This is a genomic window from Nostoc sp. CALU 546 (genome assembly GCF_048836525.1).
Genome location: NZ_JAWJTF010000087.1, coordinates 1 through 41,871 on the forward strand (window position 1 = coordinate 1; position 41,871 = coordinate 41,871).

46 protein-coding genes are annotated in these 41,871 nt (G+C 41.0%); 27 read left to right on the forward strand and 19 right to left on the reverse strand.

Annotation, left to right across the window (positions count from 1 at the left end; genetic code table 11):
* The first annotated feature begins 303 nt into the window (after nucleotides 1–303).
* From RRG12_RS31120 to RRG12_RS31135, 4 genes are all read left to right on the forward strand, one after another.
* Nucleotides 304–1,851 (forward strand): FAD-binding oxidoreductase, encoded by a 1,548-nt coding sequence (locus tag RRG12_RS31120; RefSeq protein WP_420761867.1) that lies wholly within the window; start codon nucleotides 304–306, stop codon nucleotides 1,849–1,851.
* A gap of 22 nt (nucleotides 1,852–1,873) precedes the next feature.
* Nucleotides 1,874–2,578, forward strand: coding sequence for an actin-binding WH2 domain-containing protein (locus RRG12_RS31125; RefSeq protein ID WP_420761868.1), 705 nt, complete (start codon nucleotides 1,874–1,876; stop codon nucleotides 2,576–2,578).
* Nucleotides 2,579–2,619: 41 nt separating this feature from the next.
* Nucleotides 2,620–3,327, forward strand: coding sequence for an actin-binding WH2 domain-containing protein (locus tag RRG12_RS31130; RefSeq protein ID WP_069074644.1), 708 nt, complete (start codon nucleotides 2,620–2,622; stop codon nucleotides 3,325–3,327).
* A 71-nt stretch (nucleotides 3,328–3,398) separates the two neighbouring features.
* Entirely contained in the window at nucleotides 3,399–3,695 is a 297-nt protein-coding gene (locus tag RRG12_RS31135) for a transposase (protein WP_420761869.1), read from the forward strand.
* 148 nt (nucleotides 3,696–3,843) lie between these two features.
* Here the strand turns inward: RRG12_RS31135 and RRG12_RS31140 are convergent, their stop codons facing one another.
* Nucleotides 3,844–4,485 carry a hypothetical protein gene (locus tag RRG12_RS31140; protein WP_420761870.1) on the reverse strand — a complete coding sequence of 214 codons (642 nt, stop codon included), beginning with the start codon at nucleotides 4,483–4,485 and terminating at the stop codon, nucleotides 3,844–3,846.
* A 398-nt stretch (nucleotides 4,486–4,883) separates the two neighbouring features.
* On the opposite strand from RRG12_RS31140, the gene upp reads away from it, so the two are divergent.
* Both upp and RRG12_RS31150 read left to right on the forward strand, forming a co-directional pair.
* Nucleotides 4,884–5,519, forward strand: coding sequence for a uracil phosphoribosyltransferase (gene upp, locus RRG12_RS31145; protein ID WP_420761871.1), 636 nt, complete (start codon nucleotides 4,884–4,886; stop codon nucleotides 5,517–5,519).
* Nucleotides 5,520–5,773: 254 nt separating this feature from the next.
* A complete protein-coding gene (locus RRG12_RS31150; protein WP_069074641.1) occupies nucleotides 5,774–6,163 on the forward strand; it encodes a DUF2294 domain-containing protein in 390 nt (129 codons plus the stop codon).
* Here the strand turns inward: RRG12_RS31150 and RRG12_RS31155 are convergent.
* Nucleotides 6,116–6,544: a response regulator gene (locus RRG12_RS31155; protein ID WP_069074640.1), complete on the reverse strand. Its 429-nt coding sequence runs from the start codon at nucleotides 6,542–6,544 to the stop codon at nucleotides 6,116–6,118. The two genes, RRG12_RS31150 and RRG12_RS31155, sit on opposite strands and share 48 nt — an antisense overlap.
* A gap of 390 nt (nucleotides 6,545–6,934) precedes the next feature.
* Nucleotides 6,935–8,206 carry a CCA tRNA nucleotidyltransferase gene (locus RRG12_RS31160; RefSeq protein WP_420761872.1) on the reverse strand — a complete coding sequence of 424 codons (1,272 nt, stop codon included), beginning with the start codon at nucleotides 8,204–8,206 and terminating at the stop codon, nucleotides 6,935–6,937.
* Nucleotides 8,207–8,472: 266 nt separating this feature from the next.
* Between RRG12_RS31160 and RRG12_RS31165 the strand changes: the two genes are divergently transcribed.
* Nucleotides 8,473–8,721 carry a Ycf34 family protein gene (locus RRG12_RS31165; protein WP_069074638.1) on the forward strand — a complete coding sequence of 83 codons (249 nt, stop codon included), beginning with the start codon at nucleotides 8,473–8,475 and terminating at the stop codon, nucleotides 8,719–8,721.
* A gap of 103 nt (nucleotides 8,722–8,824) precedes the next feature.
* On the opposite strand, the gene RRG12_RS31170 is transcribed toward RRG12_RS31165, so the two are convergent.
* Both RRG12_RS31170 and RRG12_RS31175 read right to left on the reverse strand, forming a co-directional pair.
* The gene (locus RRG12_RS31170) at nucleotides 8,825–9,226 is read right to left on the reverse strand and encodes an ExbD/TolR family protein (protein WP_069074637.1); all 402 of its coding nucleotides are present in this window, start codon (nucleotides 9,224–9,226) and stop codon (nucleotides 8,825–8,827) included.
* The gene (locus RRG12_RS31175; RefSeq protein WP_420761873.1) at nucleotides 9,210–9,863 is read right to left on the reverse strand and encodes a MotA/TolQ/ExbB proton channel family protein; all 654 of its coding nucleotides are present in this window, start codon (nucleotides 9,861–9,863) and stop codon (nucleotides 9,210–9,212) included. The genes RRG12_RS31170 and RRG12_RS31175 overlap by 17 nt, the downstream gene beginning before the upstream one ends.
* Before the next feature lie 343 nt (nucleotides 9,864–10,206).
* Here RRG12_RS31175 and RRG12_RS31180 point away from each other — a divergent pair, with 343 nt between their 5' ends.
* On the forward strand, nucleotides 10,207–11,646 hold the full coding sequence (locus tag RRG12_RS31180) for a TonB family protein (RefSeq protein ID WP_420761874.1): 1,440 nt from the start codon (nucleotides 10,207–10,209) through the stop codon (nucleotides 11,644–11,646).
* Nucleotides 11,647–11,783: 137 nt separating this feature from the next.
* Here RRG12_RS31180 and RRG12_RS31185 read toward each other — a convergent pair whose 3' ends face one another.
* Complete coding sequence (locus tag RRG12_RS31185) at nucleotides 11,784–12,005, reverse strand: hypothetical protein (protein WP_420761875.1); 222 nt, start codon at nucleotides 12,003–12,005, stop codon at nucleotides 11,784–11,786.
* A 189-nt stretch (nucleotides 12,006–12,194) separates the two neighbouring features.
* Here RRG12_RS31185 and RRG12_RS31190 point away from each other — a divergent pair, with 189 nt between their 5' ends.
* Nucleotides 12,195–12,440, forward strand: a complete 246-nt coding sequence (locus tag RRG12_RS31190) for a hypothetical protein (RefSeq protein WP_084227393.1) — start codon at nucleotides 12,195–12,197, stop codon at nucleotides 12,438–12,440.
* A gap of 10 nt (nucleotides 12,441–12,450) precedes the next feature.
* Nucleotides 12,451–13,485 carry a hypothetical protein gene (locus tag RRG12_RS31195; protein WP_420761876.1) on the forward strand — a complete coding sequence of 345 codons (1,035 nt, stop codon included), beginning with the start codon at nucleotides 12,451–12,453 and terminating at the stop codon, nucleotides 13,483–13,485.
* Nucleotides 13,486–13,587: 102 nt separating this feature from the next.
* Here the strand turns inward: RRG12_RS31195 and ilvA are convergent, their stop codons facing one another.
* Nucleotides 13,588–15,099, reverse strand: coding sequence for a threonine ammonia-lyase, biosynthetic (gene ilvA, locus RRG12_RS31200; RefSeq protein WP_069074633.1), 1,512 nt, complete (start codon nucleotides 15,097–15,099; stop codon nucleotides 13,588–13,590).
* A gap of 508 nt (nucleotides 15,100–15,607) precedes the next feature.
* Between ilvA and RRG12_RS31205 the strand changes: the two genes are divergently transcribed.
* Both RRG12_RS31205 and RRG12_RS31210 read left to right on the forward strand, forming a co-directional pair.
* Nucleotides 15,608–15,913: an RNA recognition motif domain-containing protein gene (locus tag RRG12_RS31205; protein WP_069074632.1), complete on the forward strand. Its 306-nt coding sequence runs from the start codon at nucleotides 15,608–15,610 to the stop codon at nucleotides 15,911–15,913.
* A 12-nt stretch (nucleotides 15,914–15,925) separates the two neighbouring features.
* Entirely contained in the window at nucleotides 15,926–16,186 is a 261-nt protein-coding gene (locus RRG12_RS31210) for a hypothetical protein (protein ID WP_069074631.1), read from the forward strand.
* Between the two features lie 37 nt (nucleotides 16,187–16,223).
* Here RRG12_RS31210 and fghA read toward each other — a convergent pair whose 3' ends face one another.
* From fghA to RRG12_RS31225, 3 genes are all read right to left on the reverse strand, one after another.
* Complete coding sequence (gene fghA, locus RRG12_RS31215; protein WP_069074630.1) at nucleotides 16,224–17,072, reverse strand: S-formylglutathione hydrolase; 849 nt, start codon at nucleotides 17,070–17,072, stop codon at nucleotides 16,224–16,226.
* A 134-nt stretch (nucleotides 17,073–17,206) separates the two neighbouring features.
* Nucleotides 17,207–18,475, reverse strand: coding sequence for a sensor histidine kinase (locus RRG12_RS31220; RefSeq protein ID WP_420761877.1), 1,269 nt, complete (start codon nucleotides 18,473–18,475; stop codon nucleotides 17,207–17,209).
* Between the two features lie 64 nt (nucleotides 18,476–18,539).
* A complete protein-coding gene (locus RRG12_RS31225) occupies nucleotides 18,540–19,214 on the reverse strand; it encodes a response regulator transcription factor (RefSeq protein WP_069074657.1) in 675 nt (224 codons plus the stop codon).
* A gap of 525 nt (nucleotides 19,215–19,739) precedes the next feature.
* Between RRG12_RS31225 and RRG12_RS31230 the strand changes: the two genes are divergently transcribed.
* The 6 genes from RRG12_RS31230 (at nucleotide 19,740) to RRG12_RS31255 (ending at nucleotide 23,835) form a co-directional block, all read left to right on the forward strand.
* The gene (locus tag RRG12_RS31230) at nucleotides 19,740–20,315 is read left to right on the forward strand and encodes a hypothetical protein (protein ID WP_420761878.1); all 576 of its coding nucleotides are present in this window, start codon (nucleotides 19,740–19,742) and stop codon (nucleotides 20,313–20,315) included.
* Between the two features lie 418 nt (nucleotides 20,316–20,733).
* On the forward strand, nucleotides 20,734–21,171 hold the full coding sequence (locus RRG12_RS31235; RefSeq protein ID WP_420761879.1) for a hypothetical protein: 438 nt from the start codon (nucleotides 20,734–20,736) through the stop codon (nucleotides 21,169–21,171).
* Nucleotides 21,172–21,188: 17 nt separating this feature from the next.
* Entirely contained in the window at nucleotides 21,189–21,542 is a 354-nt protein-coding gene (locus RRG12_RS31240; protein WP_069068126.1) for a phage holin family protein, read from the forward strand.
* Nucleotides 21,543–21,650: 108 nt separating this feature from the next.
* Nucleotides 21,651–22,988, forward strand: coding sequence for a ferric reductase-like transmembrane domain-containing protein (locus RRG12_RS31245; protein WP_176726893.1), 1,338 nt, complete (start codon nucleotides 21,651–21,653; stop codon nucleotides 22,986–22,988).
* Between the two features lie 47 nt (nucleotides 22,989–23,035).
* Entirely contained in the window at nucleotides 23,036–23,188 is a 153-nt protein-coding gene (locus RRG12_RS31250) for a hypothetical protein (protein WP_176726894.1), read from the forward strand.
* A gap of 38 nt (nucleotides 23,189–23,226) precedes the next feature.
* Nucleotides 23,227–23,835, forward strand: a complete 609-nt coding sequence (locus RRG12_RS31255) for a methyltransferase domain-containing protein (RefSeq protein WP_420761880.1) — start codon at nucleotides 23,227–23,229, stop codon at nucleotides 23,833–23,835.
* 71 nt (nucleotides 23,836–23,906) lie between these two features.
* Here RRG12_RS31255 and RRG12_RS31260 read toward each other — a convergent pair whose 3' ends face one another.
* Nucleotides 23,907–26,645 carry a cation-translocating P-type ATPase gene (locus RRG12_RS31260; protein WP_420761881.1) on the reverse strand — a complete coding sequence of 913 codons (2,739 nt, stop codon included), beginning with the start codon at nucleotides 26,643–26,645 and terminating at the stop codon, nucleotides 23,907–23,909.
* A 242-nt stretch (nucleotides 26,646–26,887) separates the two neighbouring features.
* Nucleotides 26,888–27,670 carry an ion transporter gene (locus RRG12_RS31265; RefSeq protein ID WP_069068129.1) on the reverse strand — a complete coding sequence of 261 codons (783 nt, stop codon included), beginning with the start codon at nucleotides 27,668–27,670 and terminating at the stop codon, nucleotides 26,888–26,890.
* An 88-nt stretch (nucleotides 27,671–27,758) separates the two neighbouring features.
* Between RRG12_RS31265 and RRG12_RS31270 the strand changes: the two genes are divergently transcribed.
* Nucleotides 27,759–28,184, forward strand: a complete 426-nt coding sequence (locus tag RRG12_RS31270; RefSeq protein WP_420761892.1) for a nucleoside deaminase — start codon at nucleotides 27,759–27,761, stop codon at nucleotides 28,182–28,184.
* 31 nt (nucleotides 28,185–28,215) lie between these two features.
* On the opposite strand, the gene RRG12_RS31275 is transcribed toward RRG12_RS31270, so the two are convergent.
* Both RRG12_RS31275 and RRG12_RS31280 read right to left on the reverse strand, forming a co-directional pair.
* Nucleotides 28,216–28,341 carry a hypothetical protein gene (locus tag RRG12_RS31275; protein ID WP_370684382.1) on the reverse strand — a complete coding sequence of 42 codons (126 nt, stop codon included), beginning with the start codon at nucleotides 28,339–28,341 and terminating at the stop codon, nucleotides 28,216–28,218.
* A 615-nt stretch (nucleotides 28,342–28,956) separates the two neighbouring features.
* Nucleotides 28,957–29,493 carry a universal stress protein gene (locus RRG12_RS31280; RefSeq protein WP_069068131.1) on the reverse strand — a complete coding sequence of 179 codons (537 nt, stop codon included), beginning with the start codon at nucleotides 29,491–29,493 and terminating at the stop codon, nucleotides 28,957–28,959.
* 468 nt (nucleotides 29,494–29,961) lie between these two features.
* Between RRG12_RS31280 and RRG12_RS31285 the strand changes: the two genes are divergently transcribed.
* A complete protein-coding gene (locus tag RRG12_RS31285) occupies nucleotides 29,962–30,606 on the forward strand; it encodes a YybH family protein (protein WP_420761882.1) in 645 nt (214 codons plus the stop codon).
* A 141-nt stretch (nucleotides 30,607–30,747) separates the two neighbouring features.
* Nucleotides 30,748–32,052, forward strand: a complete 1,305-nt coding sequence (locus RRG12_RS31290) for a glycosyltransferase (RefSeq protein ID WP_420761883.1) — start codon at nucleotides 30,748–30,750, stop codon at nucleotides 32,050–32,052.
* 68 nt (nucleotides 32,053–32,120) lie between these two features.
* Here RRG12_RS31290 and RRG12_RS31295 read toward each other — a convergent pair whose 3' ends face one another.
* Entirely contained in the window at nucleotides 32,121–32,963 is an 843-nt protein-coding gene (locus tag RRG12_RS31295) for a methyltransferase domain-containing protein (protein ID WP_420761884.1), read from the reverse strand.
* 153 nt (nucleotides 32,964–33,116) lie between these two features.
* On the opposite strand from RRG12_RS31295, the gene RRG12_RS31300 reads away from it, so the two are divergent.
* Together RRG12_RS31300 and RRG12_RS31305 are read left to right on the forward strand one after the other, a co-directional pair.
* A complete protein-coding gene (locus RRG12_RS31300) occupies nucleotides 33,117–34,451 on the forward strand; it encodes a TrkH family potassium uptake protein (RefSeq protein ID WP_420761885.1) in 1,335 nt (444 codons plus the stop codon).
* Nucleotides 34,452–34,628: 177 nt separating this feature from the next.
* A complete protein-coding gene (locus RRG12_RS31305; RefSeq protein WP_069068136.1) occupies nucleotides 34,629–35,324 on the forward strand; it encodes a potassium channel family protein in 696 nt (231 codons plus the stop codon).
* A gap of 335 nt (nucleotides 35,325–35,659) precedes the next feature.
* Here RRG12_RS31305 and RRG12_RS31310 read toward each other — a convergent pair whose 3' ends face one another.
* Nucleotides 35,660–36,769, reverse strand: coding sequence for a tetratricopeptide repeat protein (locus tag RRG12_RS31310; protein WP_420761886.1), 1,110 nt, complete (start codon nucleotides 36,767–36,769; stop codon nucleotides 35,660–35,662).
* 89 nt (nucleotides 36,770–36,858) lie between these two features.
* Nucleotides 36,859–38,043, reverse strand: coding sequence for a tRNA preQ1(34) S-adenosylmethionine ribosyltransferase-isomerase QueA (gene queA, locus RRG12_RS31315; protein ID WP_420761893.1), 1,185 nt, complete (start codon nucleotides 38,041–38,043; stop codon nucleotides 36,859–36,861).
* Nucleotides 38,044–38,288: 245 nt separating this feature from the next.
* Between queA and RRG12_RS31320 the strand changes: the two genes are divergently transcribed.
* A complete protein-coding gene (locus RRG12_RS31320; RefSeq protein WP_069068139.1) occupies nucleotides 38,289–38,678 on the forward strand; it encodes a hypothetical protein in 390 nt (129 codons plus the stop codon).
* Nucleotides 38,679–38,748: 70 nt separating this feature from the next.
* Here the strand turns inward: RRG12_RS31320 and RRG12_RS31325 are convergent, their stop codons facing one another.
* Nucleotides 38,749–39,351: a YraN family protein gene (locus tag RRG12_RS31325; RefSeq protein ID WP_420761887.1), complete on the reverse strand. Its 603-nt coding sequence runs from the start codon at nucleotides 39,349–39,351 to the stop codon at nucleotides 38,749–38,751.
* Nucleotides 39,352–39,374: 23 nt separating this feature from the next.
* Between RRG12_RS31325 and RRG12_RS31330 the strand changes: the two genes are divergently transcribed.
* On the forward strand, nucleotides 39,375–39,965 hold the full coding sequence (locus RRG12_RS31330; protein WP_420761888.1) for a pentapeptide repeat-containing protein: 591 nt from the start codon (nucleotides 39,375–39,377) through the stop codon (nucleotides 39,963–39,965).
* A gap of 148 nt (nucleotides 39,966–40,113) precedes the next feature.
* Here the strand turns inward: RRG12_RS31330 and RRG12_RS31335 are convergent, their stop codons facing one another.
* Nucleotides 40,114–40,491, reverse strand: a complete 378-nt coding sequence (locus tag RRG12_RS31335) for a hypothetical protein (protein ID WP_420761889.1) — start codon at nucleotides 40,489–40,491, stop codon at nucleotides 40,114–40,116.
* Between the two features lie 159 nt (nucleotides 40,492–40,650).
* Between RRG12_RS31335 and RRG12_RS31340 the strand changes: the two genes are divergently transcribed.
* Nucleotides 40,651–40,782: a hypothetical protein gene (locus RRG12_RS31340; RefSeq protein WP_420761890.1), complete on the forward strand. Its 132-nt coding sequence runs from the start codon at nucleotides 40,651–40,653 to the stop codon at nucleotides 40,780–40,782.
* A 38-nt stretch (nucleotides 40,783–40,820) separates the two neighbouring features.
* The gene (locus RRG12_RS31345) at nucleotides 40,821–41,759 is read left to right on the forward strand and encodes a hypothetical protein (RefSeq protein WP_420761891.1); all 939 of its coding nucleotides are present in this window, start codon (nucleotides 40,821–40,823) and stop codon (nucleotides 41,757–41,759) included.
* Nucleotides 41,760–41,871: the final 112 nt, after the last annotated feature.

Here is a 41,871-nt window from a genome sequence, read left to right on the forward strand (position 1 = left end):
CGGGTAATAAAATTATTCCCTGCGAGCAAAACTATTCGGTTTGTTATGGGATAAATTTAAGCCAATACCAATTCAATTAATGATTGCAAGACATCCTTGGGTAAAGACGCGATGAATCGAAGACGCGATGAATCGCGTCTCTACAAATGGTTTGTTTGTCGCATTATTTTTTTAAATTGGTATAAAGCAATACGGTTCGGTTAAGGCAAGAGACGGCGATTTATCGCGTCTTTGGATCTAGAATTTTCATCTACTTTCTTCATTCTCAGGTAGTTTTGGAATGTAGAGTTGAGTTTTTTCAAAATGTCTTTAACAGAAGAAATTCTTTCCCAATTACCCGGTGATGTTTTAGGAAGATTACGCCAAAGCGATCGCATTCTCACATCTGGGCGAGAAAACACCGCACCTGTACCAACGTTAGTTAAAGAAAATCAACAGCCTTTAGGTATCGTAGACTTCGATGTGCTTATCTGCGGTGGCACTTTAGGCATTTTAATTGGTTGCGCCTTGGCGGTGAAGGGACTGCGGGTAGCGTTGCTAGAACGCGGTATTTTGCGGGGGAGGGAACAAGAGTGGAATATTTCTCGCAAAGAATTAGATGTATTTGTGGAATTGAACTTGCTGACTGAGGAAGAATTAGAGAGTGCGATCGCAACTCAATATAACCCAGCACGAGTTAGTTTTGCTGGCGGTACAGAAGTTTGGGTAGAGGATGTCTTGAATATCGGCGTAGATCCAGTTTATCTACTAGCTACCTTGAAAACTAGATTTCTCGCCGCCGGGGGAAAGTTGTTAGAAAACACACCCTTTACTGAAGCAGTGGTTCATCCCGATGGGGTGATGGTAAATAACCAATTCAAAACTCGGTTATTAATCGACGCGATGGGACATTTTTCACCCATCACTCAACAAGCACGCCAAGGCAAAAAACCAGATGCGCTGTGCTTGGTTGTAGGAAGTTGCGCCCAAGGTTTTCCGGAAAATCACTCAGGCGACTTGTTGTTATCATTCACATCATTGCAGAATCAATGTCAGTACTTCTGGGAAGCTTTTCCAGCTAGGGATGGCAGAACCACTTACTTGTTTACCTACATGGATGCAGAACCCCAACGTTTGAGTTTAGAAGCTCTATTTGAAGAATATCTGCGTCTCTTACCAGAATATCAGGGAGTGGAGTTGAGCAAACTGAAATTTCAACGGGCACTATTTGGTTTCTTTCCCACCTATCGCCAAAGTCCCTTAAAAACTCCTTGGAATCGCATTCTTCCAGCCGGAGATAGTAGTGGTAGTCAATCGCCCTTGAGTTTTGGTGGTTTTGGGGCGATGGTGCGTCATTTGAAGCGTTTAACTTATGGCATTTCCGAAGCGCTGGAAACAGAACAATTATCTGCAAAAGCCTTAGCACTGCTGCAACCCTATCAGCCGAGTTTGACTGTTACCTGGTTGTTTCAAAGGGCGATGAGTGTGGGTGTAAATCAGAAAATTGCCCCAGATCAAATTAACCAATTACTCTCAGCGGTATTTCAGGAAATGCAACAGTTAGGTACACCAGTGCTAAAACCATTTTTACAAGATATAGTGCAGTTTTCGGCACTAACCCAAACACTGTTAAAAACTGGTTTATATCATCCTGTAATAGTTGCCAAGATAATTCCGCAAGTAGGTTTGGCAAGTTTGCTAGATTGGATGTTACATTACAGTAATTTAGGTGTATACACTGCCTTGCTTTCGCTAAGTCCAATGCTAGAAACATGGATTAAGAATCAACCAAAAGAACAACAATATTATTGGCATCGTTTGATTGATGCCTGGAAGTATGGTTCTGGCGGTGATTACTCAGATGAAACTTGAATAATCTCTGTGTGAGGATAACATGATTGAACGGAAATCATCAGGAATCAAATACTTTGCAGTGCTGATTGGATTCCTGCGCGATCGCCAAGGATTTCTAGAGGAAATTCGCCAAGGTACGAGATTACCAAATAAAATCATTTCGCTGCTGGTTTGCAGTTCCTTATTTATCGCTGCTTATGGCGGAATTATTGGTGCATATCATAGCTGGATGCAAGCTTTATCTTCCGCCATTAAACTCCCAGCCCTTTATTTAATCACACTTTTGATTTGTATCCCGACGTTGTTCTTTGCAAACATTATTTTTGGTTCAAAGCGGACTTTTGCACAGCATTTAGCCTTAGTTTTAACTGCGGTTTCAGTCACCAGCGTACTTTTATTTAGCTTTGCTCCAATTACACTGTTTTTCTTGATTACCACCAATAATTACCAGTTTTTAATTCTGTTAAATGTCTTGATATTTGCCATAACTGGATTTATTGGTGTTTCGTCTTTATATCAAGCCACGAGTTTAGTTTTAGAACAAGATAATGAAGGGAGCAAGACACGCCAAAAGATTTTACAATTTTGGCTATTTCTTTACGCTTTCGTAGGCAGTCAGTTAGGATGGACTCTCAGACCGTTTTTTGGCACACCTGGTTCTGTCTTTGAACTATTCCGCGAAAGAGAAGGTAATTTTTATCTGAGTGTGATTCAAGCTATTAGCTATCTTTTGGGAATCCGTTAATTAGTCATTAGTAATTCCACAAAATATAAAAATATAAAATCATGTTGGACAAGAAAAATCGCGGGATTCAACAATTTGGTGTATTGATTAGTTTATTGCGCGATCGCCAGTCTTTCTTAGAAGAAATTCGTCTGGGGATAAGATTACAAAATAAAATTAGTTCTTTATTTGTAACTAGTTCCATTTTCTTTGCAATCTATGGTGCGATTATCGGTGCATCTAACAGTTGGGCACAGGCATTATCTGGTGCTATTAAGCTGCCAGCATTTTATTTATTAACACTGATTATTTGTTTCCCGACTTTGTTCTTTTTTAATGTTTTGTTTGGTTCCCGGAGCAGCATTCAACAGCATTTTGTTGTGTTGCTCACCTCTGTGTCAGTGATTAGCGTGCTTTTATTCAGCTTGGCACCAGTTACGCTATTTTTTCTGATTACTACACCCGATTCTTATCAGTTTTTTAAACTATTGAATGTGTTAATTTTTGGCATTACAGGCATCTTTGGCGTTAAATTTCTTTATGAAGGAATGCAATTACTTTCTCAACAAGATGAAGTTGGCAAAAAAACCCGCACCACTATTTTAAGATCCTGGCTATTGCTTTATGCCTTTGTTGGTATGCAGCTAGGATGGTTTCTCAGACCGTTTTTTGGTGCCCCTGACTCTAAATTTGAGTTGTTTCGGGCAGTGAAAGGCAACTTTTATTTGGATATTGTAGCGGCGATTTCCGAAATTTTAGGTTTCCGTTAATCTCAGATTTCGATAATTAGTCTCGTTGCCTATGGGACAATGCGGTTCAGTTAAGGTTACTGGTCTAGGGCGTGTTTTCAAACTGGTTGTATCCTAAAAAAATAGGTGATCGCAAGCATAGTGTGTTAGTGAATCGAGGCGAGTTAAGTAACGAACAGTGGAAGAAGTTAAAACCGTTACTTCCACCCCAAAAACCCCAAACTGGTAAACCAAATCATGACCATCGTGAAATCTACCGACAACGCAACATTGTTGAGATAGCTATCAACCGACTCAAACAATTCCGTCGCATTGCCACCCGATATGAAAAACTTGCCGCAAATTATACAGCTATGATTACGATCGCCTCCATTATTTTGTGGTTATAGTTTGAAAACACGCCCCTTAAAAAGGGGGACTTTGAATTCCCCCCTTTATAAGGGGGGCTAGGGGGGATCGAATTCTATGCAGCTTCATAAAGAATTGGTATTAGAACACCAAGTATTTCCCCAAAAATTACGAATTACAAATTACGAATTAACTTGGCATCATTAACTCCGTTGTAAACATAGCCAGGATAAATACGCAATCAACCGCTGAACCAATCAGAGGGCCAAAAATACTCTTTGGCAAAACATTTCCAAAAAGCATGATCAACGTTCCCATAAACATCCACAGCCATTGTGTTTGACACCAGATGTAGAATCCTATCACAGCAACCAGCAAAGCTGTGAAAATTGTCAAAACTGGCACACTACAACTTTTAGGTTTGTAACGCAATGTGCCAGCAAAAGTTGTCGGTATTAGCTCTAGTTGTCGAAAGTCAGTTACCAAGCCAAGTACAATCAACCCTATAGCGATCGCCCAGCAACCTTTGTACACAATTGGATTATTCGCCCACGCTACACCTGCAATGTATGCTAGGTTGACAGCAATTACTACCAACAATGGCACAAATAAACTGTGGAATAGAAAGCGCAAGCGGTTAAGTAATTTCAGCAAAGTACCCTCATTAATTAGGTGACCCACTGAAACAATCAAATTGTCGTAGAACATTCCAGATAGCACGACAATCAGCAGAATTGTGGTAATTCTGTGTGATTGTTGAAATAAACTGATTCCCCAGATCGCCAACCCCAAAGTGGCTATCGTATAGACTGGATACAAAAAAGCTGCCATAATTTTTTCACAGAATTAATTAATTCTTGAAGATGGTTTTGTAGCTTACAATTTGTTTTTCCAGCCGAGATTAGCCGTCGCCCTTTTTAGACTACATAAACTTAGCGATCGCTAAGTTGAGAGAATATTCTGATATATAACTATTGGTGTAGTATGATTGCCCGATGTAGGGTTCTATCCCCCAGCCCATGTTCTGATTAAGCTGTTTGCACTTGCCATGTAATACACAACTCTAAAAGCTGCACGTTTTGGAGAATCTATTCCCAAAATGCAGTCAAATATAAGGTGCATTACCAAACCCATAATCTCATTACAGGTATACCATCTATTAAGAGTATGTCCAAGTCTTATGCAACACGATTTCTACAATTCTTATTTCAACCAGTTTTGTCTAAAATATGCACAACCAAGTAACACTAATTGAACATCCATTGATTCAGCACAAACTAACGCTGATGCGTAAAGCTGAAACTAGTACAACAAAATTCCGTACTCTCCTTAAAGAAATTAGCCTATTGTTGGCTTATGAAGTCACACGGGATTTACCACTGAAATATGAACAGATTAAAACACCACTAGCCCCGATGAGTGCGCCAATGCTTGCTCCTGAGAAAAAGTTGGTATTAGTTTCTGTGATGCGGGCGGGACAAGGAATTTTGGATGGTATGTTGGAATTGATGCCATCAGCACGGGTAGGGCATATTGGTTTATATCGTAACCCAAAAACTTTGATTCCTGTTGAGTATTATTTCAAAGTTCCCCATGATGTTGAGCAGCGAGATATGCTCGTGGTAGACCCAATGCTAGCCACTGGTAATTCGGCTGTGGCAGCTGTGGAACGGCTGAAATCAACTAATCCCTTATCAATTAAGTTTGTCTGCTTACTCGCTGCGCCGGAAGGTATAGAGCGTTTTTGTCATGTACATCCTGATGTGCCGCTGTATACCGCTGCCATTGATGATCATTTGGATGAACATGGCTATATTATTCCTGGATTGGGGGATGCTGGCGACCGCTTATTTGGCACAAAATAGGCTGATTACTATAAGCAAATGATGAACAATGTAGTGATTAACCCAATATTATCCGAATCATTGATTAACAAATTTCACCTTCGTCAAATTGGGGAATTTTTCAGAGACAAATCCATAGCAAATACATCAGGTTGATATATCAAGTTCATACACAAGATTGATTAATTTTCTCAGACTATTTCCCGATCATCTACTATAATATTGGATACTTCATCGCCGATACTTAAACGATAAATATTACATCGTAGCTACTAATGGTACAAGCTAATATTGGACAATTAGAAATAGAAATATCACAGCGAATCATAAAATTATATCATGATAGACTAGGCAAGCCTCCTAGTCAAATTATTTGCCATTTTTTTGATACTGAAATTGTAATTTCTCTAGAAGAATCCGTTACCCAAGTTGAACAAACTCTATTGAAGGGAGGTTATGATAGTTTAGCTGAACAAGTACGATTATATTTAGAAAAAATAATTAAATCAGAATTGAAAAGTTTGATTGAAGAACTTATTGGTAAGCCTATACTCGACCTCATGACAAACACAAATTTAGCAACAGGTCGTACTGGGATTATTGTGGTTTTAAATCAATTACCTGATGTTCGGAATGCCGAATCTATTCCAACAAGGGAAATGTAAAGAATTTAGCTGACTGATATGGCGATTGATTACCACTTCTAATTGATTAAAATCGAATGGTTTAGTAATGCAATCATCAAATCCTGTGAGCATCGTCGAGTCATCATCTTGTGCCGTTGTTAGAGGTGTTACTGCAATGATTGGGATAGTAGCAGTTTTTGAGTCGTGTTTGAGGTGATCAATGACTCGTTTGGGACTCAAATTAGATAGCATCATATCTAGCATGATTAAATCTGGTTGATGAGTTTGTGCCAACATCACAGCTCTCATTCCTTGTTTAGTACAAATGCATGAAAAATTTAATATTCTTAAATGAGAATTAAGTAGCTCTAAATCATGTAGATTCTGTTCTACAACCAAAATTAAAGGTTGTTCATTCATAAGCAGTTAATCTTGTCCAAAAAAGGCTAGTACCGCAAGGCGGAAGTCGTAATTCGTAATTCGTAATTGTTTGCAAGGGTTTCAGATATTTAGAATGGGTGGTTTATTTCTGGCTTCTGAATTCTTCAAGGTAAGTACTTAAGTCAATGTACGGCGCTGTATTCAGGCTACTAACTAGGGTATGAAAGGAACCAGATGGTGTATGATTCATTGAGTTATCCATCTGTGCTGAATTTTAGGAAAAACATCGCAAGGCAGTCACATTATCAAGCAAATAGTAGCATATATGATGTACGCACTTACAAAGAATTTACTTAGTAATGCCAGAATTGCGTATGGATAGCCCGCCACAGGCATCGCCTCTGTTGCATCATTAGAAATTACGTATATTTAACCATCAAGTAACTGACGTGCAAGAGCGATCGCTTCTGTTGGTGTTGAAACTTTCCCCTCAGCTTGTGCTACGGCTATTTCTGTCAGCAGTTGGCCGATGATTGGCGAAGCTGGAATATCTAATGCTATAATCAACTCCTTCCCGCCCACTAGTGGAGTGGGATGAGCGACCAGATCATCAGGGTTGAGGTAGCGGTTAATCAAAGGTGCTAAGACTTGGTAGCCCTTTGCTGTGTGTAGTGGCTTGTCACCAGACATCGCCTCTACAAAATTATCAAGTGCTACAGCTAGCACTGCGATCGCAGGAAATACAATATCTGCGTTATGGAACAACAAGTATTGTTCTCGCAAAGACATATCGACTACTTGAAGCTGCGGTAATAGTTTCAGAACAGTAGTCACACCCCGAATTTCGGCACGACTATAAGTGAGTTCCTGTAGCTCTATTTCTGCTAATTCTGGATTTGGGTTGACTAGACAAGCAAGTTTGGCAATACCTAACCAAGTAGTTTTGATACTATCACGGACATACTCTTGCAGTTGTGCCCCTAGTTGTTGCCAATTTTGGGTGAGTAAGGCAGCTGCATTGTCAACTGCTGCTAGTTTGATTAAGCTTTCACGAGTGGCATTTTTGAAGAAAGGGGCAAGTAAATCATCTTCCCAAGCACTTGTGATCCAGGGAGTACCCTGAGAATTTGCCAGCAGATAGCCAATTTCTACCCTAACTCGTTCGGCTGCAACTTTGCTGATATGTGATGCCAAAGAACGAATTGCGGCTTGGGTAGCTGGCTCAATAGTAAAACCTAGTTGGGCGGCTTGGCGATAACCTCGCATTAACCGCAAAGGGTCATCTTCTAAGTTTGCGGGTGATACCATTCGCAAAATGCCCTGTTGTAAGTCTACATAACCTTGCAGAGGATCGATAATTTCTTGCGTATGGGGATTATAAGCGATCGCATTTACTGTAAAGTCTCGTCTGTGCAAATCAACTTCTAAACTATCTCCTTCCTGTTGTGCAAAATCAGCTGTAGCGTGGGGAAAAACCACACGCGCAATTTGTCGTTTTGCATCAAGCAAGACAAATCCAGCTTTGTAATGATGAGCGATCGCTCTCGCTACCTTTACCGCCTTGGATGGTATAACAAAATCTAGATCCAGATATTCGCGAGTTCTGCCCAGAATCGCATCCCGGACAGCGCCACCTACCATGTAAGCGGGTTGTGGCAATAATTCCAAGCTGAAAGGCCAATTTTCTGGAGCTAATACCATTTTGGATTTTAGATTTTAGATTGTGTACTCCTACGGTGAAGCAAGCTACGAGTAGCATCTTGTAGAGAAAAGTAGAAGCTACGCTGTCAGTGGCGCGTTTGAATCCCCCACGCTGTTGATTTTGACCGAAGGCGGACTTTCCTTGCTTTGCTCCTAAATTCTGAATTCTTCTTCAAGCATTGTAATAAAAATCAACCCAGCAACTCATGAATAACAGTTGGGCTTAAGTTAGATTAACAATAAAGGCCCCTGGAGTTGGTTCTATTATGTGTATTTGCGTGAATTGCCACTATGTAGACAGCTGTGTTACCTATCATGCCGTAGAAGGGCAGCACCAACAGCCTCACTTGACCGAAACACCAGATTTTGATCCGAATGAACCTTCTATCAATGTCAACATTCGGACTCAAGATGATGTAATTGAAATGGAATGGGATGTTGTTGGTTGTCTGAGCTTTAAGCGGGAAACAGGTAAGTGGTCAAAATTACGTCCTGGTGAATTAGTGCCTACTTGAAAAGTCAACAGTAGTCGATTTGCTTCCTCTGCTCACTTTACTGAAGCAGAGGGCAGTTTTCCTCCTGCCTTCTGCGTTGATTGATAAGTAATATTTATACTTATTATTTTTGGGTAGCGATCGCTAATTTTGCCCCTGGAACCTCACGGACTCGATCCATCACAGCCACTACCTTCCCGTGACCAACTTTTTCATCAGCGTTAATTATCACTAACATTTCTGAGTTTGAACCAATTAAAGTCCGCACTTGCTGTGTCAAATCATCAACTGCAACTTGTTTCTTGTTTAGGCTTACTACTCCTTGTTCATCTACCGTGATCGTAATTTTAGAGGGAACTTGCTGTTGTTTTGCCGTAGCTGCCTTCGGTAAATTTACTGGCAAACCTTCTGAACGCGTTAAAAACAGAGTTGACATGATGAAAAATGTCAAAATTGCAAAAATCACGTCAATCATCGGCAAAATGTTGATCTGTAGCGGAAGTTCTGGTTCATCTGGTAGACGCATAAGTTTTTTCTCCTCTTTCATAACGACGGCGGTAGAGTAATTCTAGCTGTCCACCATACTCCTGAATTAATGCAATTTGCCGCTGATACAGTCCCCGAAAGGTATTGGCAAACATGAGTATGAAAATAGCAACTATCAATCCTGATGCTGTTGATACTAGGGCTTCACTAATCCCAGAGGTAACACCAACTGTTTTACTACCTCCCACGTCACCAAGATTTAGGGAGGCAAAGGAGGCGATCAATCCTAATACTGTACCAAGAAGACCTAACAGTGGTGCCAAACTAATGATTGTCTCAAAAAGGTTTTGGAAACGTTTTAACACAGGTATCTCAGCCTGTGATTCGCTTTCTAACGCCAAACGAAATTCCTCTGGATTTGGCTCCTCTAATTCTAAAGCTGCCAGAAAAATCCGGGCGAGTGGCAAATCTGCGTTTTTCTGAAGTTTATCCATTGCACCGACAACATTATCGAGTCGGTAGAGATTCAAAACATCTCGCACTACGCGGCTTTGACGCTGATTGATCCTTACCCAAAACCGAATCCGCTCAATGATCAGTGCCACACCCAATACCGAAAACGCCAACAGGGGCCACATGACCACACCACCTGCTGCAAACAAATTTTGAATTCCCATGTAGTGCCTCTATAACCTCATCCACAGTACAAAATCAGACTACCAGAATCTAGCGAAAAGCTGAAAGTTATTCTCAATAAAATATAAAATATAATGATAATTTTTTCAAATGTAATTATCATGAATTTTATTTAATTGTTTGTTGATTTTATATAAATTAATTTAATTGAATTGAAACAAAAATTAATTTTGTCTGAAAACCATGATGTTAGTAGTTTGATAAAGATGTTTTTACTAGTACGTGGTTCCGTAAGGCTATATCAAGTAATTTTAATTTTTTACTTGATATTTGTAACCGTACATTCTAAGATGACTAAGTTAGTGAGAATAGGTAGCAATAGCTATGAGCTTTTCCGGCATTACTGTCGAGCAACGTTCCAAAGAAGTTGAGGCTCTCAAGTCTTTTCTGACTTACAGTCTAATAGGTTCACTGGCGCTGCATATCGGCGTACTGTCCTCAGGCATCAGTAATTATTTGACGAGAGTGCCCACAGGAGAAGAAGAACCAATAGAGTTTGCGATCGTGGATTCTCCGACTGCCGAACCAGAAAAACCAATCGCAGAGATTCCAGAAGAAATAAAAAAAGAACCAGAGATTATTCAAAAACAGCCTATAGAAACTCCACCAGTAGAAAAAATTCAGCAGCAAGAACAGATTACAGCGATCGCTCAGAAGCCACAGCCGACAAATACGCCGCCAAAAGCAATTGCTACCAAACCAGAAGTTCCTGTGAAATCTGCACCCATTCCACGATCAGCCTTATCTGAAGATTCCAAGCCAACTTCGGCGGGTGGTGGTGGCTCTGGTGTTGGTTTAGGTTCAGGTAGTGGTATTGCTGTAGGTACAAGCACTGGTACTGGCCCTGGCGGAGGAACTGGGACTGGCACTGGCGGTGGTATTGGTAGTGGAACTGGGACTGGCACTGGTAGCGGCATTGGCAGTGGCACTGGCAGTGGAATTGGCAGTGGTACAGGTTCAGGAATTGGCTCTGGCTCTGGTAATGGTACAGGCAATGAACCAGTAAACCGTCTGCCAGTAGCGACAGCGCCAATAGCACCAACTCCTCCAAAAGTTAACACTTCAGGTAATGGTAATGGAAATGGTCGAGCAGCTTGCCGCGAATGTAATGCCAAGTATCCAGAGGCAGCAAGGCGGCGAGGAGTTGAAGGCAGAGTAGAAGTAGCTGTAGATACTGATGCCCAAGGTAATGTTACTAATGTGCGGATTGCTCGCTCCAGTGGAAACCGCGACTTAGATGAAGAAACCGCTAGACAAGCGCGTAACTGGAAACTAAAACCCGCAGAAGGAGGTAGACAAGGAGTATCGATCGCGACTGAATTTGCCATCAAAGGTTCACGGCGATCGCGCCAAGTTCAAGAACGGCAATCACAAAGAGAGGCACAAAGACAAGCAGAAGAAAGAACCCAGCAAACAAGGGCTGCTAATTCCACAGAGGAAAATCCAAGACGCAGGCGCAGAGAGTTGTCACCCCCATCAAAACCAGCAATATCTGGATTTAGTAGACGGTTGCAACCTCAAAGAGTCGAAAATACTCCTACAAGCCCATCTGGAGCTAGGACAACTCGCACTCAAGGAACTGCAAGAGAGTCCTTACGCCGCATCCAGCGTGAACGAGCAACTACTAATTCATCACAAAACCCACAACCAACCACAAATCGACGGCGGCGAAGAGATAATGCTAGCCAAAACAAGTTGCGGGAATCTTTGCGCGGTTTACGCAAACAACCTCAATCGCAACCTGCTGCTCCTAGTCAGGAGTAGTCTGTTAACGTAATTCGTAATGACGCTCGAATACTCGCTACCGCTACGCTAAGTAATTCGTAATTCAAGGACTAAAGTCCTGACTACGAACTTATTTATTAAATCACCGCCTCCTGTTTTTAGGAGGCGGTTGTTTTTTAGACAGGAATGGCTTCGTTAGACATCACCCCTCTACCATGAGGAAGAGGGGTTAGGAGTGCGGTAATTTTATGATGGGCAATTAGACACACTGGCGATCGCTTGATTTGCAAATCGATGGAAGTGAAAGTGAGTAATCCTGCACTTCTCCATCCCCAATTTCTCTGATGAGGGCAATGAAAATCGCCTGCGCCTAAGGAATGGTAGTAGTGTTTGCTCATCACCAATTATATGCTGAGAAGATAGTCAATGGCTAACTCTCAAGTTGCTCATCTGCACTTTATGTCTAGATGTCAAATTCACTGATTTGAATAAAACTTCTACATAAACACACACTGATGCGGTTTGATTTGCTTGAATAGCTATATTGATAGGACATTGATAACGTCGGCAATTCACAATTCCTGATTATGGCAAGTAAATTCATTGATGTTAGGGAATATACTGTCAGGGCGCACAAAAGACAGATTCATACTCGTGTTTTCCAATTTGTCTGTAAAGAGTGTAACGATCTGACAAAGCGCGAGACTTTCGGGCCTCGACCTTTATATTGTGAGAGATGTCGCCCTCCCCAAGCGCCCAAGAAATCCCAGCCAACATCTCAAAAAGCAAAACCCAGAGCAATGTCTTACAAAAGTGACATCGATTTAAATTGATTGACGCCTTATGACTCAAAATGGACAATTAGAACCACCTCCGGGGACTTTTCTCTCACCACTGTTAGAATTACGAGACTATTATGCTCGCCTCACAGAAGAGTATGAACGGCTTTTTGTGCAGGCGCGATCGCAACTCGATCATGTAGAAGCGTTGTTGTCTAACTGGTCTTTTTCTGATCCGAACAAGCAGATATCTAGATTGACTGCGGCTGATGAAACCTCAAATCTTTCCCAAGAAGGCTCTCTGCGGTTTTTATCACCCCTTGATGACATCAACGAAATCAACTTGGTAGAGTCTGTAGAGTCAGTACGAAAAGACTCAGATCAGGTTGAGATAGATAATTCTGCTGGGGTTGATACAAAAGAGAGTCAACCTCTAACTACATCAACATCTCCAAAAATCGTTCCAGAGAACAACGATAGTTCAACGAAGGTAGTGGAAATTCCTATGCTACCCCAGTATCAGCACGCCCTCTCGCGAATGGAAGCTATCAAACAGCTATTGCAAGAGCAGATAGGGACTGTTTGTCATATTGATTTTATCGTGCGATCGCTTTATGGAGAGTTAGATTCCCATCTATTCAAAGTAGTCAAAGGTAGGGTGCAATCTTCCCTCACCCAAGGCAGAGAAAGGAATTACTGGGTAACTATTCCCGATGAGCCAGGTTGTTATACTCTAGATTTAAGTTTGGTAGCCCCAAGTAATCGCAATGGTGCTTCTAGGAGTATCAAAAACAAAAATAAGAAGCCTTTCGTACCCCCGACAAAAACAGTACCGATGCTCAAGGCCTTTGAGGGTCAATTCTTAATTGATGCCCTCACCTCTCTGTTAGAAGAAAATCCAGGTAAAGTTTTCAGCGTTGCTGAAGTCATCGCCGGAATTTATGGAGAACTAGATTCTCAGCAAATTAGAGAGATCAAAAATAAGGTGCTGAATGAACTATCTAGAGGCTATCGGACAGGCAGATTCTCTAGGGTTCCTAATCAAATCGGCTTCTATACTTGGGACTCCAATCTGATATTGAAGGGTAGTTCTCGTTAAGTTGGGGATTGGGATTAGGTGATAGGTAACAGGTGACAGGTGATAGGGAATAATCTGTACTCTGTAACCTGTACCCTATTCCCTGCTTCTTCCCCAGCCCGCCTATCCCAAAAACAGCTTGTATGCCGGATTCTTATTCTCATCCCAATAGCGATAGCCCAGATTATTGAGAAAAGCTTGCCACTCTTGCATCTCGTGGGGGGGAACCTGGATACCAACAACGATTCGGCCATAGTCTGCGCCGTTGTTGCGGTAGTGAAAAAGACTAATATTCCAGTCGGGACTCATGGAAGTAACAAACTTCATCAATGCGCCAGGACGTTCGGGAAACTCAAAACGATAGAGCAATTCATTGTGAGCCAAGGGAGAGTGCCCACCTACCATGTGCCGCAGATGTAATTTAGTTAGTTCGTCGTCTGTTAAATCAAGGGTTTTAAATCCTTGAGCTTCAAAGTTTTCTACCATCTTTGCAGCATCAGCACGATTTTGAATTTGTACACCTACAAAAATATGGGCTGTTTTTTCATCAGCAATACGATAATTAAATTCGGTCAGATTCCGGTTGCCAATACATTCACAAAATTGGCGAATACTTCCCCGTTGCTCAGGAATTGTGACTGCAAAGATCGCTTCGCGGCGTTCACCCAACTCTGCACGTTCTGCCACAAAGCGGAGGCGATCAAAGTTCATGTTTGCACCGCAGGCCACAGCAATTAAGGTTTGTCCCTCGATTTGCTCTCGTTCGGCGTAGGCTTTGGCAGCTGCGATCGCTAATGCACCGGCTGGCTCTAAAATCGATCGTGTATCCTCAAACACGTCTTTAATTGCAGCACAAGTATCGTCTGTATCCACCAGAATAATTTCATCTACATACTGCTGACACAAACGGAAGGTTTCTTCACCTACTTCCCGCACCGCCACGCCATCAGCAAATAACCCCACTTGGGACAAACGCACCCGATGTCCGGCTTTGAGTGATTGAGACATCGCATCAGCATCTACTGGTTCAACGCCAATAATTTTGATTTCGGGACGCAACCGTTTTACATAAGCCCCAATCCCCGAAATTAATCCGCCCCCTCCAATTGCGACAAAAATTGCATGGATGGGTTGCTGATATTGCCGTAGAATTTCCATCCCGATTGTTCCCTGTCCAGCAATTACATGAGGATCATCAAAGGGATGAATAAAGGTCAATCCTTTTTCTACTTCTAATTCACGGGCATAGCTATAAGCATCATCGTAGGTATTTCCATGTAACACCACTGCTCCGCCCCTCATTCTAACCGCGTCTACCTTGACTTGGGGTGTGGTTACTGGCATGACGATAATTGCTTTGGTTCCCAAGCGATTGGCTGCAAGGGCGACTCCCTGAGCATGGTTTCCCGCTGATGCTGCAATTACACCCTGTGCCAAGATATCTGGTGGCAGTTGCACCATTTTGTTATAAGCACCCCGCAGTTTAAAGGAAAATACTGACTGCATATCCTCACGTTTCAGCAGGAGTTGATTATTCAGCCGCGCAGACAGATTTGGAGCATACTCCAGTGGTGTTTCTTGGGCAACATCGTATACACGGGCAGTTAGAATTTGGATCAGGTAGTCGCAAAACATGGGCGTCAAGCTGTTAGCAATTGCTGGATGGAGATTAATTTTACGTTAGAAGCGATCGCACTGGTTTTATTTAATTGCACTATCTCGAAATTTTGAGTGAATAAAATTTAAAAATTACTAATACTATTTAGATAGAAATAAGTTCAGTGATTGAAATTATTTGGTGACTTCAAACTGAGTGCGATCGCTCGTAGGTTGATTTTTGAACAAAACTCAGTACACCTTTATTCCTTCTTACCAGTCCCCAATCCCCAGTCCCTTACCTCTACGAGTGATTCAGAAATCAAATCGAATTTATACAAGTCTTTGTTACATCACAAACAACTTTTCAAACATCCTCTTAACATCAACAAATAAGTATACTGTTGCTTATGAACATAACTTTTCAATTTATGTTAAAATATGCATAGAAGATTAAATTCGGCTGTATAGTTTGTTTTTATATATACTTGTATTACAGACCTCTCCGGATCTAAATCTCTACACCCCCTGATTCTGGAGACATTCTATGTCAATTTACGTCGGTAACTTATCTTATGAGGTTAAAGAAGAAGACCTCCGGCACGTCTTTGCAGAATACGGAACTGTAAAAAATGTTCAATTGCCTATCGACCGAGAAACAGGTCGCGTCAGAGGTTTCGGTTTTGTAGAAATGGAATCAGACGCCCAAGAAACAGCAGCAATTGAAGCCCTGGATAATGCCGAGTGGATGGGTCGGAGCTTAAAAGTTAATAAAGCGAAGCCCAAAACAGATGGAGGTTCCTCTGGTGGTAGAAGAGGAAACTATGGTGGCGGTGGCGGTGGCCGCTATTAAGGTCTAAAATCATTGAAGAAGAATTCAGGAGTCAGAATCAAGGCGCTACGCTATCGCGGACTCGCTAACGCTTCTCTACGAGACGCTAAAAGCGTAGCTTGCAACTCTTACAGAGTACGCTATAAGTCGGGGATTCAGACCGGCGCAGGAATTGTTGCACCACCAAATTTTCAATTTGGTGGTGCAACAAAGCCGATTATTCATCCACCAATGAATTTAATTGTGCCCGACTACTTACCATATTTGGTTGTAGTTTTGTCAAAAATTAAATAAGAATCCTGTAGAAATGTGGGATCTAAATAGATAAAAACTACTTTAATAAAGCGATCGCATGGTGACGGATATGATCTTCAATAAAACTAGCGATAAAATAATAACTGTGGTCATAGCCTTCTTGGTAACGCAAGTTTAGCGGCTGGTTAACATCTGCACAAGCTTTCTCAAACACTTCTGGCAGTAATTGTTCAGCTAAAAACTTATCAGCAGTGCCTTGGTCAATAAGAATTGGACTGTGATATCCGACTTTTTTAACTAATTCACTAGCATCATAAGCACGCCAACTTTCTTGATTGTTGCCAAGATAACCACTGAAAGCTTTTTGACCCCAAGGACAACGCATAGGTGCAGTAATAGGTGCAAAAGCTGATACTGATTTGTAGAGTTCTGGATTTCTCATTGCACAGACAAGCGCCCCGTGTCCCCCCATCGAATGACCGAAAATACCTTGTTTATCAGGTTGGGTAGGGAAGTTTGCGGTAATTAAAGCAGGTAACTCTTGGACGACATAACTATACATTTGGTAATGTTGACACCACGGTTCCTCTGTAGCATCAACATAAAAGCCCGCACCCGTGCCAAAGTCCCAGTCATTATCCTCACCTGTAATGCCAGTATTACGCGGACTAGTATCTGGTACAACCAACATCAAACCGTACTCAGATGCAATCCCCTGCACTCCCCCAGCCTTCACCATAAAATTTTCTTCTGTGCAAGTTAATCCAGAGAGAAAATAGAGAATCGGCATAGGTTTTTGAGTTGCTTGTGGTGGTTGATAGACAGAAAAGCGCATTTCACCGTTACAGATGGAGGAGTGATGACTGTAAAAACCGAGTTTGCCACCAAAGCTTTTATATTCTGAAATGAGGTTGAGGTTAGGCATTGGTTGTATTCTCTTTCCTGAACGGTTGCGGGTTGCGGAGAATGATTATTTTAGCTTGAACTACCTGAATATCACGATGTTTAATGAAAAACTCCACGTCACTTGCGGGGATGGAGTTTCCCACCGACTTTTTATTAAATATACTTTAAAGGCAAAGCAATTTGTAAAGTTGTACCTTCTTTAAATACGCTCTTAATACTAATTTTACCACTGTGAGCTTGAATTATTTGTTGAGCAATCGCTAGTCCTAAACCAAATCCTCCCGTTTGACGAGATCGCTTTTTATCCACTCGATAGAAACGCTCAAAAATATATGGTAAATCAGCTTCAGGAATACCAATACCATTGTCTATAATTTGGATTATAGCCCAACGTGATTGAGTAAATAAGTGCAATTGAACTTGACCACCAGCAGGAGTATATTTGCAAGAATTATTAAGTAAATTTATAACTACTTGACGGAGCAAGTCAGCATCACCAAGGACAGTTATACTATTATTTGGCAGTTTGGAAACTAAATTAAGATGTAGTGCATCTGGTTGGGTGGCATAATCATCTGTTATCTGTAAAAGTAAATTATTTAAGTCAATTAATTGTAAGGATTCAGTCGGTAATTTACCTTGATAACGTGCTAGAAATAGCAGATTATTTACTAAAACACTCATTGACTTAGCAATATCATAAATCTTTTGGAAGCGCTGACGTTGCAACTCTATATCAGTAGATTTAGATAAAAAGCCGTATTGAGCATTGCTAATAATTGCTGTCATAGGCGATCGCAATTCGTGGGAAGCATCAGCTGTAAACCTTTGCAGATGATCGTAGTTGTGGCGAATTGGTTGCATTGCCAGTCCTCCCAGCCACCAACCCGTGAGAGCAATCACAGCTAGAGTAATCGGCGCTGAGATAGCCAAAACCATACGGAATTCAGCTAAAGCGTTTTCAGTAGCCGTCATCGGCATTGCTGCTTGTAAATAACCAATTAATAAACCATTTTGGTAAACAGGCAACGTTACCTGACGTAGCCAGACTTTGCTATCAGTTTTGATCGTATCAAACCCACCTGACACTGAAAGGCGATCGCTAGGAATCGTACCAAAAAATTGTACAAGTTGCTTTTGCTCATCGTACCAACTTGCATACACTAGTTGACTATCCGGCAATGGTTGTACCATACTTCCCAACAATGGTACATATTCTAAGTTTAACTGCCGCTGACCATTATGCACCTCCAACTTAACATTAGCTGCCATCAAACTTGTTTTTTTATAAAGTAATCGATCTAGTTCCTCCAACTTATCTATCACTTCCCAATAGTAAACTCCCGCCGCAAATATAATTAGAATACTGCCCATTGTTAGGGTGAACCAACTTGCAAGATTGCGACGGCTGCGATTAAACATAAGTAGTCATTGGTAATCTTCTGATTCTTCTCACTCTCCCAGTTTTTACTGCCTAATTCTAATTTTATTCTTGTGGATTTAAGCGATAACCCATACCATAAACTGTTCTAATCCAGTCTCCTGCACCCAATAGCTGCAAGCGCTGGCGCAACTTGCGTATTAGCACAGTTAAAGCATTACTTTCTGGTTCCATACCACACTCCCACAAAGCATCTTCAATCTGGTTACGAGTTAAAACCTGATTGGGATGGCGCATCAAGTATTCTAGTAATTGTCCTTCACGTGGAGATAATTCTACTTTTACCTGACTCCGTTCTACACTTAATTCAGCTAAATGCAATTGTAAATCTGCTATACGTAAGCTATACCCCTGCCAATTAGGGACTCTTCGTCCCAAAGCACGGACTCGTGCTAAGAGTTCCACCAAATCAGCAGGTTTAACTAGATAATCATCTGCTCCTGCATCTAAACCCATAACTTTGTCAGCTGTGGTGTCTTTAGCAGTTAACATCAATACTGGTGCATTTTTACCAGAGAGACGATACTGGCGACACAGAGACAACCCACTAATTGTTGGTAACATCCAATCCACAATTAATAGATCATAATCTTTTTGCGAAATTAGCCACTGTGCAATTTCCCCATCTTCCGCAGCATCTACAATATATCCTGCCTCGGATAGAATACCTTGTAATGGTTCTAATTGTTCAAAATCGTCTTCTACTAGTAAAATTCGCATAAAACTTTTTAGCGTCAAGCCTTGCCATAAAATCATCAACTCTCTTTTAAAATTAGATAAGTTAACTACCTCTATGTCTTCTATCTAATTTGAGATTTTAACTTTTAGATTATTCTCCATAAGGAATAAGGTATATCTGCCAATGGGTAGTTATAAACCCTGCTATCGCTTCGCGACTATAAAAAAATTTAGTAGGACTTACGCAAAACGGCTTATACCATTTCACGAAAATCTTGATACATATTGGTGTCAACTTAAGCTAGAAATAGCTTCGCTGCGGGCTTCATAACCCACCAGAGAATGAATTCTCTGGCTCATAGCTAAAGTCTACTGAAGTAGACTGAATATTTTTGGCGATATCGTTAAGTTGACACCAATGAGCAATGTGCTTTACCCTTACCCACGTCTTTGTATCATTACTAAAGTGAAATGGTATTACCGCAGGGGATTTCCTCTGCATGAATAAAGCACAGACTCATATAGAATTGGCATTAAGATTATTTATAAACTGATATATTAAAAAATATGCCTGATTTGCGTCCACAACTTTTACTATTGACTTTGCCTTTGCTATTTGTAGGAATTGCTTTTTGGGCTGGCAGTGATTTTCTAACAAAGCAATTATTAAGTCTCTCTTACAGAACGCCAGATAAATTGCAAGCTGATACACTACCACAGGTTTTACTTGCGCTGAATTTTACACTAATTGATATAAATATAGACCAAGAAGATCAGGTTACTCAAGTTAAAATAATAACGGCAAACTCCATGCTTAAAAGATTAGAGCTAGAAATTCCCAACTCTAAATTTCCCGAAGTAGCGATCGCACAACAATTAGGATTGTATCCTCAAATCAAAAAGCTAGAACCTAATCAACAAATACAGGTAAAAATCCCCCTAAATTTGACTGCAATCAAAGTTGAAATTGAAAAAAAGCAAGGAATTAGCTTTCTTGAGGTTAGAACTACCAATAATGCGTTAACAAAATTGAATTTTGTGCTGCCATTCACTGAAGTTAAGATATTAGAAGTCATGACTGCTCAATTACTTAATTTATCTCCTGAAGATATTAGAAAACTTATCAGTTATCAAGTTAAATAAAAATCAATCGCAGTTTAAACCACAACCTAAACAACGCATACAAAGCGAGAAAGCCGCTAAAACTGAGACAATCTCAATTAGTAATTGAAATGGCAAAGGAGCTAGAGACAAAGCCCAAATAAAAAGAATCCTCTCGTGAATCATAGCAGTAATGGAATTCATCTCGTCTTAAGTATTCATATACCAATACGGTTCAGTTAACGATTATACACATGCTGCTTTTTGTACAGTTTGTTGTGTGCGTTATTTTAGTGTAAATAAAATTACTGCCTTACTGTCACTTTCTGATCACATTCTTTTTGTAGATTGAATAAATCAGTTGGAATGTTTAACTACTAAACTAATTTGTGATTATATTAAATTTTCTCTAAAGGACTAATACAACAGGACTAATCAAATTGAATAAGAGGTAAATAATATGTCAGTAAATGAAATTTTAGGACAATATATACCAGCCCAATTAAATCTTCCTCTATTCAACAGTCAAACAAACCTATCTAGAGCAAGTTTGAGTAGAGAAAAGCGTAATAGAGAGAAGCTTAATATAGAGGAGACAAGTGCTATAATAGCTTCAGAACCATCTCTGATTTTGGCTCCTTTTATATTGTTAATAATGGGTGGGATAGTTGTTTTTCATAAACTCAAACTATCCGAGCAGGCTAATAAGCTAAATAATTTAGATGGCTCTCCCTGTCAAAATTGTCACTTTTTTTCAAAAAACAGTTATCTCAAATGTGCGGTAAATCCTTCTACTGTTTTCACAAAAGCAGCAATTGATTGTTGTGATTACCAGCCATTACAAAAAAGAAAAAAATTGGGTCTTCCAATATTTTGGAGCAAGAGAAAAGTTAATTAAAAAATAGGAGGTTCATGATGATAGGTTTCATCATTACTTGGTTAGTCACTGCTGTTAGCTTTTTAATTATTGCTAGGCTGCCATTTTTGGGAATAGAAATAGATGGTTTTGGTAAAGCAGCCATTTCTGCTATAGTGTTTGGCATTTTGAATGCTGTTTTGCTGCCAATTCTCACATTTTTTACCTTTCCATTCATTATCCTTACTTTAGGATTATTTTTCTTTGTCTTAAATGCCATCATCTTTGGATTATCGGCTTTAATTGTCCCAGGTTTTAGATTACGTCATGGCTTTTGGAGCGCTTTGCTAGGTTCTATTACTTTAGCAATCATTAACTCAATTCTATTAAGACTTGTGGCTTCAATTACCTGAAGCGAATACAACGGTTTTAGCAATTTTATATAACTGGTGGAATGTGGTGAACTGGTCAAAAGTGAATAGATGCGCCCCTCATAGCAACAGACTTAGAGGAGGTGGATGATGAAAAGTTTGTTAATGCATAGTCCGGTTGCGATCGCATTTGGTTGGATTGGGGCGTATATATTCATCACCCTGTTACCTTTGCTAATTTTACTCATTTATCCTCCCCTGACAGGAAGAGGGTTTTGGATCGACTTGTCGGTTGCATTGGGTTTCATTGCTTTGGCGATGATGGCATTGCAATTTGCCCTTACCGCCCGGATTAATCGGATTGAAGCCTCTTACGGCGTTGATATCATTCTTCAGTTTCACCGCTACATCTCACTAGTAGCGTTTACCTTTGTCCTGATTCATCCGTTGATTTTGTTCGTAGTGCAGCCAGAAACACTGCAATTATTGAACTTTTTTACAGCACCGTGGCGAGCCAGAATGGCTGTTTTAGCAACCTTGGCGTTAATAACGCTGGTTGTTACTAGCGTATGGCGACAACAACTGAAGATTCCTTACGAACCTTGGCGGACTCTTCATGGAATTTTGGCAGTTTTAACAGTTGGCTTGGGTTTGGGACACGCTATCGGTGTGGGTAATTATTTAGGGTTATTTTGGAAAGCAGTATTATGGACTGCGATCGCACTTACTGCTATCTGGTTACTAATTTATGTGCGTTTGGTAAAACCTTGGTTAATGCTGAAAAAGCCTTATCTAGTAGAGGAAGTACGCCCCGAAGTCGGTAACGTTTGGACACTCGCACTTAGACCCATAGGACACGAAGGTTTTCGCTTCCAGCCTGGTCAATTTGCTTGGATTACCCTCGAAATTTCTCCGTTTCGGATGCGAGAACATCCCTTTTCGATGTCTTCCAATGGCGACAACACAGAAAAGATTGAGTTCAGTATCAAAGCTTTAGGAGACTTTACCAACACTATTAAAGATGTCTCACCCGGAACCAAAGCTTTCTTAGATGGCCCTTATGGAGTGTTTACCACCGATCGCTACGAAGACACCTCCGGTTTTGTTCTCATTGCTGGAGGTATCGGCATTACTCCCATGATCAGTATGTTGATTACTCATGCTGAACGAGGAGATGAACGCCCTTATTTGTTAATCTACGCTAGCAAGAATTGGGAAGACATTACATTTCGTGAAGAACTGGATGAACTGAAGAAAAAGTTAGACTTGACTATTATCCATGTTCTCAAAGAACCAGCAGAAGATTGGTCAGGAGAAAGTGGTTATGTAGACAAGGAACTTTTACAACGTTACATACCTAAACGACGTGCAACACGGCAATACTTCATCTGTGCATCGCCAAAAATGATGGAACAAGTAGAAATGGCCTTGCATCAACTTCAAGTTCCACCGACGAACATTCACATGGAACATTTCAACCTTGTTTAACTCCTCAATATTCGGCTTCTAAACCTTGTAAAATCTAAAATTTTATTATGCGTTACAGTATTATGCTGCAAATTGTCACAAGTATCACTCTAATTTTAATAGGTGGTGCAGCCTTGTTTGCTTGGATACAAAACCGTCCCATCGAAACTACAGAACCGACTGGAAATAAAAATTTAAATGAACGCGCAATTTTAAATTAAGAATATTTTTTCATGTTTTTTTGACAAGCATCAAAATCATGATTGATAAAGAATATATATTGTTATTTATTACTGGAGTTAGTGCCGTATTTAGTGTTGCTGGTTGCACCTTAGAACGAAATTTTGAGGCAGAAAAACAAGAGTCTGCGGTGATAATTCAATCTCAAGGAAGCCGAGCAGATGTACCTTATGTAGCAACACCACCACAAGTAGTAGACGCTATGCTAAAACTAGCAGAAGTTAACAGCAATGATGTAGTCTATGACTTAGGTAGCGGTGATGGGCGAATTCCCATTACTGCTGTGCAGAAATATAATGCGCGTAGTGCTGTTGGTATAGAAATTAATCCCAAACTTGTACAAGAAAGCCTTACTAATGCTCAAAAAGGAGGAGTAAGCGATCGCGTCGATTTCCTGGAACAAAACCTGTTTGAAACTGACTTAAAACCAGCCACAGTAGTAACGCTTTACCTGCTACCCGATGTTAACTTCAAACTACGACCAAAATTATTAAAAGAATTGAAACCTGGCACTCGCATTGTTTCCCACAGCTTTGATATGGGTGATTGGCAAGCAAAGCGAGTGATTCGAGTAAACGCCACAACCCTTTACTTATGGGTAGTGCCTGAGATCATAAAGACGCGATAAATCGCCGTCTGATGATTGTAGAGACGGCGATTTATCGCGTCTCTTGCCTTAATTGCGCCGACTTACTTAAATCAGTTGAGAGGATCAAAACGATTTACTATAATTGATACTCCAATCATTGGCAATCCTATAAGGAAGCAAATTAACCATTGGTTTAAATTCAGTGGAGCAGTAGAAAATAAGCTATTCATTAAGTTCCACTGACTAAAAATAATCTGTAAAACTATGGTAGTAGCGATACCAATTCCCATTGCCGATGCATCACTAAATGTCTGTCTGACTCCCCGAATCGTATTAATTAGAGCCATTCCTAATTGACTAATACTCAAAAGATAAAAAACTCTCCCAGCGACTAAAGCCTGAATTGCCATTGTTCGGGCTAAATCGATATTTCCTGTAGTTTGTCGTATCCATTCAAATACACCAAAAATCAAAATCCAGTTGAAGAGAGAAACTGTCAGAATCCGCTTGACTAAACTTTTAGAAAGTAACGGTTCGCGGGGGCTGCGTGGTGATTGTTCCATTACCCGTTCAGACTTTGGCTCAAAGGCTAAGGGTACTGTCATGGCAATGGAATTAACCATATTCAGCCACAAAACTTGTAAAGATAAAATGGGCAATTCTCTGGCAAATAATACACTAATCAAAATCGTCATCGATTCGCCACCATTAACGGGTAGGATAAAGGCGATCGCTTTGAGCAAATTTCGATAAACAGTCCGCCCTTCCTCAACCGCAGCTTCTATTGAGGCGAAGTTATCATCAGTTAAAATCATATCTGAGGCTTCTTTGGCTACTTCCGTACCAGTACCTCCCATTGCAATACCAATATCTGCTTGTTTCAAGGCTGGTGCATCATTGACACCATCCCCAGTCATGGCAACAACCTCTCCTTTAGCTTGCAGGGCTTCAACGATGCGAAGTTTCTGTTCTGGAGCAACACGGGCAAATACTGCCCCATCTTCTATCGCTGTAGCCAGTTCTGATTGCTCCATTTGAGCCAGTTCACTGCCTGTAAAAGCGAGAACTTCACCATTTTTATTAAAGCCCATACTTTGAGCGATCGCTCTTGCAGTCACAGCATGATCGCCTGTAATCATTTTGACTTGAATCCCAGCATTTTGACAGGCTTCTACAGCCTTGATAGCCTCACTTCTGGGCGGATCGATCATCCCTTGCAATCCCAAGAAAACCAAATCCTTTTCGATATCTGCATGATCGAGTGAATCTTGAGCATTGGATACAGATTTATTCGCAAAAGCTAGCACCCGTAAACCAAGATTCGCCATCACATCCACTTCTTGATGTATGGTTTCTGGATCTACAGAGGTAAGGTTTCCCTCAGCATTTAACATCTGCTGACAACGTTTCAGAATTGCCTCTACCGAACCTTTAACGTAAATAGTTTTAACTCGTGAAGAATTTTCTCTACTCCCATCTTCATGCAAAGTTGCCATATATTGAAACTCAGACTCAAATGGGATGACATCAAGCCTGGGCATTTGGGCTTCTAAGTTATTGCGATTCAGTCCAACTTTATCAGCAACAGCGATCAATGCTCCCTCTGTCGGATCACCAAAAACCTGCCATTGTCCTTCCTTTTGTTCTAAATACGAGTCATTACATAACAAACCGGCTTTCAGACATTCTGCTAAAGCGGGAAGATTCTGCCAATCTATTGGTTGTTCATCTAATAAAATTTCTCCTTCTGGCGCATATCCCGTACCAGTGGCCGTATATTGTTCACCGCCTACATAAATTGCTTGTACAGTCATCTGGTTTTCAGTTAGCGTCCCGGTTTTGTCAGAACAGATGACTGTAGCACCGCCAAGAGTTTCCACCGCTGGCAATTTCCGAACGATCGCATTTCGTCGCGCCATCCGCGAAACCCCGATTGCTAGTGTCACAGTTACTACAGCTGGCAATCCTTCAGGAATCGCACTCACAGCAAAGGCAACAGCCGCTTCAAACATTTCTGCCCAGGTATTGCCGTATCCCAACCCGACGGCAAATGTCAACGCCGCGATGCCGAGAATAATGTACAGCAGGGTACGGCTAAATTTATCAAATTTTCGAGTTAAGGGAGTTTTCAGGCTCGTTCCTTGCTCAATAAGTTGGGAAATGCGCCCGGTTTCCGTGGCTTCTCCAATGGCCACCACAATTCCACTACCAGTACCAAAAGTTACAAAGCTACCAGCATAAGCCATATTGAGACGTTCGGCTAAGGCTGTATCTGTATTCAATGGCTGTGTATTTTTTTCAGTAGCGACTGACTCACCTGTGAGTGCTGATTCATTCACTTGCAGATTTCGGGATTTGATCAGACGTAAATCCGCTGGTACTTTATCGCCAGAAGTGAGTAGTACCAAATCCCCAGGTACTAATTCCGTTGAGGAAACTTGTACCTTTTGGCCGTTGCGAAGGATAGTTGCATTAGTTTGGACTGAAGAAGCTAAGGCTGCGATCGCACTTTCGGCTTTTGATTCTTGAATAAAACCGATAATCGCATTAATTAGGGTTACGCCCCAAATTACCCCAGCATTTACCCACTGTCCGATTAAGGCTTTGATAGCACCCGCAATCAGCAAAATGTACAATAACGGTTGGTTAAATTGCAACAAAAACCTTAATACTGGGCTAGTTCCACGTTTACCCTTAAGTTCATTAGCACCAAAACGTTCTTGCCGTTTTACCACCTCATCTGAAGTTAAACCTGTTTCTAGATTTGCCTCTAAATGTTGAGCTACCTTAGATGCAGATAGATTGTGCCATTCACGTGGCTGGATGATTTTTTCAGATGTTGCTGTCATTCTGTTTGCGCCAAAATTGACTATTAGCTGATCAGCAAAATTATGATAAATAAATGTGATGCAAATGTGAGCGAAATGCGGCGTTGCTCATTTACAGTATTTTAGCGGATATCATAGAACTCCATTAAGTCTGGCGCATCTCAATCAAATCTGCGACTAGTACCAGTTTTGCGTAAATAAACCACCCATCTGAAATGTCTAAAATCCTTACGCAATTGGAATTACGAATTACGAATTACGAATTACGAATTACGTAACTTAGTCCCGCACCTTTTACAAAACCCAGCATCTAGATCATGAAAAGCCAAACCACAACCTGAACAAACTGTTTCTATTTGATTAGCAGTTTTTACAACTCGCTTAATTAAATCCCCTATTTGCCAAGGAATCAGCGCAATTCCGGTAAAAATCATCAATACTGTTAGCAAACGCCCTAATTCCGAAATTGGAGTAACATCGCCAAATCCAACAGTTGTCATTGTGACAACAGAAAAATAGAATGCATCCAAAAAAGTACCATAATTTTGAGGATTAACCGGATGCTCGACTTGATAAATTAAGCCAGAGTAAATAAAAACAATTGCAAATAATGTAAATAATATTCGCGCAAAAATCATTCCATCTTCGGTGCTGACACTGGCGAATAAAAATTTCCGATCAATAAATCTGATTAGTCGTAAAATCCGAAACCATCGGAGTAAGCGGATAAAGCTGATATCTACCATTCCGAGAAAAAATGGTAAAATCGCTAATAAGTCAATAATCGAATAAAAGCTAAAAATATACTTAATTTTGTTTTCTGCACTCCACAGCCGGAGTGAATATTCCACCGCGAAGATGATCACGATCGCAATATCAGCTACATTTAACTGAAACCGCATATAATCAGGAATATTATATGTTTCTACCACAAAAATTCCTGATGATATTAGCACCAAAGAGGCAAGTGTTAAATTAATCGCTTTACCTATTGGTGTTTCCAGGTCTTTTAAGTAAAATTCTGTTTCTTGTCTGCTCAGTAACATATTCGACCATTAATACATCTTAATTCCCAGTTATAACATTAGAAATACGATATTATTAACCATTATCCTTATGTTAACCCCAGCTTATATGAACCCAGAATATTTTATGCGTTTAGCATTGGCAGAAGCAAAAGAAGGCGATGCGCCTTATGGTGCAGTGATTGTTAAAGATCACGAAGTTGTTGCCGTAGCTCATAATACTGTGAGGAGAGACAACGATCCATCCGCCCATGCGGAAATCAACGTTATTCGTAGTTTAACTGCTAAACTTAAAAACCCTTCTTTAGAAGGTTATAGCATATATACAACTGGCGAACCTTGTCCAATGTGTGCAACAGCTTGTATTTGGAGTGGTTTATCAGAAATTGTGTATGGTGCTTCAATTGAAGATTTAATTAGCGTAAATCAATCACAAATTAGTATATCTTGTGAAGAGTTAATTGCTAAGTCATTTAGGAACATCAAAGTCACAAAAGGAGTTTTAAAAAATGAATGTTTGGAATTATTTAAATAAGCTACAAAAAAATATTTTTAGAGTATCCCTTTCAAAGTAATTTAAAAAATCTCGTTCTTTCTCTTTGTGCCACAGACTCGCATATTCTCACTGCCACCTCAGCCGCTAAAGCTTTAGCATATTTATAAATCCCAGTACTAATGCAAGGAAATGCCAAACTATTAAACCCGATGAGATTAATCTATATGCTACATTGTAGTATATAGATATCCACTATACAGTTTTAGCTTCAAGCTTAACGATCAGTTTACTTACAGCACTTCCGGCAGCTATGAGGTACATCCTCAAAGCTGAAAGCTATGATAGAAAAGGGCAAGAAGAAAAACTGTACTGTATTTCATAATAGCTGAAAGTGCTTTAACCCAAGTTTTTCTAGTCCTCTTCTAGAGGACTTGCACCATTAGACAGGGAATTCTATTCCCTGGCGGTCTGTATTGCATAATAGCTGGAAGTGCTGTAAGCCTGGATTTCTCACTTGTGAGAAATCCAAGGAGTGTGGGGAGTATGGGGAGATGGGGAAGAAGTTTTACCTCCCACCCCTCCCACACTATGAGTGAGAAATCCGAGTTAAGGTGATGAGCGATCGCATTTCTAGCGATCACCTGCTTTTTGCTGATTTATTCAATCATTTTTTGTCTACTTTATTAATGCGTAAGTTATGTTTTTAAAACTCTATCGCTTTATGGGTAGAGTATTCACCAATTCTGAATTCTGACTCCTGTTTTATTTCTTAATGCTGAATTCTACATTCTTCTTCAAGCAATCTTAGTAGTTAGTTAATGCTTAAATTGCTTGTAGTTTCTTGGACAACTTCATCTTTTTTAGGAGTAACTGAAAGATGCACAATATGTACTGAACAAGGAGCATGGTGAAGGACGTAGTTACTCACACTACCGAGAAATAGTTCCATCAGTCCAGAATGACCCCGACGCCCCATAACAATTAGGTCAGCGCCATAAGTACGGGCTAAGTCACAAATAATCCGACCAGGATTACCAACATTTTGTGTAAATTCTGTAGTTACACCTGCTGTATTAGATTGAACACAAAAAGATTGCAACATCTGGATTCCTTGATTTTTAAAGGTATCCCACTGCTTTTGGTATACCTCAAAACTTTGATGGCTCAATCCCGGATAGTAGTCAAAATTAGACAGCATAGGCCCGTAAGGACTACCCTCTTCTTCGGGAGATAGGACATGCAATAGCATTAAGCTAGCTTGTGTTAACTTTGCTAAACTCAATGCTTCCTCAAAAACCCGTTGCCCCATTTCTGAGCGATCTAATGCAACTAGAATCTTTTTAAACATCATATAGACCTCCGATTTCATTGGTTATTGGTCTTTACGGTTTCGGGTTTCCAGATGTTGGATTGTCAAAAATGAGCAAACCCTCAACTATGTTTAGCAACTTTTGAATTTTAAATTTCTTAAAAGTTTTCGCCCCACATTTATGTTTGTAGCAAAACAATTTGAGGAACTTGTGAGGAAAGCAGGGTTTCCCCTTCTACTAACACTGCGTGTAGTCTGCATCACCTGTATTAACCGTGCGCTCTCTTTTATTAAAGTTACCACCCTTGTCTGTAGAAAATACATTTGCCATGTAGTATATCTTTCCAGCGCTTCCCAAAGAACGTAGCTTCTCTAGCTCACTTTGGGGATCTTGGAGAAAAACAAGATTATTGTATTTCTTTATGTCCTATAAAATGAAGTGCGGAATGTGAGTAGTAACATTAAAAAAATTATCAGTTAAGCGTCACTTAATCTACAGGTTTTTATATGATCAAACAGAAATGGACAAGCATAAACAACTGCACTCAGCTACTTTGGAGTGTTTTGTTAATGTTAGTAATTTGGAATCTACCCCAATACGCTCTGGCAGATGTAAATCCACAGGAGATAGATGCAATTATTCGCACACGGGATATTGCGCTGCAAGCCCTAAACACTCGCGATTTTTCCAAAATCGAGCCTTACTTGCATCCAAATTTCACCATAACAACAGTTGATAACCAGATTTTTCACAAAGTTCCTGAGTTTGAAAAGTACTGGAATCAGCAGTTTTCCAGTTCCATTAAAGATATCAAAATGCAACTAAAGGGAGATAGTCTCAGAACATTTCTCACTCCAGAGATAGATGTTGCCTCTGGAGAGGCGATCGCATCTTTTTCTTTCAAAGATGGCAAAGCGGCTGATATGGCATTGCGATGGACAGCAGTGCTGCAAAAACTCCAAGATAAATGGACGATTCAATCGCTGCATTTTTCCTCCAATCTGCTGAATAACCCGGTGTTGAATTCTGCTCAACAATTGGGGCGGATTCTAGCAGTTGCAGCAGGGGTGGGCGGTTTTATTTTGGGAGTGGTGACGATGCTAATATTACGTCGCAGGACTAAGCAAGAAACCGAAACCGAAAAGATATAGGAATACGCTTTGATTTCTGAAATTATTTGCGTAGGTAGGCAATAGGCAATAGGCAATAGGCAATAGGCAATAGGCAATAGGACTCTTCAAGTTGTACTAAATTTTTTAAAAATAAAATAGGAGTCATAAATAGCAAATAAAGTGGGAAAAAACACTGATCAGCCCAGTAAAAATATTAGCTTTCATCGCCGTCTCAAAGCAACCATAATAGTTTTATTGGTCTGGGGTGGCGTGAGTTTGCTGCACTGGCTACCAGAAACACAATGGTTGATGCTGGGATTAACGGCAATTCTGACTGTGCAAACGTTGCGAATGCTGCTAGCAAAACCAGTGGCGGCGGTGATGGAGAGTGAGATTTATTTACCACCAGTCTCGATTTTAGTTCCGGCTAAAAATGAAAGTCTAGTCTTGCCTGATCTAGTTTACAGCTTATACCAATTGAATTATCCAAGCGATTCCTTAGATATCTGGGTCGTTGATGACGGCAGTACCGATGAAACACCACAGGTTTTGAGGGAATTACAAACTCGATTTCCAGCTTTACAAGTTCATCGACGGGAATCAAAAGGTGGTAAATCAGGGGCCTTGAATGCGGTTTTTCCCTTTACCAGAGGGGAAATTATCCTAGTTTGTGATGCGGATGCCCAGTTACCTACTAATTTTCTCCGGCAAACAGTACCTCTATTTCAGAAGCAAACTATCGGTGCAGTGCAAGTGCGAAAAGCAATTTCTAATGCTAATACCAACTTCTTAACGCGTTGTCAGCAGATGGAAATGAATTGTGATAGCTTTCTGCAAACCCATCGCATTGCTATTGGTGGAATGTCTGAACTGCGCGGTAATGGAATGTTAGTTCGTCGGGAATTGTTAGAAAAGTGTCAAGGTTGGAATGAGAACACTGTCACCGATGATTTGGATCTTTGCTTCAAACTCTATTTAACAGGTGCGGAAATTGAGTTTGTTACAGTTCCATCAATTCAGGAAGAAGGTGTAACTACTTGGGCAAAACTTTGGAATCAACGCTGTCGTTGGGCTGAAGGTGGCTATCAGCGTTACCTGGATTATTTTCCGCAAATTCTTACTTTAGGTTGGGCAAAAGAAATTGATTTGTTATTGTTTTTTCTATTGCAATTTATTCTGCCAATTGGACTAATTCCCGATTTAGTTTGGACTATATTTTATAACCATCATCCAGTTCTGTTCCCCCTCCAGACACTACTCAGCATCATTCTGACAATTGCCTTTATTGCTGGACTTTACCAATTTCAAAGTTTACGAGGATGGTCTTTGCTTTGGGCAACAATTCAAGGGTCATTATACATGGTGCATTGGATTCCTGTGATGATTGTAGCGACCTTAAAGATGTGTGTGCAAAAGGAGCGATCGCACTGGGTGAAAACTGAGCATCATGGTAGAAATTCTTACAGTGATTCTAACAACTATTGACACTCCACCGCCCTTTTAGCGGGTCGCGGCAGGAAAAAGAGGGCAGTTTTCCCTCTGCCCCCTATCTTCTACTTATTGCCGGACAATAAGCCAAACCGAACTAACCCGCGCTCATAACCGCGACGCATCAACCCCAGCGATAACGCCCCTTGAATAGTAGTCCAACCGGCATTTAGTAAGCCCCAAAGCGCTTGGGGAGTAAATGCCGAATCAATGACTACATTCCAAAAGGGGGCGACAGCCTGCGACCAATCGGCGGTGCGAATATTGTTTAATGGAAGTTGAAGTGCGATCGCTTCGTACTCTGGTAAAGAAATTACATAAGGCAAACAATACACCCGATAAATATCCTGCAAATGCTTTTCCTCATCCGCCGTCAGTGGTAACTTATCAGTCGCTCGATGACACCAAGTCACCATAATTAACTTGCCACCAGGTTTCAACACCCGATAGCACTCCTGGAGAAACTTAGTTTTATCTGGCATGTGTTCACCGCTTTCCAGTGACCAAACCAAGTCAAAAGAATCGTCAGCAAAAGGCATTGCTTGAGCATTAGCCACCTGAAACTGAGTTCTTAGACTCAAATTCGCTTCCATTGCGCGTTCCGTTGCTCTGGCAGCTTGCACAGGACTCAAAGTAATCCCTGTAGCCTTAGCATTAAACTTTTCTGCCAGATATAAAGAACTGCCGCCAATGCCACAACCCACATCCAGGATGTTTTCTGCTGCTTGTACCCCTGCCCAATTGAGCAATTCTTCGATTAAATCAATTTGAGCTTGACGACGGTCTTTTTTCTGGCTGCCATCAGCACCGTAGTAGCCGTGATGCATGTGTTCCCCCCAAATCTGTTCCCACAGACCAGAGGAAGCATCGTAGAACTGCTGAATTTGCTGGTAAAGTGTTGCACTCATGAAAAAAGTAGTATTGAGACGAAGTAGAATTCAAAAAAAACATACAGGTAGGCTACCATGTATGTTTTTAATTAAATAAGGTGTTTTTGTTTCCAGAGAGGCTGAACCCCGGTTTATCTTCCCTGGAAAAAATTTTATAAATTTTACCTTAATATGACTGTTGCTCGCACAATTTGTTTGGGGTTTCTGGCTGTCATCGCTGTTGGTACTATCCTGTTGATGATGCCTTTCTCGACTAGCAATGGTACATGGGATAACCTGATTGTGGCACTATTCACCTCGACATCCGCAGTTTGTGTCACAGGTTTATCAGTAGTTGATCCTGGTACTCATTTTTCCTTTTGGGGTCAGTTATTTATTGCGCTACTAGCTCAGATTGGCGGGTTGGGCTACATGACAACTACCACATTTCTGATTTTGCTGATTGGTCGTAAATTTGATATGCGGCAAAAAATTGCTATTCAACAAGCTTTAGATCGACCGGGAATGAGTGGTAGCTCTCAAGTTATCCGTTCAATTATTGCCACAACTTTAATTTTTGAAATTACAGGAGTATTCTTACTTCTACCAGCTTTTGTTCCAAAATATGGCTGGAGTCAAGGACTTTGGTTAGCGATTTTTCATAGCATTAATGCTTGGAATAATGCTGGTTTTAGTTTGTTTAAAGATAACTTAATTGGCTATCAATCATCCTTCTTAGTAGTCTTCACCGTCACCATGTTGATTATCTTTGGGGGGATTGGCTATCAGGTAATTATGGAAATGTATCTTTGGTTGCGCGATCGCGTCCTCAGAAAAACTCATAATCAGACATTTTCCCTAGATTTCAAAGTTGCAACTAGCACAACTATTATATTATTAGTAATAGGGTTAGTTGCATTTTTCTGTATAGAGATTAGAAATCCTGAAACATTTGGCTCTCTAAACTTTCGTGACCAGATATTAGTAGCTTGGTTTCAATCTGTTACTCCCAGAACTGCCGGTTTTAACACCATCGATATTAGCAAAATGACTACCGCTGGACTATTCATTACGATTGCGCTGATGTTTATTGGTGCAAGTCCAGGTGGTACAGGAGGAGGAATGAAAACAACAACTCTGAGAGTGTTGACCAGTTGCACTAAAGCAATTCTCCAGGGGAAAGAAGACGTTTTGTTATACGATCGCAAAATAGCAATAAATTTAATTTTGAAAGCTGTAGGTGTGTTGGTAGGTTCAGTGGCAACCGTGATTTTAGCCACCATTTTAATTAGCCTTACAGATCCAAAATTGGATTTTATTCAAATTTTGTTTGAAGTGGTATCAGCCTTCGCTACCGTCGGGCTTTCTACAGGCATTACAGCAAGTATCTCCACAGCTGCAAAGCTCATCTTAATTTTAAGCATGTACGTTGGAAGAGTAGGTGTTTTACTACTAATGTCCGCTGTACTAGGAGATCCTCGCCCTACCAGAATTCACTATCCTGAAGAAAATTTACTCGTGGGATAGTTAGGGAGAGGGAGTAGGGAATGGGAGAGAATAATTCTTGACTAATGACTTAATGATTAATGACTAATCACGAAACTGATAAAATATACATTTGAAGGCAAAAAATAAAATTTTTAATTCAAGCGGTATAAGCGTTTTTTGCCCTAAATACAGGGAGCCATAATAAGGATAACAAAGGTGAATCTTTCATCATTAAGTTTTTTTCGCAGTTTACGTAAAGATAACCACCAATTTGCTGTAATTGGATTAGGTCGTTTTGGTCGATCTGTCTGTTCTACCCTGCACAATTTTGGTTATCAAGTGCTGGCAACAGATATTGATGAAAAACGAGTTTCAGAAGCATTAACCGAGGGAATAGTTGGTCATGCTTTACAACTAGACTCTACAGAACCGGCTGCACTTAAAGAAGCTGGAATTTTTGAATTTGATACTGTGATTATAGCGATAGGCAACTATGTTCAGGAAAGCATCATAACTACCCTAAATGTGAAAGAGGCTGGTGTTCCCCACGTAGTTGCCAAAGCTTCTAGTGAAGTTCACCGTAAACTGTTGCGGCGAGTAGGTGCAGATCATGTTGTTTTTCCTGAGTATGAAGCGGGTTGTGCCCTAGCGCGTACTCTTACCAAACCAGCAATCTTAGATCGGTTTGACCTCGACCCAGATAACAGCATTGTAGAATTGATTGTGCCTGATGAATTTCACGGCAGAACAATCACCGAGTTGCAACTTCGTAATCGCTACGGGTTAAATTTACTAGCAGTAAGTCAGGATGGGAAATTTCAAATTAATCCTGACCCTACTAAGCGTTTAGAGCGTGGTTCAGCAATGGTCGTTATTGGTTGCAATAAAGATATCAATCGTTTGCCGATTTAAAAAAAAGTTAGAGATCATTCAATTTTAGATTTTAGATTTTTCCTTCAATCTAAAATTGGCAGAGTTAGAGATTATTAATTTATTCCTAACTCTGACTTTTTTATAAGAAGAATTCAGAATTCAGGAGTCAGAATTCAGTATGAATTCTGTACGAGTGGGTGACGAATATTGGTTAAAACCGTACAACTCTTAGAAACGCTACCGCTAACGTCCCGCTAGGCTAACGCCCGAAGTCAAGCGAAAAAAATTAAAATATTCTCACCTTAAAACTCTATCCCTTTATGGGTGGAGCATTCTAAATTCTGAATTCTGAATTCTGTATTCTGACTCCTGTTTTATTGTCCAGGACTCGTTGAAGTAGATTGTGGCTCAACTGAGACAGGGACATCGCCAGGGTTAGCTGGCGTTTCTGGTTGATTCGGCGTCTTTTGCTCAGGTGTTTGTACTACATTACTTGTAGAATCTGAACTCTGAGCAGGAGTAGATGTTTGACTGGCTTGAGGTTGCTGTTGTCCAGCCTTCTGGGCAATTTGCTGCATTAGCTGCTCAATTTTCTCAACTTGTTCAATATTGCCTTGCTGACGATATTCCTTATGAGCGCGTTTCAAAACTCCACTAGCTTTTTTGATGTCGCCCTGATTATATAAAGTGACTCCCAAGTTATAGTAAGCTGAGGCATTTTTAGGATTTTGGCGAATAGCTTGCCGATAAACAGAAATAGCCTCTGAAGCTTGGCCATGCATTGCCAGTAAACTTGCCATGTTGTTGTAGGCTGTGGCATTTTTAGGATCTAGTTGCAAGGCTTGGCGATAAGTAGCGATCGCAAGCTCTGTTTGACCTTGTTGTTGCAAGGCGATCGCTAAGTTAAAATAAGCATTGGCATAACTGCTATCTAGATTGATTACTTGCTGGTATGCTGCGATCGCTTCTTGTAATTGTCCTTGTTCATACAGCACCAAACCCAGATTATATAGCGCTGCTACCCTTGTGGAATCTATTACCAGGCTTTGGCGATAAGCCGTAATCGCTGCATCTTTTTCTCCTTGTCGGTGCAACACTAACCCTAAATTATAATAAGCTTCACTCAAATTGGGATTAATCCTAATCGCCTCTGTATATTCTTGTAAAGCTATATCCAGGCGATTTTGCTCCATGAATATATTACCCAGATAATTTCGCGCGGCCCCAAGGCTAGAATCTCGCTGTAACGCTTGGCGAAAGGCATATTCCGCCCCCTGTAAATCTTTGCGATTATAGCGCGTCACTCCCTGCTGAAAAAAGCTAGCTGCTTGGAGATCCTGAGAAATTGCGGTTTCTCCTAGCAGCTTGCTTCCGGGCAAATTAGTAATTGTTGGTGCAGCCAAGACCAAAAACGTAGAACAGCCAGCAAGTGTCACCTGGCAAAATAAATTAAACCAATGAGAATATAGGTATTTTTCAGACATGAATAGCAGACCTGTACTTATTTTTAACTCCTCATAAGTCAGAGTACCCACCACGAAAGAAAAAATTCCAAATTCCCAACTTTTAACTCCTAACTCTCCACTCTCACAGCTTCCGGTAAAATTAGCATGGCATCACCAAAGGAATAGAAGCGATACTTTGAAGCGATCGCTTCAAAGTATATATTTAATAACCGTTGTCTGCCAATTAGGGCACTTACCAACATCAGCAAACTAGAACGCGGTAAGTGAAAATTGGTAATCAAACCATCCACCACCCGCCATTGGTAGCCGGGATAAATAAACAAGTCTGTTTTCCCGCAAAATGGTTGTAAATTCCCAGATTTAGCCGCCCCTTCTAAAGCCCGTACTGCCGTTGTTCCCACAGCAATAATCCGACCGCCAGCTGCTTTAGTGGCGCGGATTTGCTCTACTGTGGCGGCTGGAACTTCAATCCATTCTTCATGCATTTGATGGGTAGTTACATCCTCCACTTCCACAGGGCGAAATGTGCCTACACCAACGTGTAGCGTTACAAAAGCTTGATTGATTTGGCGATCGCGCAACTTTTCTAATAATTCTGGGGTAAAGTGTAATCCTGCCGTCGGTGCTGCGATCGCTCCTGGCTGTTTGGCATAAACTGTCTGATACTGTCCGTCAGCGGCTTCTGAAGTAGTGATGTATGGTGGTAGCGGGATTTCACCAAACACCTCTAACAGTTGCACCAAAGATTTTCCTTCTGGCACATCAAATTGCAACAAACGCCCCCCAGTTGCTACGTCTGTTTCTATAACTGTAGCCGTGAGTTGGGGACTGGGGACTGGGTAGGAATCTTCCTGATCCCTAATTCCTAATTGCCTTGGTTCAAAAATAATCTTAGCTCCCTGTTTGAAGCTTTTTCCTGGCTTAACTAAAGCTAACCAACAGTTATGCTGCCGTTCTTCCAACAGCAACACCTGGATTTTAGCACCAGTAGATTTATGACCATAAAGCCGCGCTGGAATGACTCTTGTATTGTTCATAACCAACAAATCACCAGAGCGCAGCAGTGCAGGCAAATCATGGAAAATGTGGTGTAGGGGTGCTGTTTCGATGCCTGTAGTAGAAGAATTAACTACCAGTAATCGTGAACTATCTCTAGGAACTGCTGGGTTTTGGGCAATGAATTCTGGAGGTAGTTCGTAGTCATAGCCAGCTACCGAGCAATCTAATTCCAAATCTTTTGCTTGTGGGCGAGAGGTATCTTTCAAATTAGCTTGTACTAGTTTTTGCTTTATCTAGTATTTATACTCTCTTAAAAAAGCTAGTTTTAGCTTTCCCTTCTAAAGGAACTTTAAGGCATCTTCGCTCAGTTTTGCCGCAAGGCTATAAGATTGTTACTATTAAGTAACACGGAAAAATTAACATAAAAATTGGGTAAACCTCCCCATCTAAAAACGGGGGCTTTTACCCTACCGGGAAGAGGCACTGATTGACGAAGATAGATATGTAGGATTGGCTTTGATCCCAAGCACCAACAAACATGGAATACTTGTACTATCTGGCAAATGCCAGTCTAACCCTGAGGGTCGTTCAACACCTCCACGCTAGACCCCAGACACCAGTTTCGTTCGTCACCGTAATTCATCAAATTGATGGCTGGGTGGTTAGGATCAAACTCAGAGGTCAAGTCTCGCCCCAAGAAGATGGCGACTTTCGGGCTTTTCTAAACGAATTAGGAATTAGCTATGAACCGCCAATGAGGGTGCAAATGGCACTTTGGAGTTTGGAAGCGGGACAGTGCCCTGTGGACGTAATGCGTCGCTATCAGGTAGCGATCGTTTCTCATGGTAGTCCAGAGAGAGACGAAATCGAGGCCTTCCGACAACAGTTTGTCCGGGGCTTAGGCTACTGCCCAGAAACCTTGGCGTGACACTATTTGGTTGTAACGCCACTACAAAATTATTGGTCATTGGTAATGAAGATATCTTATCCATTACCGATTAACCATTATCAATTGAAGAGTCGAAAGCTGCCGGAATGTATTCTTGCAGCTTAAACTTATATCCGTCTACTGATAAAGTAGCTAGAGCTTCCTGGCTTGCTGTAACCCCAGTCAGATTTTTTGATATTCTTTGACAGTAGACAATAGCAACATCAAATCTACAAGAATAATCTGCCTTCTCAGGATACTGGGCTAAAAATATTCCAGCTGTACGCCAAATTTTTGCTTGCTTTTGTGTAGTTATTGCACTTCTTCCCCCAGCATCCCAACTACCTGAACTGCGGGTTTTGACTTCAACAAATGCCAATAATGAGTGCTGAGTGCTGTTGCGTTGAGCCAGTGCTGAGTGAGGAGTGAGGAGTGAGGAGTTAGGAATTAGGAATTCTTCGCCTGTTCCTCTGCTCTCCTGCTCCCCTTCTCCCCTGCTCCTCTTCTGTTCGCTAGTTGCTGCATGATATTCAGCAATAATATCAATTTCTCCCCAGCGGCTAGAAAAGCGACGATGGAGAATTATCCAACCTGTAGATTGCAACCACTCGGCTACTAGGTCTTCTCCTAAATGACCAATATCTGGATAATGGGATGGAGGAAGGTTAGCCATTGACTAAAAATATCATGAATTTTATGAATTCTAGGTTAAGCGATGCCTGTGGCGGGCTACGCACAGCGGGTTCTAAACTCAACTCATCCCGAACAAAATTGGGGTTGAAGCGTAAAACACACCATCACATTTGGGCAAGCATACTCAGCTTATTCCTTTGGGCAATAGTTGGCATCACTGCAACGGTCGGTTTTGCTCCAACAGCTTTGGCACTCGAATATAATAAAGAAATTTTGGTTGAGGCTGATTTCTCAGGACGTGATTTAAGAGACTCCAGCTTTACCAAAGCTAATCTTCGCCAGAGCAACTTCAGCCGAGCTAATTTGAACGGTGTCAGCTTCTTTGCAGCAAATTTAGAATCTGCGAATTTGGAGGGTTCTGACTTGAGAAATGCCACTTTAGACTCGGCTCGTTTAGTCAGAGCAAATTTGACAAATGCACTGTTGGAGGGTGCTTTTGCTGCTAACGCCAGATTTGACGGTGCAATCATTGATGGGGCAGATTTTACCGATACGCTGCTGCGTTCCGATGAGCAAAAAAAATTGTGCAAACTTGCCAAAGGGACTAATTCCATTACAGGACGAGATACGCGTGACACCTTGTTTTGTCCTTAGTAGTTTCTACCTGTATATTGATTGGGCATGGGGCATTGGGCATTGGGTATTTAGTGATTAAGTTTCTTCTCTATTCCCTATCCCCTATCCCCTATTCCCTATTCCCCATTCCCCATTCCCCATTCCCAACTTATAAAATATTGAGAACCTACCAACCACCTGCACCAATCTTTTGACAAACAATTTGCATTCCTTTACCTGGTGAAGAATTAGCTACAAAAGGTATTTCTCCTTTCTCCTGATCTTCTTGAAGTAGCTGTCCATCCAACCCATAAATGGCAATGCGATTAAGAAAAAGCCGCGATTCTTTGCACGAAGCATCGAACGTAGTCTCAAAGATACCATCTCCATAGATACCGTAAAGCTTGTATGTAGTGCCCTTAATAGTTTGTGTATCCAGAGCTACACTGTTTCCTAATTTATCATGTCCTACTGTGAGATATCTTTGTGCATCTTGAGCGATCGCACTACCATTACTCAATAAAATAGCGATCGCTCCCACAATCCCGCCTATTTTAAAATACATACAGTTTCAAAATATAAGATTTCATATATTTCTACCCGCAATTAAAGGGTTTCTGGCAGGGTAAAAGCACTGAGTTATGACAAGCCGAAAAACTTAGTAATTACAGGCAAAAGCTTACTACAGACTTCAATTAGCTTTTCATTAGCAGGCAAATCAGCGATGTCTACGACGGGCTACGCCAACGCACCTTTCAAGAACTTGAGGGCTATTTTTGCCATCTTCTGGATTATTCCATCTTTTGGGTTTTTAGCTGCCTCAGCGATCGCATCTGGGTTCAAATGGGAACCATAAGAAAATAAGCTAATACATCATACTAGATTGGTCTACCCATGTCTGACGAACAAGAGCGTAATTCCGCTTTTAACGCTGCTGCCAACATTAACGTTCAACACGCCCAATTACAGGATTTATCCTTAAGTGCAGCCCGTAGATTATATAAAGGTGGGATTCGATCTGGTGATCCGATCAGAACCAGAGTGCAAGCCCAAGAAATGTTAGATAAAATCCCTCCATCTCAGAGAGCAGGGATTGATGGCAAATCGGCTGATGTTAATACTCAAAAATACCTATCAGATAAGCACGCCAGTCATATCAAACCACATAGCAAAGGCGGCTCAAATGATCCCAAAAATATCAAGTGGGAAAACGGCAAAGATAATTTAGCTCGTGGCGATAAACCCATGACTTCGCAGGAGCAAATGAGACTAGATGCTAAATGGCATTTTGATAACCTAACAGGTGCAGTCAAAGCAGGAGTTAAAGCCGCGCCCCTTGGAGCAGTCATTGGTGTAGCGACGACAGCACCATTTTCGTTACTAACCAACGCGCTGCGCGTAGTTCGGGGTGAAATTTCTGCACAAGAAGCCGCTATAGAAACATTGAAAGATACCGTAAAAGGCGGCACAGTTGGGGGTGTGACAGCGTTTGTAACCACAACAGTAGCAGCAGCTTGTCCACCAATTGCGATCGCTTTAACCGCAGCAGCACCAGTTTTAGCTGTTGTTGGAACTGCGGGTATGGTTTACGAGTTTTTCAAAATCCTCGATGACCATAAAAAAACGGTGAAAATCTATTATGAATCTTTAACTCAACAAGAATTAGAAAGATTACAAGCAATTGAAAACGAACTAATTTATGAACACCAGAAAAATCTAGAGTTTTTGGCCGAAGCGCAAGTAATTAATCAAGAAATTACAAATCGCCCCCTCAGACTGGGAATAGAAGCAGGGTGGTTTCATACAAAGAAAGAAAAAACTTTGTGCAGTTGATTGGAGAGGGCGCGTTGTGCTTGAGGAATAGTTCGGAAACCGAGTTTGCGGGCGATCGTAATGAAAAAATTGTGTAAGATAGACCAATTAACAGGGGCATTGCCACCACGAC

Coding starts and splice junctions, on each gene's coding strand:
- RRG12_RS31255 (WP_420761880.1), top strand. CDS start 23,227: ATGATTGATAAAGAATATATATTGTTATTTATTACTGGAGTTAGTGCC.
- upp (WP_420761871.1), top strand. CDS start 4,884: ATGCACAACCAAGTAACACTAATTGAACATCCATTGATTCAGCACAAA.
- RRG12_RS31300 (WP_420761885.1), top strand. CDS start 33,117: ATGACTGTTGCTCGCACAATTTGTTTGGGGTTTCTGGCTGTCATCGCT.
- RRG12_RS31235 (WP_420761879.1), top strand. CDS start 20,734: ATGTCAGTAAATGAAATTTTAGGACAATATATACCAGCCCAATTAAAT.
- RRG12_RS31165 (WP_069074638.1), top strand. CDS start 8,473: ATGTGTATTTGCGTGAATTGCCACTATGTAGACAGCTGTGTTACCTAT.
- ilvA (WP_069074633.1), bottom strand. CDS start 15,099: ATGTTTTGCGACTACCTGATCCAAATTCTAACTGCCCGTGTATACGAT.
- RRG12_RS31230 (WP_420761878.1), top strand. CDS start 19,740: ATGCCTGATTTGCGTCCACAACTTTTACTATTGACTTTGCCTTTGCTA.
- RRG12_RS31245 (WP_176726893.1), top strand. CDS start 21,651: ATGAAAAGTTTGTTAATGCATAGTCCGGTTGCGATCGCATTTGGTTGG.
- RRG12_RS31220 (WP_420761877.1), bottom strand. CDS start 18,475: ATGTTTAATCGCAGCCGTCGCAATCTTGCAAGTTGGTTCACCCTAACA.
- RRG12_RS31155 (WP_069074640.1), bottom strand. CDS start 6,544: ATGAATGAACAACCTTTAATTTTGGTTGTAGAACAGAATCTACATGAT.
- RRG12_RS31120 (WP_420761867.1), top strand. CDS start 304: ATGTCTTTAACAGAAGAAATTCTTTCCCAATTACCCGGTGATGTTTTA.
- RRG12_RS31225 (WP_069074657.1), bottom strand. CDS start 19,214: ATGCGAATTTTACTAGTAGAAGACGATTTTGAACAATTAGAACCATTA.
- RRG12_RS31170 (WP_069074637.1), bottom strand. CDS start 9,226: ATGCGTCTACCAGATGAACCAGAACTTCCGCTACAGATCAACATTTTG.
- RRG12_RS31260 (WP_420761881.1), bottom strand. CDS start 26,645: ATGACAGCAACATCTGAAAAAATCATCCAGCCACGTGAATGGCACAAT.
- RRG12_RS31320 (WP_069068139.1), top strand. CDS start 38,289: ATGGAATACTTGTACTATCTGGCAAATGCCAGTCTAACCCTGAGGGTC.
- RRG12_RS31330 (WP_420761888.1), top strand. CDS start 39,375: ATGAATTCTAGGTTAAGCGATGCCTGTGGCGGGCTACGCACAGCGGGT.
- RRG12_RS31240 (WP_069068126.1), top strand. CDS start 21,189: ATGATAGGTTTCATCATTACTTGGTTAGTCACTGCTGTTAGCTTTTTA.
- RRG12_RS31265 (WP_069068129.1), bottom strand. CDS start 27,670: ATGTTACTGAGCAGACAAGAAACAGAATTTTACTTAAAAGACCTGGAA.
- RRG12_RS31345 (WP_420761891.1), top strand. CDS start 40,821: ATGTCTGACGAACAAGAGCGTAATTCCGCTTTTAACGCTGCTGCCAAC.
- RRG12_RS31160 (WP_420761872.1), bottom strand. CDS start 8,206: ATGGTATTAGCTCCAGAAAATTGGCCTTTCAGCTTGGAATTATTGCCA.
- fghA (WP_069074630.1), bottom strand. CDS start 17,072: ATGCCTAACCTCAACCTCATTTCAGAATATAAAAGCTTTGGTGGCAAA.
- RRG12_RS31340 (WP_420761890.1), top strand. CDS start 40,651: ATGTCTACGACGGGCTACGCCAACGCACCTTTCAAGAACTTGAGGGCT.
- RRG12_RS31295 (WP_420761884.1), bottom strand. CDS start 32,963: ATGAGTGCAACACTTTACCAGCAAATTCAGCAGTTCTACGATGCTTCC.
- RRG12_RS31325 (WP_420761887.1), bottom strand. CDS start 39,351: ATGGCTAACCTTCCTCCATCCCATTATCCAGATATTGGTCATTTAGGA.
- RRG12_RS31190 (WP_084227393.1), top strand. CDS start 12,195: ATGGCAAGTAAATTCATTGATGTTAGGGAATATACTGTCAGGGCGCAC.
- RRG12_RS31250 (WP_176726894.1), top strand. CDS start 23,036: ATGCGTTACAGTATTATGCTGCAAATTGTCACAAGTATCACTCTAATT.
- RRG12_RS31175 (WP_420761873.1), bottom strand. CDS start 9,863: ATGGGAATTCAAAATTTGTTTGCAGCAGGTGGTGTGGTCATGTGGCCC.
- RRG12_RS31335 (WP_420761889.1), bottom strand. CDS start 40,491: ATGTATTTTAAAATAGGCGGGATTGTGGGAGCGATCGCTATTTTATTG.
- RRG12_RS31205 (WP_069074632.1), top strand. CDS start 15,608: ATGTCAATTTACGTCGGTAACTTATCTTATGAGGTTAAAGAAGAAGAC.
- RRG12_RS31195 (WP_420761876.1), top strand. CDS start 12,451: ATGACTCAAAATGGACAATTAGAACCACCTCCGGGGACTTTTCTCTCA.
- RRG12_RS31280 (WP_069068131.1), bottom strand. CDS start 29,493: ATGTTTAAAAAGATTCTAGTTGCATTAGATCGCTCAGAAATGGGGCAA.
- RRG12_RS31180 (WP_420761874.1), top strand. CDS start 10,207: ATGAGCTTTTCCGGCATTACTGTCGAGCAACGTTCCAAAGAAGTTGAG.
- RRG12_RS31140 (WP_420761870.1), bottom strand. CDS start 4,485: ATGGCAGCTTTTTTGTATCCAGTCTATACGATAGCCACTTTGGGGTTG.
- RRG12_RS31270 (WP_420761892.1), top strand. CDS start 27,759: ATGAACCCAGAATATTTTATGCGTTTAGCATTGGCAGAAGCAAAAGAA.
- RRG12_RS31150 (WP_069074641.1), top strand. CDS start 5,774: ATGGTACAAGCTAATATTGGACAATTAGAAATAGAAATATCACAGCGA.
- RRG12_RS31310 (WP_420761886.1), bottom strand. CDS start 36,769: ATGTCTGAAAAATACCTATATTCTCATTGGTTTAATTTATTTTGCCAG.
- RRG12_RS31285 (WP_420761882.1), top strand. CDS start 29,962: ATGATCAAACAGAAATGGACAAGCATAAACAACTGCACTCAGCTACTT.
- RRG12_RS31130 (WP_069074644.1), top strand. CDS start 2,620: ATGTTGGACAAGAAAAATCGCGGGATTCAACAATTTGGTGTATTGATT.
- RRG12_RS31125 (WP_420761868.1), top strand. CDS start 1,874: ATGATTGAACGGAAATCATCAGGAATCAAATACTTTGCAGTGCTGATT.
- RRG12_RS31185 (WP_420761875.1), bottom strand. CDS start 12,005: ATGAGCAAACACTACTACCATTCCTTAGGCGCAGGCGATTTTCATTGC.